This is a genomic window from Corynebacterium sp. AOP40-9SA-29, from assembly GCF_052377405.1.
Taxonomy (GTDB): domain Bacteria; phylum Actinomycetota; class Actinomycetes; order Mycobacteriales; family Mycobacteriaceae; genus Corynebacterium.
The window spans coordinates 1-57369 of the sequence record NZ_JBQSWR010000008.1 but is presented as its reverse complement, the minus strand read 5'-3'; the positions used below and the strand labels follow the sequence as shown (position 1 = coordinate 57369).

At 67.3% G+C, this 57369-nt stretch carries 50 protein-coding genes, 1 tRNA gene and 1 pseudogene (1 of these 52 only partly in view); 35 read left to right on the top strand and 17 right to left on the bottom strand.

Features of this window, described 5'->3' with window-relative positions:
* Positions 1 to 76, bottom strand: the start of a protein-coding gene (locus ACT3SZ_RS13565) for a DUF4921 family protein (protein WP_444619579.1). It extends 1292 nt beyond the left edge of the window; only the first 76 of its 1368 coding nucleotides appear in the window; the start codon lies at positions 74 to 76; the stop codon falls past the left edge of the window.
* A gap of 64 nt (positions 77 to 140) precedes the next feature.
* On the opposite strand from ACT3SZ_RS13565, the gene ACT3SZ_RS13560 reads away from it, so the two are divergent.
* Positions 141 to 518, top strand: a complete 378-nt coding sequence (locus ACT3SZ_RS13560) for a hypothetical protein (protein WP_444619447.1) — start codon at positions 141 to 143, stop codon at positions 516 to 518.
* A 38-nt stretch (positions 519 to 556) separates the two neighbouring features.
* Here the strand turns inward: ACT3SZ_RS13560 and ehuA are convergent, their stop codons facing one another.
* The 3 genes from ehuA to ACT3SZ_RS13545 are packed head-to-tail and all read right to left on the bottom strand — an operon-like array spanning position 557 to position 3284.
* Entirely contained in the window at positions 557 to 1336 is a 780-nt protein-coding gene (gene ehuA / locus ACT3SZ_RS13555) for an ectoine/hydroxyectoine ABC transporter ATP-binding protein EhuA (RefSeq protein ID WP_444619446.1), read from the bottom strand.
* Positions 1333 to 2313: an amino acid ABC transporter permease gene (locus ACT3SZ_RS13550; protein ID WP_444619444.1), complete on the bottom strand. Its 981-nt coding sequence runs from the start codon at positions 2311 to 2313 to the stop codon at positions 1333 to 1335. The genes ehuA and ACT3SZ_RS13550 overlap by 4 nt, the downstream gene beginning before the upstream one ends.
* Positions 2313 to 3284: an ABC transporter substrate-binding protein gene (locus tag ACT3SZ_RS13545; protein WP_444619442.1), complete on the bottom strand. Its 972-nt coding sequence runs from the start codon at positions 3282 to 3284 to the stop codon at positions 2313 to 2315. The genes ACT3SZ_RS13550 and ACT3SZ_RS13545 overlap by 1 nt, the downstream gene beginning before the upstream one ends.
* Before the next feature lie 44 nt (positions 3285 to 3328).
* On the opposite strand from ACT3SZ_RS13545, the gene ACT3SZ_RS13540 reads away from it, so the two are divergent.
* Entirely contained in the window at positions 3329 to 4597 is a 1269-nt protein-coding gene (locus ACT3SZ_RS13540) for a glutaminase (protein ID WP_444619440.1), read from the top strand.
* A 10-nt stretch (positions 4598 to 4607) separates the two neighbouring features.
* Here ACT3SZ_RS13540 and ACT3SZ_RS13535 read toward each other — a convergent pair whose 3' ends face one another.
* Positions 4608 to 4748 carry a hypothetical protein gene (locus ACT3SZ_RS13535; RefSeq protein ID WP_444619438.1) on the bottom strand — a complete coding sequence of 47 codons (141 nt, stop codon included), beginning with the start codon at positions 4746 to 4748 and terminating at the stop codon, positions 4608 to 4610.
* A gap of 94 nt (positions 4749 to 4842) precedes the next feature.
* Here ACT3SZ_RS13535 and ACT3SZ_RS13530 point away from each other — a divergent pair, with 94 nt between their 5' ends.
* Complete coding sequence (locus tag ACT3SZ_RS13530) at positions 4843 to 5493, top strand: phosphoprotein phosphatase (protein ID WP_444619437.1); 651 nt, start codon at positions 4843 to 4845, stop codon at positions 5491 to 5493.
* On the opposite strand, the gene ACT3SZ_RS13525 is transcribed toward ACT3SZ_RS13530, so the two are convergent.
* Positions 5494 to 5578 (bottom strand) — tRNA-Leu (locus tag ACT3SZ_RS13525).
* A gap of 70 nt (positions 5579 to 5648) precedes the next feature.
* The gene (locus tag ACT3SZ_RS13520; RefSeq protein ID WP_444619435.1) at positions 5649 to 6287 is read right to left on the bottom strand and encodes a TetR/AcrR family transcriptional regulator; all 639 of its coding nucleotides are present in this window, start codon (positions 6285 to 6287) and stop codon (positions 5649 to 5651) included.
* 102 nt (positions 6288 to 6389) lie between these two features.
* Between ACT3SZ_RS13520 and polA the strand changes: the two genes are divergently transcribed.
* Positions 6390 to 9098 (top strand): DNA polymerase I, encoded by a 2709-nt coding sequence (gene polA / locus ACT3SZ_RS13515; protein WP_444619434.1) that lies wholly within the window; start codon positions 6390 to 6392, stop codon positions 9096 to 9098.
* A 27-nt stretch (positions 9099 to 9125) separates the two neighbouring features.
* On the opposite strand, the gene ACT3SZ_RS13510 is transcribed toward polA, so the two are convergent.
* On the bottom strand, positions 9126 to 9854 hold the full coding sequence (locus ACT3SZ_RS13510; RefSeq protein WP_444619432.1) for a lysostaphin resistance A-like protein: 729 nt from the start codon (positions 9852 to 9854) through the stop codon (positions 9126 to 9128).
* Positions 9855 to 9964: 110 nt separating this feature from the next.
* Between ACT3SZ_RS13510 and ACT3SZ_RS13505 the strand changes: the two genes are divergently transcribed.
* Both ACT3SZ_RS13505 and ACT3SZ_RS13500 read left to right on the top strand, forming a co-directional pair.
* Positions 9965 to 11188 carry a sensor histidine kinase gene (locus ACT3SZ_RS13505; protein WP_444619430.1) on the top strand — a complete coding sequence of 408 codons (1224 nt, stop codon included), beginning with the start codon at positions 9965 to 9967 and terminating at the stop codon, positions 11186 to 11188.
* Positions 11185 to 11829: a response regulator transcription factor gene (locus ACT3SZ_RS13500; RefSeq protein WP_444619428.1), complete on the top strand. Its 645-nt coding sequence runs from the start codon at positions 11185 to 11187 to the stop codon at positions 11827 to 11829. The genes ACT3SZ_RS13505 and ACT3SZ_RS13500 overlap by 4 nt, the downstream gene beginning before the upstream one ends.
* 4 nt (positions 11830 to 11833) lie before the next feature.
* On the opposite strand, the gene ACT3SZ_RS13495 is transcribed toward ACT3SZ_RS13500, so the two are convergent.
* On the bottom strand, positions 11834 to 12826 hold the full coding sequence (locus ACT3SZ_RS13495) for a DUF368 domain-containing protein (protein ID WP_444619426.1): 993 nt from the start codon (positions 12824 to 12826) through the stop codon (positions 11834 to 11836).
* A gap of 99 nt (positions 12827 to 12925) precedes the next feature.
* Here ACT3SZ_RS13495 and ACT3SZ_RS13490 point away from each other — a divergent pair, with 99 nt between their 5' ends.
* The 3 genes from ACT3SZ_RS13490 to ACT3SZ_RS13480 all read left to right on the top strand — a co-directional run bounded on the left by ACT3SZ_RS13490 (position 12926) and on the right by ACT3SZ_RS13480 (position 17834).
* Positions 12926 to 14035, top strand: a complete 1110-nt coding sequence (locus ACT3SZ_RS13490; RefSeq protein WP_444619424.1) for an isocitrate/isopropylmalate family dehydrogenase — start codon at positions 12926 to 12928, stop codon at positions 14033 to 14035.
* Positions 14036 to 14153: 118 nt separating this feature from the next.
* Entirely contained in the window at positions 14154 to 15623 is a 1470-nt protein-coding gene (gene rpsA / locus ACT3SZ_RS13485; protein WP_444619423.1) for a 30S ribosomal protein S1, read from the top strand.
* 174 nt (positions 15624 to 15797) lie between these two features.
* Positions 15798 to 17834 (top strand): glucose PTS transporter subunit IIA, encoded by a 2037-nt coding sequence (locus tag ACT3SZ_RS13480; protein WP_444619421.1) that lies wholly within the window; start codon positions 15798 to 15800, stop codon positions 17832 to 17834.
* Here ACT3SZ_RS13480 and ACT3SZ_RS13475 read toward each other — a convergent pair.
* From ACT3SZ_RS13475 to ACT3SZ_RS13460, 4 genes are all read right to left on the bottom strand, one after another.
* Entirely contained in the window at positions 17794 to 19845 is a 2052-nt protein-coding gene (locus tag ACT3SZ_RS13475; protein WP_444619578.1) for a heavy metal translocating P-type ATPase, read from the bottom strand. The two genes, ACT3SZ_RS13480 and ACT3SZ_RS13475, sit on opposite strands and share 41 nt — an antisense overlap.
* 50 nt (positions 19846 to 19895) lie before the next feature.
* Positions 19896 to 20507, bottom strand: coding sequence for a YdhK family protein (locus tag ACT3SZ_RS13470; RefSeq protein WP_444619419.1), 612 nt, complete (start codon positions 20505 to 20507; stop codon positions 19896 to 19898).
* A 170-nt stretch (positions 20508 to 20677) separates the two neighbouring features.
* On the bottom strand, positions 20678 to 21604 hold the full coding sequence (locus ACT3SZ_RS13465; protein ID WP_444619417.1) for a MaoC family dehydratase: 927 nt from the start codon (positions 21602 to 21604) through the stop codon (positions 20678 to 20680).
* A gap of 13 nt (positions 21605 to 21617) precedes the next feature.
* Positions 21618 to 22955 carry a 3-oxoacyl-ACP reductase gene (locus tag ACT3SZ_RS13460; protein ID WP_444619415.1) on the bottom strand — a complete coding sequence of 446 codons (1338 nt, stop codon included), beginning with the start codon at positions 22953 to 22955 and terminating at the stop codon, positions 21618 to 21620.
* Between the two features lie 181 nt (positions 22956 to 23136).
* Here ACT3SZ_RS13460 and ACT3SZ_RS13455 point away from each other — a divergent pair, with 181 nt between their 5' ends.
* The gene (locus tag ACT3SZ_RS13455) at positions 23137 to 24504 is read left to right on the top strand and encodes an acetyl-CoA C-acetyltransferase (protein WP_444619576.1); all 1368 of its coding nucleotides are present in this window, start codon (positions 23137 to 23139) and stop codon (positions 24502 to 24504) included.
* A 112-nt stretch (positions 24505 to 24616) separates the two neighbouring features.
* Here ACT3SZ_RS13455 and ACT3SZ_RS13450 read toward each other — a convergent pair whose 3' ends face one another.
* Positions 24617 to 25897: a DUF4185 domain-containing protein gene (locus ACT3SZ_RS13450; protein ID WP_444619413.1), complete on the bottom strand. Its 1281-nt coding sequence runs from the start codon at positions 25895 to 25897 to the stop codon at positions 24617 to 24619.
* Positions 25898 to 25963: 66 nt separating this feature from the next.
* On the opposite strand from ACT3SZ_RS13450, the gene ACT3SZ_RS13445 reads away from it, so the two are divergent.
* From ACT3SZ_RS13445 to ACT3SZ_RS13430, 4 genes are read left to right on the top strand one after another with little or no spacing between them, the layout of a single operon-like run.
* On the top strand, positions 25964 to 26464 hold the full coding sequence (locus tag ACT3SZ_RS13445) for a hypothetical protein (RefSeq protein ID WP_444619412.1): 501 nt from the start codon (positions 25964 to 25966) through the stop codon (positions 26462 to 26464).
* A gap of 53 nt (positions 26465 to 26517) precedes the next feature.
* Positions 26518 to 27099: a dephospho-CoA kinase gene (gene coaE, locus ACT3SZ_RS13440; RefSeq protein ID WP_444619410.1), complete on the top strand. Its 582-nt coding sequence runs from the start codon at positions 26518 to 26520 to the stop codon at positions 27097 to 27099.
* A 4-nt stretch (positions 27100 to 27103) separates the two neighbouring features.
* The gene (gene uvrB / locus ACT3SZ_RS13435) at positions 27104 to 29236 is read left to right on the top strand and encodes an excinuclease ABC subunit UvrB (RefSeq protein WP_444619408.1); all 2133 of its coding nucleotides are present in this window, start codon (positions 27104 to 27106) and stop codon (positions 29234 to 29236) included.
* A 49-nt stretch (positions 29237 to 29285) separates the two neighbouring features.
* Entirely contained in the window at positions 29286 to 29732 is a 447-nt protein-coding gene (locus tag ACT3SZ_RS13430; RefSeq protein WP_444619406.1) for a universal stress protein, read from the top strand.
* Positions 29733 to 29770: 38 nt separating this feature from the next.
* Here ACT3SZ_RS13430 and ACT3SZ_RS13425 read toward each other — a convergent pair whose 3' ends face one another.
* Entirely contained in the window at positions 29771 to 32074 is a 2304-nt protein-coding gene (locus ACT3SZ_RS13425; RefSeq protein WP_444619405.1) for a HelD family protein, read from the bottom strand.
* A gap of 178 nt (positions 32075 to 32252) precedes the next feature.
* Here ACT3SZ_RS13425 and ACT3SZ_RS13420 point away from each other — a divergent pair, with 178 nt between their 5' ends.
* Positions 32253 to 33686: an NCS1 family transporter gene (locus ACT3SZ_RS13420; RefSeq protein ID WP_444619403.1), complete on the top strand. Its 1434-nt coding sequence runs from the start codon at positions 32253 to 32255 to the stop codon at positions 33684 to 33686.
* Entirely contained in the window at positions 33683 to 34405 is a 723-nt protein-coding gene (locus tag ACT3SZ_RS13415; RefSeq protein ID WP_444619401.1) for an aspartate/glutamate racemase family protein, read from the top strand. Before ACT3SZ_RS13420 ends, ACT3SZ_RS13415 begins: the two co-directional genes overlap by 4 nt.
* Positions 34406 to 34409: 4 nt before the next feature.
* Here the strand turns inward: ACT3SZ_RS13415 and ACT3SZ_RS13410 are convergent, their stop codons facing one another.
* The gene (locus tag ACT3SZ_RS13410) at positions 34410 to 35054 is read right to left on the bottom strand and encodes an MBL fold metallo-hydrolase (RefSeq protein WP_444619399.1); all 645 of its coding nucleotides are present in this window, start codon (positions 35052 to 35054) and stop codon (positions 34410 to 34412) included.
* Positions 35055 to 35179: 125 nt separating this feature from the next.
* Between ACT3SZ_RS13410 and uvrA the strand changes: the two genes are divergently transcribed.
* A complete protein-coding gene (uvrA, locus tag ACT3SZ_RS13405; protein WP_444619397.1) occupies positions 35180 to 38026 on the top strand; it encodes an excinuclease ABC subunit UvrA in 2847 nt (948 codons plus the stop codon).
* 4 nt (positions 38027 to 38030) lie between these two features.
* Here uvrA and ACT3SZ_RS13400 read toward each other — a convergent pair whose 3' ends face one another.
* Entirely contained in the window at positions 38031 to 39593 is a 1563-nt protein-coding gene (locus ACT3SZ_RS13400; RefSeq protein WP_444619395.1) for a hypothetical protein, read from the bottom strand.
* 117 nt (positions 39594 to 39710) lie between these two features.
* Between ACT3SZ_RS13400 and ACT3SZ_RS13395 the strand changes: the two genes are divergently transcribed.
* From ACT3SZ_RS13395 to tyrS, 18 genes and pseudogenes are all read left to right on the top strand, one after another.
* Positions 39711 to 39908: a hypothetical protein gene (locus ACT3SZ_RS13395; RefSeq protein WP_444619393.1), complete on the top strand. Its 198-nt coding sequence runs from the start codon at positions 39711 to 39713 to the stop codon at positions 39906 to 39908.
* 432 nt (positions 39909 to 40340) lie between these two features.
* Positions 40341 to 40862 carry a translation initiation factor IF-3 gene (gene infC / locus ACT3SZ_RS13390; RefSeq protein WP_301441943.1) on the top strand — a complete coding sequence of 174 codons (522 nt, stop codon included), beginning with the start codon at positions 40341 to 40343 and terminating at the stop codon, positions 40860 to 40862.
* Between the two features lie 50 nt (positions 40863 to 40912).
* The gene (gene rpmI / locus ACT3SZ_RS13385) at positions 40913 to 41107 is read left to right on the top strand and encodes a 50S ribosomal protein L35 (protein ID WP_038548938.1); all 195 of its coding nucleotides are present in this window, start codon (positions 40913 to 40915) and stop codon (positions 41105 to 41107) included.
* Positions 41108 to 41209: 102 nt separating this feature from the next.
* Positions 41210 to 41593: a 50S ribosomal protein L20 gene (gene rplT, locus ACT3SZ_RS13380; RefSeq protein WP_301441933.1), complete on the top strand. Its 384-nt coding sequence runs from the start codon at positions 41210 to 41212 to the stop codon at positions 41591 to 41593.
* Between the two features lie 146 nt (positions 41594 to 41739).
* On the top strand, positions 41740 to 42684 hold the full coding sequence (locus tag ACT3SZ_RS13375; protein ID WP_444619391.1) for a TrmH family RNA methyltransferase: 945 nt from the start codon (positions 41740 to 41742) through the stop codon (positions 42682 to 42684).
* A gap of 131 nt (positions 42685 to 42815) precedes the next feature.
* Complete coding sequence (pheS, locus tag ACT3SZ_RS13370) at positions 42816 to 43838, top strand: phenylalanine--tRNA ligase subunit alpha (protein ID WP_444619574.1); 1023 nt, start codon at positions 42816 to 42818, stop codon at positions 43836 to 43838.
* Positions 43839 to 43913: 75 nt separating this feature from the next.
* Complete coding sequence (gene pheT / locus ACT3SZ_RS13365; protein ID WP_444619389.1) at positions 43914 to 46499, top strand: phenylalanine--tRNA ligase subunit beta; 2586 nt, start codon at positions 43914 to 43916, stop codon at positions 46497 to 46499.
* Positions 46500 to 46583: 84 nt separating this feature from the next.
* Entirely contained in the window at positions 46584 to 47612 is a 1029-nt protein-coding gene (gene argC, locus ACT3SZ_RS13360) for an N-acetyl-gamma-glutamyl-phosphate reductase (protein ID WP_444619387.1), read from the top strand.
* Positions 47613 to 47625: 13 nt separating this feature from the next.
* Complete coding sequence (gene argJ, locus ACT3SZ_RS13355) at positions 47626 to 48894, top strand: bifunctional glutamate N-acetyltransferase/amino-acid acetyltransferase ArgJ (protein WP_444619386.1); 1269 nt, start codon at positions 47626 to 47628, stop codon at positions 48892 to 48894.
* A 17-nt stretch (positions 48895 to 48911) separates the two neighbouring features.
* On the top strand, positions 48912 to 49847 hold the full coding sequence (argB, locus tag ACT3SZ_RS13350; protein WP_444619384.1) for an acetylglutamate kinase: 936 nt from the start codon (positions 48912 to 48914) through the stop codon (positions 49845 to 49847).
* Entirely contained in the window at positions 49840 to 51018 is a 1179-nt protein-coding gene (locus ACT3SZ_RS13345; RefSeq protein ID WP_444619382.1) for an acetylornithine transaminase, read from the top strand. The genes argB and ACT3SZ_RS13345 overlap by 8 nt, the downstream gene beginning before the upstream one ends.
* Positions 51015 to 51914 carry an ornithine carbamoyltransferase gene (argF, locus tag ACT3SZ_RS13340; protein ID WP_444619380.1) on the top strand — a complete coding sequence of 300 codons (900 nt, stop codon included), beginning with the start codon at positions 51015 to 51017 and terminating at the stop codon, positions 51912 to 51914. Before ACT3SZ_RS13345 ends, argF begins: the two co-directional genes overlap by 4 nt.
* A pseudogene (locus tag ACT3SZ_RS13335) lies at positions 51899 to 52387 on the top strand (arginine repressor); the annotation flags it as partial. The gene argF and the pseudogene ACT3SZ_RS13335, both read left to right, overlap by 16 nt.
* A 115-nt stretch (positions 52388 to 52502) precedes the next feature.
* Positions 52503 to 53702, top strand: a complete 1200-nt coding sequence (locus ACT3SZ_RS13330) for an argininosuccinate synthase (protein ID WP_444619379.1) — start codon at positions 52503 to 52505, stop codon at positions 53700 to 53702.
* 33 nt (positions 53703 to 53735) lie between these two features.
* Positions 53736 to 55166: an argininosuccinate lyase gene (gene argH / locus ACT3SZ_RS13325; protein ID WP_444619572.1), complete on the top strand. Its 1431-nt coding sequence runs from the start codon at positions 53736 to 53738 to the stop codon at positions 55164 to 55166.
* A 156-nt stretch (positions 55167 to 55322) separates the two neighbouring features.
* A complete protein-coding gene (locus ACT3SZ_RS13320; RefSeq protein WP_444619377.1) occupies positions 55323 to 55652 on the top strand; it encodes a hypothetical protein in 330 nt (109 codons plus the stop codon).
* A gap of 4 nt (positions 55653 to 55656) precedes the next feature.
* Positions 55657 to 55830 (top strand): Trm112 family protein, encoded by a 174-nt coding sequence (locus ACT3SZ_RS13315; RefSeq protein WP_444619376.1) that lies wholly within the window; start codon positions 55657 to 55659, stop codon positions 55828 to 55830.
* Between the two features lie 34 nt (positions 55831 to 55864).
* Entirely contained in the window at positions 55865 to 57130 is a 1266-nt protein-coding gene (gene tyrS / locus ACT3SZ_RS13310; RefSeq protein ID WP_444619374.1) for a tyrosine--tRNA ligase, read from the top strand.
* The last annotated feature ends 239 nt before the right edge of the window (positions 57131 to 57369 follow it).

Here is a 57369-nt window from a genome sequence, read left to right as displayed (position 1 = left end):
CCTGTTTGATGGTGCCGTCGGGCAACGTGGTCAACGGTGGTACCGGTGCGGGGGAGATGGGGGAGTGGCCGATCACAGTTACCCAACAGTAGTCGGTCGGACCCTGGCAGTGGGAGCGAGTCAGTGCTTTACTGGTGCCCATGCCTCAGATCGTGTTCAAGATCCTTTCCACCGCCGATCAGCGCGACAGCATTGTCGACGACATTCGGCACCTGGTCGACCTCAATTCGGAGTCGCTGACCGCTGACCTGAAGGTGGCCACCGGCACCGGGGGAGACGCCAGCCTCGAGGAGGTGTGGCAGGACTACGGTTTCGCCGACGCCGCCGACACCACCCCCGAGCCGGCGACGGTGACCCTGGACGTCACCCGCTGCGAGGGCAGCATCAGCGCGCTGACCGCGCGCCTGTCCGAGGTGCTGGTCAGCCGCGACAAGCAGCCCGCCGAGCAGCTCTTCCAGCAGGTGCTGGACGACCCGGGCACCCCCCGCGTGCCCTGGCACGTCGACATCCGTCCCTGATCCGTCCCTGATAAAGCGGTGGGGACGCGCAGCGGGGGTCAGTCCAGGATGCTGGACAGGAAGGAGCGGGTGCGCTCCTCCTGCGGGTCGGTGATGACCTGGCGCGCCACACCGTGCTCCACGATGCGTCCGCCGTCCATGAACGCCACGTGGTCGGCGACCTCGCGGGCGAAGCCCATCTCGTGCGTGACGACGAGCATCGTCATGCCGTCGTCGGCGAGACGACGCATCACGTTGAGGACTTCGCCAACGAGCTCGGGGTCCAGGGCGGACGTCGGCTCGTCAAAGAGCATCAGCTTCGGCTTCATCGCCAACGCGCGCGCGATGGCGACTCGCTGCTGCTGACCGCCGGAGAGCTGCACCGGCCACGCGTCGGCCTTGTCGGACAGCCCGACCATGTCGAGCAATTCGCGGGCGGTGGCCTCGGCCTCCGCCTTCGGGACGCCCTTCACCTTCATCGGTGCCTCGATGATGTTGGCGAGCACCGTGCGGTGGGTGAACAGGTTGAACTGCTGGAAGACCATGCCGATGTCGGCGCGCTGACGCGACGCCTCGCGCTCGGAGATCTGGTGCAGCCGGCCGTTGCGCTCCTGGTAGCCGATGAGGTCGCCGTTGACCTCGATGCGTCCGGCGTCGATGCTCTCCAGGTGGTTCACGCAGCGCAGCAGCGTGGACTTACCGGAGCCGGACGGACCGATCAGGCAGGTCACGCCGCCGGTGGGGACCTCAAGGTCGATGCCCTTGAGGACGTCGAGGCGGCCGTAGCGCTTCCAGACGTCCTTCACGGCGATCATCGGGGTGTCGGACGGGGTGCTCATCGGCCGTTCTCCTTGTTGTCTCGACTGTCGCGGTTGTTTCGTTCGCTGCTCGGATCCTCGACCGTGATATTCAGCGGCGGCAGGCCCTCCGCGTCGGTCAGTGCGGCGAGCTGGCGGCTCGTCAGTGCCCGCGAGGAGCCGCGGGAGTAGTAGCGCTCCAGGTAGTGCTGGCCGACCATGAGGATCGAGGTGATCACCAGGTACCAGGTGGCGGCGACGAGGAGCATCGGCACCGGCTCGAACATGGCGTAGGCGATGTCCATCGACCGGCCGTAGAGCTCACCGGCATAGGGCAGCGCGATGACCAGCGAGGTGGTCTTCAGCAGGCTGATCAGTTCATTGCCTGTCGGCGGGATGATGATGCGCATCGCCTGCGGCAGCACGGTTCGGCGCATGTTCTGCCACCAGGTCATGCCGAGGGCCTTGGAGGCCTCCGACTGGCCCTCGGGCACCGCCTGGATACCGGCACGCACGATCTCAGCCATGTAGGCCGATTCGTTGAGCCCCAGGCCGATCACGGCGAGCCAGAACATGTTGTTGAGCAGCGCGTCGAGCTCGATCTCGGTGAAGCCCACGTTGACCGACTGGTAGATCGCCGACAGCAAGCCCCAGAACACCAGCTGGACGTACACCGGGGTGCCGCGGAAGATCCACAGGTACAGCCAGGCAATGCCGCTGGTCACCGGGTTCGGGGACATGCGCAGGACGGCCAGGACCGCGCCGAGCACCACGCCGACGATCATTGCCAGCACCGTCAGCGCCATGGTGTGCACCGCGGCCTCGGCGATCCGGGTGTCGAAGAGGTAGGACGCGTAGGTGTCCCAGCCGTAGGCGTCGTTGTGCGCCGCGCTCCAGAGGAACACGGCGAGCAAGACGAGCAGGACGACGGACGCAACGATGCGTCCCGGGTGGCGCAGGGGGACGACGTCGTTGTCGGTCGGGCGGGTCCGTTCCTGGGCCCTGGGGTGGTCGCTCATCAGGAGGCTCCTTCATCGGCGGTGGCAGCGGCAGTGGCGGCGGCGGGCAGGTCGACGTCCTGCGTGTTGACGGTGACGGCGTCGATCGCGCCGTCGGTGAGTCCCCAGGGGCCGAGGATGTCGTCGTACTGTCCCGAGGTGATCAGGTACTCGAGGGCGGCCGCGAAGGCGGGCACAAGGTCCGACTCCTTGGCGAAGGCCCAGCCGAACGGGGTGGTGTCGAAGGCGTCTCCGGCGGGGATGAGCTTGCCCTCCGACAGACGAATCGCGTAGTCGGTGACCGCGGAATCCGAACTCAGCGCATCCGCCTTCTCCAGGGCCGTGGCATTTGCCGCGGCGTTGGCGGACTCGTACACCAGCTTGTTGATCGCCGGACGGCCGTCGGCGACACACTCATCGGACTTGACCTGTACGTCGTCGGTGTCGGAATACGTGCCCTTCTGCACGGCTACCGTGAGCCCGCAGGCGTCCGCCGGGTCCACGGTCTTGCCCGGCGTCGTGGCCCAGGTGATGCCCGAGGTGTAGAAGTCGACGAAATCGTAGGACTTCTGGCGGTCCTCGGTGTCGGAGAACCCGGAGGTGCCCACGTCCACCGTCCCGGTGGAGATCGACGGCAGGATCAGGTTGAAGTCCTGCTGCTGGAAGCTGACGTCGAGCCCAAGGACGGCACCGGCGGCGCGGACGAGGTCGACCTCGAAACCGATGATCTCGCCCGACGGGTCCTTGAATTGGTTCGGTGGGAAGGTCGGGTTGGTCGAGGCCGAGATGCGTCCGGAGTCGCGGTACTCCTGAGGGAGCAGCTCCTGGAGTTCGGCGACGGGTTCGGGCAGGGTGTCGACCCAGCCCTCCGGGTTGCCGGACTCTTCGTTGGTGACGCAGGCCACCAGTGACGTCGAGAGCATCAGGGCCCCCAAGACCGAGCCGACACTGCGGGCGATTAAGCCCGGTCGCGGAACGGGAAGGGGTGTCATGGGTGGAAGTATATCGGCGACGGATTCTGTTAGTCTCGGGGCCCATGAACTCCCTCGTCGAAGACTATCTGAACGACATCCTCGATCGGGTGCGCGACGAGGACGGCGGTGCCGTCGCGGACTACATCCCCGAGCTCGCCAAGTCCGATCCCACACCGCTGGCGCTCGCGATGTGCACGAACCAGGGGTGGATCTACAGCGTCGGCGACGATGAACGTGAGTTCACGATCCAGTCGATCTCCAAGCCCTTCGCCTATGCCGCGGCACTCCAGGACTGCGGGGTGCAGAAGGTGCTGGACACGGTGGGGATGGAGCCGTCCGGCGAAGCCTTCAACGAGCTTTCGTTGGACGGGAAGACGCACCGTCCGGTCAACCCGATGATTAACGCCGGTGCCATAGCCGTCAATCAGCTCATCAACGGCGAGGACTCCTCGGTCGAGGACCGCGTCGAGGTGATCGTCGACTACTTTTCCCGCCTCGCCGGACGGCAGCTCACCGTGGACGAGGAGGTGACCGCCTCGGAGACCGGGTCGGCCGACCGCAACCTGGCGCTGGCCCACATGTTGCGCAGTTACGACGTGATCAGCGACGCGGCGGAGGACGCCGTGGCGAGTTACACCCGGCAGTGCTCCATCCGGGTCACCGTGAAGGATCTTGCGGTCATGGGGGCAACTCTGGCGCTGGGCGGCGTGCAGCCGCTCACCGGGGAGCGGATCCTGGAGCCGCTGGTGTGCCGGCAGGTGCAGGCCGTCATGGCGTCCGCCGGCATGTACGACGGGGCGGGCAAGTGGATGGCAGGCGTGGGCATCCCGGCGAAGTCAGGCGTGGCCGGAGGACTGATGGGCACCCTGCCCGGTCAGCTGGGCATCGCGACATTCTCGCCGCGGCTCGACGAGTCCGGCAACAGTGTGCGCGGGGCGAAGATCTTCCGTGCCCTCTCGGAGGACATGGGCCTGCACCTGATGTCGGCGGTGACGCGCAAGGGCAGTTCGGTGCGCGGCGTGCGCACACGCGGACGCAGCACCATCTTCCGGCTGCAGGGTGGTCTGGACTTCTCCGGTGCCGAGGAGTTCCTCATGGAGACCGAGCACCAGGACATCTCCACCCCACGGGTCATCATCGATGCCCGTCGGGTGACCGAGAGCAACCCGGTGGGTCGCCGCATGGTGAAGGAGGGGCTGCGCCGCATCCGGGAGACCGGCAAGAAGGTCGCGGTCGTCGATCCGCACAACGTCCTCGGCAAGCGGCGGTTCGAGGACGGCACGACGGTGGCGACCACCGCGGCCGAGATCGTCGACCGCGGTGACGACTAGGGGAGCAGTTTTAGGGGAGCAGTGAGGAGAGGGACGCCCCGAGATCGCCGATCAGCCCGAACGGCGACGACAGGAGCGAGCCGACGATGAAGATGGCGTTGGAGGCATAAGCCCCGGACGTCTCGATTGCTTCGGCGATGGGAAGGTCCACGGTTGTTCGCTCCTTGGTAAGTGTGACGCCGGGACCATCCCGACAGTTTCACCGGCTAACCTACCTTACTGTCGCCTGCGGTACCATCCGGCGTATGACGGACTGGTTCACCGCGGATCCACATCTTGGCCACCCGATGCCCGCCCGGGTGCGAGGGTTCGAGGAGGTCGAGGAGCATGACGACGTGCTGCTGAGGAACCTTCGGGAGGTCCTCGTGTCGGGGGACAGGCTCTTCATTCTCGGCGATCTCTCCTCCGGGATCCCCGACCTGGAGGACCGCGCGCTCGACCTGCTCGCCGAGGTACGCGACATCACCGGTGCCAGACTGCACCTGCTCGCCGGCAACCACGACGCCGTGCACCCCATGCACGCCAAGGCGCTGGCCGGGCACCCCAGGTTCCTGCGGACCTTCGACACCATCGCCGCAGCGATGACGCTGAAGATCGAGGGCCAGCGGGCGGTGGTCAACCACTTCCCATACGACGGCGACCACACCGAGCCCGATCGCCACGTGCAGTGGCGGCCACGCGATTGCGGTGCGCCGGTCGTCCACGGCCATACCCACGCCACCTCGAAACTCAGCTGGTCGGCCGCAGGGACGCTGCAGATCTGTGTGAGTCTGGACGCCTGGGGCATGCGTCCGGCCACTAAGGACCAGCTGGCGGAGGTGGTGCGGGCTGGCCGCGCAGGCACGAAGTGGACAGCAGAAGACCCCGCCGGTCGATCTCGACCGGCGGGGTCATGATGGTGCCCTGGGTGGGACTCGAACCCACACGCCCGAAGACACTGCATTTTGAGTGCAGCGCGTCTGCCAATTCCGCCACCAGGGCCAACAAACGGAGATAATACGGGAGGGACGCCGCGCCCGACAACACCGGGGTGCCGACGGGCGCTGCCGACTCACCGTCCTGCGGGTTCACCGTCCAGGACGCACTGGATGAGGTTGCCGTAGTAGGTGACGAATGCTTCGACGTCGGCGTCGTGGAAGTACTCCTGGGTCACGAGCCGGCGCATCAACGCCAGGCCGATCACCATCGACATCGCCGCCTCGGCCCGCATCTCCGGGTCGGCACTGGAATCCGCGCCGGTCTCGGCGGCCACCCGCTCCAGGACGGGGGTGACGACCTGCTGGCGGTAGACCCGTCCGAGGGTGTCGACGATGTGCCGGTTGCCCCCGGCGTCGGCGAGTTTGCGCACCAGTGAGTTGGGGCTGTCGTCGGCGGAGGTCACCGCCAGCCGTGCCAGGTGGGTGCCCATCTCGGTGAAAGGGACGTTCTCCAGGCGCGCGGCAGCCTCGGTGAAGTCCAACTGCGCTTCGTAGAGGTTCTCCTTCGTCCCGTAGTACTTGATGATCAGCGGGGCACTGACACCAACCTCAGTGGCGATGTCCTTGAGCGACACCTCGCTGTAGGGGCGCTTGTTGAAGGCGTTCTTCGCACACTCCAGGATGTACACCCGGGTTTGCTCGGCACGCCGCCGGGCCGACGACTGCTGTTCGGCCGCCGGTTCTTCCGGGACGCTCTCTGTCTGGTCACTCATGGCGACTAGAATAGCCGGGGCACGACACCGACTGCGGCAGCAACCACGAGAAGTGTGTCCGGCGGCGTGAAAGAACACGTCACGGACATGCAGGAAGGTCATATGACAGACAACCCCGGGGACGAGCGCCCCACCCTCCTGTTGCTCGACGGACACTCCCTGGCCTTCCGGGCGTTCTACGCCCTGCCGGCCCAGAACTTCTCCACGACCGGGGGCCAGTACACCAACGCCGTCTACGGCTTCCTCGGCATGTTCCTCGGGCTGATGGAGGCCGAGCAGCCGACCCACGTCGCCGCGGCCTTCGACCTTTCCGGACCGACGTTCCGGGAGAAGGACCTCCCGGAGTACAAGGCGCAGCGTCCGCCGGCACCCGAGGAGTTCCATGGGCAGGTTGAGCTGATCCAGGAGGCGCTGCAGTCCCTCGGTGTGCGCACGCTGACCAAGGAGGCCTATGAGGCCGATGACATCATCGCTACGCTGTCCTGCCGTGGCACCGAGGCGGGCATGCGCACGGTGATCTGCACCGGCGACCGCGACAGCCTGCAGCTCGTCAACGACGACGTCACCGTCCTCTACACCCTGCGCGGGGTCTCCGAACTCGACCGGTTCACCCCTGCGCGCGTGGAGGAGAAATATGGCGTGACCCCCACCCAGTACCCGGACCTCGCCTCACTGCGCGGCGATACCTCCGACAACATGCCCGGCGTGCCGGGTGTGGGCCCGAAGACCGCGCAGAAGTGGATCACGAAATACGGCAGCCTGGACGCAGTCATCGACCACATCGACGACTTCGGCGGCAAGGTCGGTGACGCCCTGCGCGACAATATCGACAACGTCGTGCTGGCCCGCAAGGTCACCGAGATGGTCCGCGATCTCGACCTCGGGGACCTCAATGGGGACGGCGAGCTGCTCTCCGCGCTGCGTCCCGGGCACGTGGACGCCTCCGAGGCGATCGACCTCTTCGACACCCTCCAGTTCGGAAATAACCTGCGCAACCGCACCTTCCGCACCATGGGTATCGAGTTTGAGGACGGTGCGGCGTCCGAACTCGCCGTCGACGCCGTCGCCGACGGCAAGCTCACCAAGTGGCTCACCGACCGCGCCGGCTGGAAGGACGGCCGCAACCCCGGCGACGCGTCCACCAACCGTCCCCTCGTCGTCGAGGTGACCGGAACCGGGACGCCGTTCGGCGGCAACGCCGCGCGCGTCGTCCTACTTGATCCGGAAGCCGGCGAGGACGGCGTCCTGCACGCCGTGGACATCGACCTGACCGATCAGGATCCCAAGGACGAGGCGGCACTCGCCGCCTGGCTCGCGGACGTCTCCGCCGCCAAGTGGCTGCACGACTCCAAACGGGCCTGGCACATGCTCCACGGCTCCGGTCTGGAACTCGACGGTGTGGAGCACGACACCGCCCTCGCCGCCTACCTGCTGCGTCCGGACGTGCGTTCCACCGGGCTGGCGGACGTCCTGCAGCGCCACGTCGGTCACGAGCTCGCCGAGGACGCTGCCGGCGGCGTGCGCGCGCAGGCCGTGCTCGACCTGGTGACCTCGCTGACCCCGGAGCTCGCCGGGATCGGGGCGATGGAGCTCTACCTCGACCTCGAGGTGCCGCTGGCCACCGTCCTGGCGCGCATGGAGAGCCACGGCATCTCCGTGGACCGTGACTCGCTGCAGGAACTCTCCGACAACTACGGTGACCGCATCACCGAGGAGGTCACCGCCGCCCGCGAGATCGCCGGCGACCAGTCGCTCAACCTCTCCAGCCCCAAGCAGCTGCAGAAGGTGCTTTTCGAGGACTTCGGGCTGCCCACCACCAAGAAGACCAAGACCGGCTACTCCACCGCCGCCGGCGAGCTGGAGAAGCTCACCGCCCAGACCGGGCACCCCTTCCTGTCGCACCTGATGGCCCACCGCGAGTACCAGAAGATGAAGACCACCATCGACGGACTCATCGAGGCCACCGCCGACGACGGACGCATCCACACCACCTTCAACCAGCGCGGCGCCGCCACGGGCCGCCTGTCCTCGGCGGAACCGAACCTGCAGAACATCCCGGTGCGTACCGAGGCAGGACGCCACATCCGCGGCGCCTTCCGCGTCGGGGCGGGCTACACCACGCTGCTGACCGCCGACTACTCGCAGATCGAGATGCGCGTCATGGCGCACCTCTCCGAGGACCCCGGCCTGATCGAGGCCTACCGCAACGGCGAGGACCTGCACAACTACGTGGGCTCCAAGGTCTTCGACGTGCCCGTCGACGAGGTCACCCCGGAACTGCGCCGCAGGGTGAAGGCGATGAGCTACGGGCTGGTCTACGGGCTCAGCGCCTTCGGCCTGTCCCAGCAGCTCAATATCGCCGCCGGTGAGGCGAAGAAGATCATGGACACCTACTTCGAGCGCTTCGGCGGGGTGAAGGACTACCTCGACACCGTGGTGGAACGGGCTAAGGAGGTCGGCTACACCGAGACGCTCTACGGGCGGCGTCGCTACCTGCCGGAGCTCAACTCCAGCAACCGGGTGGCCCGCGACAATGCTGAACGCGCCGCGCTGAATGCGCCGATCCAGGGCACTGCCGCCGACATCATCAAGCGGGCGATGCTGCGCGTCGACCGGGAGATGACGAGGCGCGGTATGCGCTCACGGGTGCTGCTGCAGGTGCACGACGAGCTCGTCGTCGAGGTCGTCGACGGCGAGCTCGAGGAGATGACCGCGCTGCTGCAGGAGCAGATGGACGGCGCGGCCGAACTGCGCGTCCCGCTGGATGTCTCCACCGGCACCGGGGAGAACTGGGAGGCCGCCGGGCACTGATCCGGCGGATGGGCGGCTGGGTGTGGCTCAGGTGAAGACCGCCGCGACCAGCGCGGTACTCGCCAGAAGGTTCACGGTGCAGTGCAGCGCTAAGCCGCCCCACAAAGAACGGTGCCACCGGGTGAGCACCGCGCACCCGATCCCCATGAGGAAGGTCCACAGCATCACCGGGGCCACAACATGGAGAAGCCCGAAGACCACAGAACTCAGCACCACGGCACCCGCCGCCGCTACTCGGGGTCGGTGGCTCAAGGTGAAGAGTCGGTCCTCGATCCAGCTCATGGTGAACCGGCGGATCAATACCTCCTCGACCACCGGTCCGACGAGCAGGTAGCTGACGAGCACGACCACGGCTCCGCGGCTCGACCCTAGGGCGTCGTCTTCTGCCTCGGTGGTTGCCGTCGGCTGCAATCCGAGGATCTGGCCCAGGATCGCCGTCGCGGTCAACGCCAGGACCAGCACGACCGGAACCTGCCACAGTAAGTGGAGCCCCCGGCGGCCCAGGCGACGGAAGCCGAGGTCGTCTGCCGACCAGCCCCGCACCGACCAGGCCACGAGTAGCGCAGAGACGAGCACCAGCACGACGGGCAAGGTCCATAGGACTATGTCGGGAAGTGTGAGGTCAGGGGAGAAGACCCTGACCGCGACCAATACGAGCACCAGCAGGACGATCGGGGAGAGGAACGCACCCCACACCCGCAGAAGGTCACGGTGGCGGACAGGTCGCAGGAACGGCGTGAGGGAGGACGACGACATGTCCCACAGTCTGCGGGGCTCCGGCCGGGCGCGGTAGCGGCCGAAGGTCTGGCGAATCACATACCTTTGACCGACATCGGGGGACGCGACGAGCGGCTAGGGTGTCGGGAGTGAGAATCGTCCCTGCCCTCAGCACCCAGAGAGCCCGGAGTGCAGTTCTTCTGTGGCTGTGCTCCGCCCTCATCGGCACGGCGTTGATGCTGTTCACCGTCCCCACGCTCTTCGACTGGCAGGACCCCGCCGATCTCCCCGACAGTCGGAACCTGGCGCTGGCACGGTTCATCGCGGTGCAGTTGGCCACAGGCGTCGCGGCGCTGATCCTCCACGCGGTGTCACTGGCCCGCGGTCGGCGTCCTGCCCTCATGCTGACCGTTCTCATGGGTGCAGTCAGTGCGCTCGGGGCCGTGGCGGCCCTTGCGACGGTGGTGCGCGTCAGCCGGCACGCTTCGCGTCGGGACGCGGCATTCGCCGGGGTACTCCTGCTTGTGGGAGGCACGGTCAGCATGGCCCTGGATCCGGACGGCTCGACCCTCGGGATGCTCGCCGGTCTGCTATTCACTGCGGCGGTCAGCGTGGCCATCGGACTCGGGTGGGCATCGCGCGACCGTGACCGCCGCACGGTCGAGCGGCTGCGTGGGGAACGAGAACTGGCCCAGGCGCTCGAGGAGGAGCGGATCGCACTCGCCCGCGACATCCACGATTCGCTGTCCCACCGCCTGGGGCTGATCGCCATCCACAGCGGCGTCCTCGGCTACCGCCCGGACCTGACGGAACAGCAGCGGGACGAGGCCGTCTCCACGATCCGCACGCAGGCGCAGGCCGCGTCCTCCGACCTGCAGGGAATCATCACGGCGTTGAGGATGCTGGACACCTCCACCACGCTCGACGCCGCACGGCGCAGCCCGGACGATGTCATCGATGCCGCGCGCCGGCGTGGGCAGGATGTCGTCGTGACTACAGACGGCACCGACGCCACAGCCGGACTCGGTGTGGAGTTGCCGACGCCAGCTCGCCACGCACTCGGGGCGGTGCTCGGCGAGGCCCTCGACAACGCGCACCGGCACGCGCCGGGCGAAACGGTGTCGGTGGCGGTCTCGGGGGATGCACCGACTCGGCCGGGGATGCTTGCGGTGTCGGTGTCGAACCCGGTCCCCGAGCGCGTCGGGCGCATCGGGGACAGGCAGGACAGGCAGGACGCCGCGGGCGGCGGGTTCGGCCTCACCGGGGTGCGCGAGCGCTTGGCGTCGGTGGGTGGAAGGCTCCAAGTCGAGAACGCGGACGGTGTGTTCCGCCTGGCAATGTCCCTGCCGTGGCACAAGGAGAAGACCTCGTGATCAAGGTTCTTCTCATCGACGATGAGACGTTGGTACGCACGGGCCTGCGGCTCTTGCTGGACGGTGCCGGGGACACGTCCCGCGGAGGCGGGATCCGTGTCGTCGGCGAGGCAGGGGACGGGCGTGGTGCCCTGGCTGAGATTGCACGGCAGCGTCCGGACGTGGTGCTCATGGATATCCGGATGCCGGGGATGCATGGTCTCGAGGCACTCCGGGAACTGCAGGGCCAGGCGGATGCCCCGGCGGTGATGATGCTCACGGCGTTCGACACGCGCGAGGACATCGTCCAGGCGCTCGACGGTGGGGCGAGGGGGTTCCTCCGGAAGGTTGCCAGCCCAGAGGCTCTGGTCGCTGCGGTTGAGACCGTGGCGGCCGGCCAGACGGCGTTCAGCCCGGACGTCGTCGCGCACCTGCTGGAGCGCAGCCGTGGTGGAACAGAGAGCAGGCCGGGCGAGAGCCCCGTCCTCAGCGACCGGGAGAATATGGTGGCCGAACTGGTCTCACAGGGGATGACCAATGAACAGATCGGTCAGAGCCTGCACCTGGCACTGCCGACGGTGAAGTCCTATATGTCCCGCATTATGGAGAAGCTGGGGGCCACGAACCGCGTCCAGGTCGCGGTCGCCTACCTCGCCCGGTGAGTGCTTAGCCCTGGTGCGCGCGCATACGGCGGCGCTTGGCGACCTGCTCGGCGATGACCATCGCGCCGACGACCGCGGCACCGAGGATGAACAGCAGGACGGCGGTGCCGACCTGGTCGCCGGGGGCCTGCAGGTTGGAGTCGTCGTCCTGCCACGGCCACAGGGCGCGCAGTGAACCGAGCAGCATGCCCGTCATGGTGAACAGGGTCAGCGTGCGGTGTTTGGTCAGCAGGTGCTCCATGACGCGGACGAAGAGCACCAGGCCGGTCAGCGCGCCGAGGCCGAAGACCAGGATGTAGGTGATGTCCAGGTCGCTCACGGCGGTCAGCGTGGCGGAGTAGATGCCGATGGCGTAGAGGAAGAAGGAGCCGGAGACGCCGGGCAGGATCAGGGCGCACACGGCGATCGCGGCGGCGATGAAGACCAGGAACAGGTTCGGGTCGTTGTTCGTCGACGAGGAGAATCCGGTGGCGATGAAGGTGAACAGTCCACCGACGATGAACAGCGGCACGGCCACGGGGAGCCGCCGTTTCAGGTCGGCGGTGTCGATCAGCAGGATCGGCACGACCACGGACACGGCCACCATGCCCAGGAAGAGGCTCTTGGCGGAGATCGGGTGGTCCTCGACGAAGGTGCCGAGGATGCCGGCCAAGGCAAAGACCATGGCGACCATGCCGATGGCCATCGGCAGGAGCAAGGTCCAGTCCACGGACTTGATCTTCCGGACTCCTGCGGGACGGTCCGTGACAAGAAGCTTGAGCCCGTCGAGCATGCGGTTGGCGTTGTAGAGCACCCGCTCGTACACGCCGGTGACGAGCGCGACGGTGCCGCCGGAGATGCCCGGGACGAGTTCGGCCGAGCCGATGAGTCCTCCACGGAGTGCGTTGAGGACGACGGACCCCGGGGTGAAGGGGGTGTTCTCGAAAGCGGGGCGCCGCGAGGTTGCGTGCTCGGCAGGCTGCTCGGTGCCGGGTGAGGTTTCGTTCATGGGCGTCATCGTATCCGGATGATGTGTGGGGTGGTGAAAAGCCCGAAGCGGCCCGCGTGTCAGCCCACCATCGACCGTGGGGCGGAACGGCACCTAGGATGGGTGACCGTGATCACTCCAGCCGACTCGACCGACACACACCACGAACTCACGCTGGGCTACTGGCCCGGGGAGGGCATCGGCCCGGAGATCGTGGCCCCCACCGTCACCGCGACGACCACCGCGCTGCACCACCACGGCGGCATCTCCGTGCGCTGGGTTCCGCTGCTGCTTGGCCGGGAGGCCTTCGAGCAGACCGGTCGAATCCTTCCGGAGCAGACTTGGGAGACGGTGACCGGGCTGGACGGCTGGGTGCTCGGCCCGCACGACAATGCGTCCTACCCGCCGGAGGCGCGCGAGCAGCAGAACCCCTCCGCCGCGCTGCGGGTGCGCGCCCAGTTGTGGGCGAATGTGCGTCCTGTGCGCGGGCTGCCCGGGGCGGTAGTGCCGGACCTGGACGTGGTCGTCGTCCGGGAGAACACCGAGGGGCTCTACGCCGACCGCAATATGTACGCCGGCTCCGGCGACGTGATGGTCACCGAGGACGTCGCCCTGGCGATCGGCACCTTTACCCGCCACGGCGTGCGTCGGATCGTCCGGCACGCAGGACGCGTCGCTGCCGCACGCGGCGGCGTCCTCACGGTCGCGCACAAGGCGAACGTCCTGGCAAGGACGTCCGGGATGTACGTGGAGGAGGCCGAGAAAATGGCGGCCGAGACCGGGGTGGAGCTGAGCCCGGTGCATATCGACGCCCTGTGTGCCGACCTGGTGGTCAACCCTGGGCGGCACCGAACAATCGTGGCGGAGAATATGTTCGGCGATATCCTCTCCGACCTGACCGCAGCCCTGGGCGGCACGCTGGGGGCCGCCGGTAGCGTGAATGCCGGCGACGCGGCGGTGATGGCACAGGCCGCGCATGGTTCCGCGCCGGACATCGCCGGACTGGGCGTGGCGAATCCGGCCGGGCTAATGAATTCAGCGGCGCTGATGCTGCGGCATCTTGGCTGCGAGGATGCCGGTGATGCGCTCAGCGATGCCGTGCGGCACGCACTCGTGCACGCGCCCACCCCCGATGTGGCGGGGGATGCTGGAGTGGCCGTAGGTGCCTCAGGTAGTGCTGGTGCGGGCACTGAAGAGTTCGCGGAGACGGTGTTTGCACAGCTCGGAGGGGTCGTGTAGCCTGCATTCTGTTAACCGTCTGTTCGCAGACGCGCGACGGTGCCGGGAAGCTGAACGCTGGCGAAACGGTGCCCCCTGTCCATCACTAAGAACAATCCGTCTCGGAGCAACTTCACATATGCCCACCAACAACGTTCCTCAGGTAGCCGTCAACGACATCGGCTCCGCTGAGGATTTCCTCGCCGCCGTCGACGCCACCATCAAGTACTTCAACGACGGTGACATCGTCGAGGGTACCGTCGTCAAGGTCGACCACGACGAGGTCCTGCTTGACATCGGATACAAGACCGAGGGTGTCATCCCCTCCCGCGAGCTGTCCATCAAGCACGATGTCGATCCCGGCGAGGTCGTCGAGGTCGGCGACGAGGTCGACGCCCTGGTCCTCACCAAGGAGGACAAGGAAGGCCGCCTGATCCTGTCCAAGAAGCGCGCACAGTACGAGCGCGCCTGGGGCACCATCGAGGAGCTCAAGGAGAAGGACGAGCCGGTCACCGGTACCGTCATCGAGGTCGTCAAGGGCGGCCTCATCCTGGACATCGGCCTGCGTGGCTTCCTGCCCGCCTCCCTCGTCGAGATGCGTCGCGTCCGCGACCTCCAGCCGTACATCGGCCAGGAGATCGAGGCCAAGATCATCGAGCTGGACAAGCAGCGCAACAACGTTGTCCTGTCCCGTCGCGCATGGCTTGAGCAGACCCAGTCCGAGGTCCGCTCCGAGTTCCTGCACCAGCTGCAGAAGGGCCAGGTCCGCAAGGGCGTCGTGTCCTCCATCGTCAACTTCGGCGCCTTCGTCGATCTCGGCGGTGTCGACGGCCTGGTTCACGTCTCCGAGCTGTCCTGGAAGCACATCGACCACCCGTCCGAGGTTGTCACCGTCGGTGACGAGGTCACCGTCGAGGTGCTCGACGTCGACCTGGACCGCGAGCGCGTGTCCCTGTCGCTGAAGGCCACCCAGGAGGATCCGTGGCGCGTCTTCGCCCGGACCCACGCGATCGGTCAGATCGTCCCGGGCAAGGTCACCAAGCTGGTTCCGTTCGGCGCCTTCGTCCGCGTCGAGGAGGGCATCGAGGGCCTGGTCCACATCTCCGAGCTGGCCGAGCGCCACGTGGATGTCCCGGACCAGATCGTCACCGTCGGCCAGGAGCTCATGGTCAAGGTCATCGACATCGATCTCGAGCGTCGTCGTATCTCCCTGTCGCTGAAGCAGGCCGACGAGGACTTCGCCGAGGAGTTCGACCCGTCCAAGTACGGTATGGCCGACTCCTACGACGAGCAGGGCAACTACATCTTCCCGGAGGGCTTCGATTCGGAGACCAACGAGTGGATGGAAGGCTACGACGAGCAGCGTGAGGCATGGGAGGACCGGTACGCCGAGTCCGAGCGTCGCCACAAGACCCACGCCGCTCAGATCGAGCGCCACCGTGCCCAGGCTGCCGAGGCTGATGAGGCTGCCGACAACGGCTCCTACTCCAGCAACTCGGACAAGCCGGCCGCTGCCGCCACCGAGGAGACCACCTCGGACGCCGGTTCGCTGGCTTCCGATGAGCAGCTCGCCGCTCTGCGCGAGAAGCTCGCCGGCTCCGGTGAGTAGTACCGTCTCTTAGCAGACGAGTCAGACCCGGCCCACCCCGAATGCGGGGTGGGCCGGGTCTTTTCTGCTGCGAGGTCCTTATGTTTTGGAGAGCGAAGTTCTACGATGGGTGAGGTGCCGTCCTACCCTTGGGCGGCAGGAACATCCCTCCAGCTCACCCAAGGTGGACACCCGATGGCCTCAGCAGCGACAGACACGTCCCGGCACATTCTCGCGGAGGTGGGCGGAGCGGAAAACGTCTCGTCGCTCACCTACTGTGCCACTCGACTCCGATTCGACCTCGTCGACCGGTCGAAGGTCGACATCGACAGACTCGACAGCGACCCCGCCGTGCTCGGGGTGGTGGAACAGGGGAGTACCGGCCTGCAGGTCGTGATGGGCGGCGGCGTCGCCGACTACTACAACGCGATCGTCAGAGAACCCGGCATGGGTGATGCGGACGCCGAGAGCCGGGCCTCCTCGAAGAAGGAGTACGGGGGAGTCCGCGGCAAGTACGACTGGGTCAACTACTGCTTCGAGTTCCTCTCGGACACCTTCCGTCCCGTGCTGTGGGCGCTGCTCGGTGCCTCCCTGATCATCACCATGCTGGTGCTCGCCGACACCTTCGGGATGCAGGACTTCCGTGCTCCGATGGAGGAGCAACCCGACGGCTACGTGCTGTTGCATGCGATGTGGCGGTCGGTCTTCTACTTCCTGCCGATCATGATTGGTGCGACGGCCGCCCGGAAGCTCGGCGCCAACGAATGGGTCGGCGCGGCCATCCCGGCGGCCCTGCTCACTCCCGAGTTCCTCTCCCTCGGCGACGCGGGGGACACCGTCCAGGTCTTCGGCCTGCCGCTGGTGCTCAACGACTACTCCTCGCAGGTTTTCCCGCCGCTGATCGCGGCTATCGGGCTGTTCTGGGTGGAGAAGGGGCTCAAACGCATCATCCCGCAGTCGGTGCAGATGGTGTTCGTGCCCTTCTTCTCGCTGCTGATCATGATCCCTGCGACGGCATTCCTGCTCGGCCCGTTCGGCATCGGCATCGGCAACGGGATCTCCGAGTTCCTGCTGTGGCTCAACGGTGTCTCACCGTTCATCCTGGCCGTGATCATCCCCTTGCTGTACCCCTTCCTGGTCCCGTTGGGTCTGCACTGGCCGCTGAACGCGATCATGATCCAGAACATCGCTACCCTCGGCTACGACTTCATCCAGGGGCCGATGGGCGCCTGGAACTTCGCCTGTTTCGGCGTCGTCGCCGGTGTGCTCGTGATCTCGATCCGCGAGCGCAACAAGGGTATGCGTCAGGTGTCCTTCGGTGGTCTGATGGCCGGACTGTTCGGCGGTATTTCCGAGCCCTCGCTGTATGGCGTGCTGCTGCGGTTCCGCAAGACCTACATGCGACTGCTGCCGGGATGTCTGGTGGGTGGTGTGATCATGGGCTTCTTTGACGTGAAGGCAAGCGCTTTCGTCTTCACCTCGCTGCTGACCTTCCCCGCGATGGACCCGTGGGGCGGTTACCTGTTCGGTATCGCCGCCGCTTTCATTACCTCGCTGCTGTTGGTGCTGTTCTTCGACTACCGCGGCAAGGACGAGAAGGCGGAGGTGCGTGCGGCGCTGGCCGCGGAGCAGGACGCAGAACGGGACGCCGCGCAGGACGCCGCGCAGGACGCCGCGCAGGACGCAGACCAGGACGCAGCGTCCGGCGTGGTGGCACCTGCCGCGAAACCGGCGCTGGTCCCGGGGACGGTCACCGTGCTGACCACGCCGGTGGAGGGGAAGGTGATCCCGCTGAGTGAGGTGGACGACCCGGCCTTCTCCTCCGGGGCGCTCGGGCAGGGTGTGGCCGTGGAGCCCTCGGGCGACACGGTCGTGGCTCCGGCCGACGGGAAGGTTCTCACCGTGCAGAAGACCGGTCATGCCGTGGGACTGCGGCTGGACAGCGGTATCGAGCTGCTGATCCACATCGGCATCGACACGGTGAAGATGGGTGGTGATGGCTTCGAGGTGCTCGTCGAGAAGAGACAGCGCGTCGAGGCCGGTACCCCGCTGATCCGGTTTGATACCGAGAAGATCCGTGAGGCCGGCTACTCCACCGTGACCCCGGTGGTGGTGGTCAACAGCCGTGCATTCGGTTCGGTTGAGGGGATGCCCGCCCCGCTCGCGGCCTTTGGCGACGACATCGTCACCGTCACTGCTGCGGTGTCCAGCGGCGCAGCAGCTGCGCATTGAGGGCGACGACGACGGTGGAGGCGGACATCAGGATCGCGCCCACGCTCATCGGCAGCACGAAACCGACCGGCGCCAGCACGCCGGCGGCCAGGGGCACCGACACCAGGTTGTAGCCGGCGGCCCACCACAGGTTCTGCCGCATCTTCCGGTAGGCGGCCTGCGACAGTGAGATCACGGAGACCACCGAACGCGGGTCCGAGCTGGCGAGAATCACGCCGGCCGAGCCGATCGCGACGTCGGTGCCAGCGCCGATAGCGATGCCCACGTCGGACGCTGCGAGCGCCGGGGCGTCGTTGACGCCGTCGCCGACCATCGCGACCTTGTGGCCGTCCGCCTGAAGTTCGGCGACCTTCGCTGCCTTGTCCTCGGGACGCACGCCGGCGAAGACACGGTCGATGCCGAGTTCCGTGGCGACGGAGGTCGCCACCGCCTCGGCATCGCCGGTGATCATCACGACCTGTACCCCACGCTCGTGCAGGTCATCGACGGCGGTGCGGGACTCCGGGCGGATGCCGTCCGCCAGTCGCAGTGCACCGACGACACCGCCGTCCACGAGGACGTGGAGGATGATCGCGCCCTCGTCCCGCCACCCGGAGGTGCCAGGCAACGCCGAGGCCTCGCGCTGCTCGAGCAGGTGGGGACCACCGACCTCGACCACACGGCCGTCGACGACCGCGCGCACGCCGACTGCCGGGGAGGACGAGAAGTCCGAGGCCTTGGGAACCTCCAGTCCGCGATCTGCGGCGGCGGTGACGATTGCGTGTGCGAGGGGGTGCTCACTGTCGGTCTCCGCCGCGGCGGCGAGAGCGACGATGTGGTTGTTGTCGAGGTCATTGTCGTCGGGGACGAGCACCTCGGTGACCGTCGGCTCCCCGAGAGTGAGCGTGCCGGTTTTGTCGAACAGCACGGTGTCCACCAAGCGCATCGACTCCAGCGCGAGACGATCCTTGATCAGGATGCCGGAACGGGCGGCACGCTCGGTGGCGATGGACACCACCAGAGGAATCGCGAGGCCCAGCGCGTGGGGGCAGGCGATGACCAGCACGGTGATCGTGCGCACCACGGCGTCCTCGGGGCGTCCGGCCGCCGACCACACGACCGCGGTAATGATGGCGGCTCCCAGGGCGAACCAGAACAACCAACCGGCGGCGGTGTCCGCCAGGCGCTGGGCCCGCGACGAGGAACTTTGTGCCTCGGAGACCAGCGTGCGGATGCCGGCCAGCGTGGTGTCCTCGCCGACGGCGGTGATCTCTACCCGCAGGCCGGAGTCCGTGGCGACGGTGCCGGCGACCACGGTGTCCCCGACGCCGCGGCGCACTGTGGCGGACTCGCCGGTGACCATCGACTCGTCCATCGACGCCGAACCGTCCACCACCGTGCCGTCGGCCGGGACGGCGGCACCGGGCCGGACGATGACGACGTCGTGCAGGCCCAGTTCGTCGGGGGAGACGGTCGTGACCGAACCGTCCTGCGCGAGGCGCTCGGCCTCATCCGGCAGCAGTGCCGCCAGCGAGTCCAGCGCGGAGGACGTCTGCGCGAGCGAGCGCATCTCGATCCAGTGGCCGAGCAGCATGATCACGACCAGCAGCGCGAGTTCCCACCAGAAGTCCAGGTCATGGCTGAGCACATTGAGGCTCGCGCCCCACGATGAGACAAAGGCGACGGTGATGGCCAAGGCGATGAGGAGCATCATCCCTGGCTTGCGCGACCTGATCTCGTCGACGGCACCGCTGAGGAAGGGGAGCCCGCCCCAGAAGTACATCACCGTGCCCAGTACCGGGGAGATCCAGCCGACCACGGCGCTGTCGGGTAGGCCGTAGCCGACGAGGTCGGCGAACATGGTGTTGAACACCACGACAGGGATCGCCAGGACCAGCATGATCCAGAACAGGCGGCGGAACTTCGCCACGTGGCCAGCGTGGCCGGTGTGGCCGGAATGCCCACCGTGGTCGGCGTGGCCGCCCGTGTGTTCCATATGTTCCGAGTGATTCATGTGGTCCATATGATCCATATGTTCCATGTCGTTCATGGTGCTGCCCTCCTCGTGGTGTGACGCACGGATCAGTTCGCCGCGCGCATCTCACTCTCGGTGACCCACTTGTGGTTGGTCATCGTCATGCCGTCGGACTCGTAGTCGACCATGTACACCGTCTCGTCGGTGGAGCTGTCGATCGTGGCCGTGGCACCCTTCATACCCGTCATGTGGTCGGCTTCGAGGGTGACCGTCGCGCCGTCCTCCAGACGCTCGGAACCGGCGTCGGCGAGCTCCTCCTGGACGACCCACTTGTGGTCCTCGACCGGCTCTCCGCCGGTGGTGGGGGTGTAGGACACCGAGTAGGTGTAGGTGTCGAAGGCGCCGACGACGGTTGCCGTGGCACCCTCCATGCCCGCCATATGGTCGGTGGTCAGGACGACCTCGGTGCCCACCGGGAACTCCGGGTCGGACGCTTCGGCGATGCCCTCGGGGGCGGGGCCGCCGTCGGCCGGGTGGTCCATCTCCATGTCAGAGTCCATGTCCATGCCGTCGTGGTCGCCGTGGCCGGCGGCGGAGCTGGTGGTGCTGGTGTCAGTGGAGCTCTGCTGGCTGTCCTCGGCGGAGGGGGAGCAGGCGGTCAATGACATTGCGGTTCCAATCAGTGTTGCAGCGGTCAGGGCGGTCAGTCGTTTCGACATCGTCGTCTCACTTCCAGTCGGTGGATTACCTATACCCCCTAGGAGTATACCGTCGGGGCCAACGAGTGCCCCCGAGTGTGGGGGAACCGCACCGCAAAAACCCCGCACACCAGGGGTGTGCGGGGTTCGGGGACGGCCGTGACCGGCTACAGCGTCACAGCGTCACAGCGTCAGAGCGAGGAGACCTCGGCGATCGCGTGCAGGGTCTCCAACTTGGAGGCCTTGCGCAGCTGCAGCTTCCAGCCGTCCTCGGTCTGCTCGGTGAAGAACGCGACCGTGGTCGGCAGGACCACGGGCTTGGCGAACTCCACCGCGTAGCGTCCTGCGGACGGAAGGTGGCCCTCGAGTCCGGACAGGATCTTCGCCGCGGACCACATGCCGTGAGCGATCGTCGCCGGGAAGCCGAAGGCCTTGGCGCCGAGCGTGGACACGTGGATCGGGTTCTTGTCGCCCGAGGCGTCCGCGTACTGCTTGATGTCCGTCGGTCCGACCGGCCACGTGGCCATCGGCGTCGGGTCGGACGGGACCTCGGGACGCTCGAAGAGCGAGCCGGTGTCCTCGTCACGCGCGGCGACCGCGGCGTCCGCCGAGGACGACAACTTCGCGCCCTTGGCCAGGAACCCGGAGGTCTGACGCCACACAGGTGCGGAATCATCTTCACCCTCGACGAAGACCTCGGTGACCATATCGATCAGCAGGCCCTTGCGGTGCTTGCGCAGGTTCTCCGCGTGGGTGCGGATGTGCAGCACGTCGTCGACGGTCAGCGGGCGGGTCTGCTCGATGACGTTGGTCAGGTGCACACCACCCACCGCGTTGAAGGGGAAGTCGTCAGTGGACATCACCTTCATCACCAGTGCGAAAGAGATCACGTAGGGGTAGGTGTACGGAAGCTCGTTGCCGAGGCGCAGACCCACCGCCGCGTTGTAGTCGGCGAGGTGGGCGATGTCGATCGTCACGCCCTTGACCTCGAAACCGGTCGACGGGTCCTTCGTGGCTGACCGCTTGGCGCCGACGACGGGAACCATGTTCTTCGCGGCACCCTTGTACTCGGCCATCAGGTCGGGGATGGCGGGGAGTTCCTTGTAGGTGACAGTCACGTGGGGGTCCTTTCTAGGCGCCGAGCAGGTTCTGGCCGCAGACGCGCACGGTGTTGCCCGTGACAGCGTTCGAGGCGTTGCCGGCGAAGTAGGCGATGGTCTCCGCGACGTCCACGGTGTGGCCACCCTGGGCGAGGGAGTTGAGGCGGCGTCCGACCTCGCGGGTGCCGAAGGGCATCGCGTCGGTCATGGCGGTCTCGATGAAGCCCGGGGCGACGGCGTTGACCGTGATGCCCTTGTCGGCGAGCTCCTCAGAGAAGGAGTCGACCAGGCCGACGACGCCGGCCTTGGTGGTCGCGTAGTTCGTCTGACCACGGTTGCCGGAGATACCGGCCATCGAGGACACGCCGACCACACGGCCGCCGTCGGCGAAGCCACCGTTGGCCAGCAGGCCCTCGGTGATGCGCACGGGGGCGACGAGGTTGATGTTCTGCACCATGTTCCAGCGGCCCTCGTCCATGTTGGCGAGCAGCTTGTCGCGGGTCACGCCGGCGTTGTGGACGATGATGTCGACCTTGCCGCCGTGGCGCTCCTCGGCGTGGGTCTTGATCCGCTCGGCGGCGTCCGCGGCGGTGACGTCCAGGGGCAGGGAGGAGCCCTTGACCTCGTTGGCGGTCTCCGCCAGACCCTCGCCGGCGGCGGGGATGTCGACGCAGATAACCTTGGCGCCGTCACGGCCGAGCACCTTGGCGATGTCGGCGCCGATGCCGCGGGCGGCACCGGTGACGACGGCAATCTTGCCGGCCAGCGGGGCGTCCCAGGACTCCGGGGCGGTGGAGGCGTCCGCGGTGACGCGGATGACCTGGCCGTCGACGAAGGCGGACTTGCCGGACAGCAGGAAGCGCAGGGTGGACTCCAGACCGCTCAGGTCGGAGGTCGCCTCCGGTGCGGTGTAGACCAGCTGGGCGGTGGCGCCGCGGCGCAGTTCCTTGGCGACCGAGCGGGTGAAGCCCTCGAGGGAACGCTGCACGATGTGCTCGTCGCGGTCCTTCACCAGTTCGGGGGTGGTGCCGATGACCACGAGGCGGGCGCAGGGGAGCAGCTTGCGCATCTGCGGGTTGAAGAAGTCGAAGAGCTGGTGGAGCTCCTCCGGCTTGGTGATACCGGTCGCGTCGAAGACCAGGGCGGCGCGCTTGGCGTCCGTCCCGGCGTCCACGAACTGGTAGTCGTTGGCGAGCAGCGGCTTGATCCCCGCGGTGAGGCGGCCTTCGCCACCGAGGACGACGGGGCCGTCGAGGGCGGGCTCGCCCTTCTTGTAGCGGCGCAGCGGCTCACCCTGGGGGACGCCGAGCTTTCCAGCGAGCCCGGAATTGACGACCTGGTCGAGCAGGCCCTTATTGGAGGAAGACAACGTTCGTAACTCCTTGGTAGTGGATCTGTTATTCGAAAGCGTACCTACGGCCGCCCGAACAATGTATGTTCACATTTGTACCCTAGTATGTGACCCGGAACCATGTCCCGGAATTCCGTGACGCGGGTTACATGAAGATCTGGGGCCGACCCGGATCCCCCGGTAAGCTACCCGGGGACGTCTGGCACACACCACGACACGACGACACGACAACAACCGATGGAGAGACATCCAGATGACTACTTCGCCTCGTAAGGTCGCCATCCTCGGCGGCAACCGCACCCCGTTCGCGCGCTCCAACAAGGAGTTCGCCAATGCGTCGAACCAGGACATGCTGACCGCTGCCATCAACGGTCTCGTCGCACGCTACGGGCTGCAGGACGAGCAGCTGGGCATGGTTGTCGCCGGTGCCGTCCTCAAGCACGCACGCGATTTCAACCTGACCCGTGAGGTCGTCCTGGGGTCCGCCCTGGACGCCCAGACCCCCGCCTTCGACCTCCAGCAGGCCTGCGGCACGGGTCTCGCCGCCGCCGTCCAGGTCGCGGACGCCATCGCGTTGGGACGCATCGACGCCGGCATCGCCGGCGGCACCGACACCACGTCGGACGCACCGCTGGCCGTCAACGACGAGCTGCGCAAGACCCTGATCAAGGTCAACGCCGCCAAGACCACCGGCGAGCGCGTCAAGCTGCTCGGCTCGGTGCGTCCCTCCCAGTTCGCTCCGGACCAGCCGCAGAACGGCGAGCCGCGCACCGGCCTGTCCATGGGTGACCACGCGGCGATCACCGCCCGCGAGCTCAACGTCTCCCGCGAGGACCAGGACGAGCTGGCCGTCGAGTCCCACCAGAAGCTCGCCGCCGCCTACGACGCCGGCTTCTTCGACGACCTGGTGACCCCCTTCCTCGGCGTGCAGCGCGACACCAACCTGCGTGGCGACTCCTCCGTGGAGAAGCTCGCCAAGCTCAAGCCGGTCTTCGGCAAGAAGGACGCCGCCGCCCACGGCACCCAGGCGACCATGACCGCGGCGAACTCCACGCCGCTGACCGACGGCGCGTCCGCCGTCCTGCTGGCCTCCGAGGAGTGGGCCGAGGCCCACAACCTCCCGGTCAAGGCGTACCTGGTGGACTCCGAGACCGCCTCGGTGGACTTCCTGCACGGCCACGACGGCCTCACCCCGGACGGACTGCTGATGTCCCCGACCTACGCCGTCCCGCGCCTGCTGGAGCGTAACGGCCTGACCCTCCAGGACTTCGACTACTACGAGATCCACGAGGCCTTCGCTTCCCAGACCCTGGCGACCCTGCAGGCCTGGGAGTCCGAGGACTACTGCCGCGACCGTCTCGGCCTGGACGCCCCGCTGGGCTCCATCGACCGCGCGAAGCTGAACGTGAAGGGCTCCTCCCTGGCCGCGGGCCACCCGTTCGCAGCCACCGGTGGACGCATCATCGCCACCGCGGCGAAGACCCTCGAGGAGAACGGCGGCGGACGCACCCTGGTGTCCGTCTGCGCCGCCGGCGGACAGGGCATCACCGCGATCATCGAGCGGTAGATCAGCCCGGCCCCTCACCTCGGTAGAGGGTATCCAGAGAGCAACCCCGAAAGGTCGGTGCGACCGACCTTTCGGGGTTGCTCTCTGCGTGGGGGCGCCCAGCCCAGTTCAATCAGCCCAGCACGCGGTCCAGGTCGGTGCGCATCATGGCGGTGTTGTAGCCCGACCAGGTGGTCATCACGAAGTACAGCGTGGACGGATCCGCGGGGTCCTGCTTCGGCAGCATGAAGGAGCCGTAGGCGTCCGGCACCTGCAGGCGCGACACCACGGTCTTCTTCGACGACCACGGCCCGGTGGGGGACGTCGCCTCGCGCAGGACGATGCCCTCGGTCGACTCGTACATCGCCAGCCAGGTGCCGCGGTGCTCGTCGTACTGCACGGAGAGCTCGGAGACCCGCCCGTCCAGGACGGTGGCCGCGGCGTCGGGCTCATCGGACCAGTCGTCTCCGTCCCAGTACTGCGCCTTCGACCAGTTCGGGAAGTCGTCCTCGGTGATGCGCGCGAGTTTCGCCGAACCGTCCCGGCCGCTTGGGGTGCCGTAGGCGTAGACGTAGTCGGTGTTGTTCTCGCTGTGCTTCGTCAGGGCGGTCATCTGGAAGCCGTCGACGACCGGGCGGTCGTCGGTGATGTCGGTGATCCTGGGGTCCGACGCGGCCTTGGTCGAGGCCCGGGTGGAGTTCTCGACAGGCTTGAAGGTCTTGCCGTCGTCCTCGGAGACCACCGTCTGCGCGTAGTTCGTGGTCCACTGCCCGGCGTTGCCCCAGGAACGCACCGACATGAAGTCCACGTACTGCTTCCCATCGACCTCGATCCCGGAGGTCGGGATCTTGGTGTGCTCGGTGCCCGGCTCTTTCAACGACGAGGGGAGGAACTCCCCGGAGCGTTCACCGTTGGCGGTGCCGTCGAGGTAGAAGCCGTCGGACGGGTTGGTGTCCGTGGAGGAGAACAGCGCGTTGGAGTGCCAACCGCTCAGCCCCGACTCGCAGCCGAAACTGTCGCCGAAGGCGGCGAGGGTGCGGTCGTCCCCGGCGTCCCACATGAACCCGAGGTCCGTGGACGCCAGGCCCAGCGCATGCGTCTGGTCCGGGCTGTTCGGCCCGGTGACCATGTACATGCCCTCCGTCGGACCAGAGAGGTTCGGCAGGTCCCAGGGGGTGTCGTTCGCCCAGGATGTCAACGACCCGGACGTCGACGAACTGCCTGAGCTCCCTGAGCTACCGGTGGACCCGTGGCCCGAGCTGAGCAGGGCGGACGCCCGGTCAATGAGGTTGGGGGAGTAGGTGTCGCACGGTGCCGCGGCGGCCGTCGCGCTACCGAGGACCGCCGCAGTCGCCGCCGTCACGACGGCCGTGAGCGACAGCGACGAGACGCGCTGGAGGGAAGAAGAGAACATGGGGCTCCTGTGAAGAAACGTCACTACTGTGAAATGAGTGTCGGTTGATGACTATAGTTCACACTCATGACCCGTACATCGCTCCGGAAGAATCGACGCCGGCCCGCTCGTCTCGTCGCCACCGGTCTGGCTGCGCTCCTGCTAGCCGTGGGCGCGCCTTTGGCAACCGCCGCCACAGAGGACACCGCCGAGACCACGGAAGACACCGAGGCCACGGAAGGCACTGACGCTGCAGAGGACACTGACGCCGGGGACGCCGACACGTCCCCCGGCCTCCCGGACCCCCAGGGGGTGGACGGTTCGGTCGGCAGTCTCCTCAATCGCGACCTGGGCACCGGCGACCAGGCTTTCTGTGCTGATCTCGGCGCGAAGCTCGCGAAACTCGCCGACCAGTGGGCCACCGCGAACGCCGAGGGGGCGCTCGAGACCGCAGGTGAGTTGCGCTACCTGTTCGCCAACACCAACGCCGCGAACTACCAGTGCCTCACGGCCGCCGGTGCGGCACTGACCTCCTCGGGCAGTGGGTCGCTCACCGGGTCGCTCACCCTGCCGTTGCCGGGGTCCTGACCTTCGCCCACGTGTTCACTGCTACCGCCGGCCGACAGCGCTATCCTTGACTCATGCGCATTATCGGCCTGACAGGCGGCATCGGATCCGGCAAAACAACGGTGGCCGAACGGCTCCGGCAGAAGGGCGCGTTCGTCGTGGACGCGGACAAGGTCGCCCGCGAGATCGTGGAGCCCGGCCAGCCGGCGCTCGCAGAATTGGCGGACGCCTTCGATGGGGTGATCACCGAGGACGGCGGTCTCGACCGTGCCGAACTCGCCCGCCAGGCGTTCGCGACACGCGAGGCTACGGACAAGCTCAACGCCATCACCCACCCGCGAATCCGGGCACGCACCACGGAGCTCTTCGAGACCGCCGCCGCCGAGGGTCGCGAGGTCGTCGTCTACGACATGCCCCTGCTCATCGAGAACGGGGAGACAGAGACCGTGGACACCGTCCTCGTCGTGGACGCCCCGGACGAGACTCGGATCACCCGGCTCGTTGCCAGGGGACTGGACGAGGACGATGCGCGTCGTCGACTCGCCGCCCAGGTCGACCGCGACACCCGACTGGCTGTCGCCGACGTCGTCCTCGACAACGGTGGCGACGTGGAGTCGCTGATCGCCCAGGTCGACGCGTTCTGGGAGAAGGTGTAACCCCATGGCCTTCGCCGCAGAACATCCCGTCCTCTCCGAGTCGGAGTTCCGTCCCGTCGGCGACGTCGAGCGCAGCGATGCACGCTTCGAGGTCATCAGCGACTACAAGCCGGCCGGTGACCAGCCGGCGGCGATCAAGGAACTCGACGAGCGGCTCAACCGGGGCGAGCGGGACGTCGTCCTGATGGGTGCCACCGGTACCGGCAAGTCTGCTACCGCCGCCTGGCTCATCGAGCAGCAGCAGCGCCCGACTCTGGTCATGGCGCCGAATAAAACGCTGGCCGCGCAGCTTGCCAATGAGTTGCGCAGCCTGCTGCCGAATAACGCCGTCGAGTACTTCGTCAGTTACTACGACTACTACCAACCCGAGGCCTATATCGCGCAGTCGGACACTTACATCGAGAAGGACTCCTCGGTGAACGACGACGTGGAACGCCTGCGGCACTCCGCGACGTCCAACCTGCTGTCGCGCCGCGACGTGGTCGTGGTCTCCTCGGTGTCCTGCATCTACGGTCTCGGCACCCCGCAGTCCTACCTGGACCGCTCCGTGATGCTGAAGGCGGGGGAGGAGGTCGAACGCGACCGCTTCCTGCGTCTGCTCGTGGACATCCAGTACGACCGCAACGACGTCTCCTTCACCCGCGGGGCCTTCCGGGTGAAGGGCGACGTGGTCGACATCATCCCCGCCTACGAGGAGCTCGCGGTGCGCGTCGAGTTCTTCGGCGACGAGATCGACAGCCTGTTCTATATCCACCCGCTCACCGGCGACGTGATCCGCGAGGTCGAGGAGATCCGGATCTTCCCGGCGACCCACTACGTGGCCGGACCCGAGCGCATGGAGAAGGCGATGGAGGACATCCACGCCGAACTGGAGGAGCGCGTCGCCGACCTGGAGGGACGCGGAAAACTGCTCGAGGCCCAGCGGCTGCGCATGCGCACCGAGTACGACCTGGAGATGATCCAGCAGGTCGGCTACTGCTCCGGCATCGAGAACTACTCCCGGCACGTCGATCAGCGCGAGGCCGGCTCCGCCCCGGCCACGCTGATCGACTACTTCCCGGACGACTACCTCACCATCATCGACGAGTCCCACGTCACCGTCCCGCAGATCGGCGGCATGTTCGAGGGCGATATGTCGCGTAAGCGCAACCTCGTGGACTTCGGTTTCCGCCTGCCGAGCGCACTCGACAATCGGCCGCTGACCTGGGAGGAGTTCGACGACCGTAAAGGCCAGTGCATCTACATGTCGGCCACCCCCGGCAACTACGAGATTGCCGCGGCCGGCGGCGAGTTCGTCGAGCAGGTCATCCGTCCCACCGGCCTGGTGGACCCCAAGGTCGAGGTGCGCCCGACCGAGGGGCAGATCGACGACCTCATCGAGCAGATCCGCCAGCGCGTGGAAAAGCAGGAGCGGGTGCTGGTAACGACCCTGACCAAGCGCATGGCCGAGGACCTCACGGACTACCTGCTGGAACACGGAGTGCGGGTGCGGTACATGCACTCGGACATCGACACGCTCAAGCGGGTGGAGCTGCTACGCCAGCTGCGACTGGGCGAGTACGACGTCCTCGTCGGCATCAACCTGCTGCGCGAGGGACTGGACCTGCCGGAGGTGTCGCTGGTGGCGATTCTCGACGCGGACAAGGAGGGCTTCCTCCGCTCGGAGCGTTCCCTGGTGCAGACCATCGGACGTGCGGCACGAAACGTCTCCGGCGAGGTGATCATGTACGCCGACAAGATCACCGACTCCATGCAATACGCCATGGACGAGACCGAACGGCGTCGGGCCAAGCAGATCGCCTACAACGAGGAGCACGGCATTGACCCGCAGCCGCTGCGTAAGGCGATCGCCGACATCCTCGACCAGGTCTACGAGAACCGTGGCGACGAAGCCGGCGCTGGCAGTGGGGCGACCGGCTTCGGCGCCGACGTCAGCGTCGCCGGCGGTGACGCCGCGGTCGGCGCGGGGGACACCGCGAACATGGCGCGTCCTGAACTCGAGAAGCTCATTGCCGACCTCTCCTCGCAGATGCAGGACGCCGCCAGGGAGCTGAAGTTCGAGCTCGCCGGACGGCTGCGCGACGAGATCGCGGACCTCAAAAAGGAACTGCGCGGCATGATCGAAGCCGGCATCTGACTGAGGTAGGCTTCATGTGGAAACCATCACCGATCGCAAAGGGCTGGCAGTGAGCGATAGCACCAACTACGAGACCATCGTCGTCGGAACCGACGGATCGTCGTCCTCGGTCCTGGCCGTCAAACGCGCGGCGGCGCTGGCTGCGGCCTTCGACGCACGCCTGGTCATCGGATGCGCCTTCTACAAGAACGCCGAGTCCGCGGTGAAGGCGATCCGTATGGACTCGAAGACCGTCGTCGGCGGCGATCCCGCCCACAGCAACCTCGCCGCCGCCGTGGAGGCGGCCAAGGAGGTCGGCGCGACGAAGATCTCCACCGCCATCAAGGAGGGCGCCCCGGTGGACGCCCTGATGGGCATCGTCACCGACGAGTCCGCCGACCTGCTGATCGTGGGTAACCGGGGGATCAATTCACTGACCGGACGGCTGCTCGGCTCCGTGCCCGCCGACGTGGCACGTCAGTCCGACTGCGATGTGATGATCGTTCACACCGTGTAGGTCCCCACCCGGGGGAGGGGACCGGCCGGTAGGGGGTTCTACCAGGGCAAGGTCTGGTCGTGGACCAGCGTAAGCCCCTGGGTGGAGCGGGTGACCGCGACATAGACGTCGTTGAGTCCCTGGGGTGAGGCGTCAACAATCTCCCCAGGCTCCACGAGTACGACCTCGTCGAACTCCAGGCCCTTGGCACCGTTGACGTCGGAGACCACCACCGACTCCGCGGCATAGGCCTCCTCCAGATCGGCGATGCGCTGCGGTGCCGCGATGACACCCACCAGACCGTCGTCGGCGGCCTCGACGGCACGTTCCACGGCCGTCGCCACGTCCGACAGCGGGAACTCCCGGATCCCGGTACCGGTCTCCCGCAGGCATGCGGGGGTCGCCTGGCCAGGGGAGATCTCCGACTGGATCGCGGTGGCGATCTCCGCGATGTCCGCCGGCGTGCGGTAGTTCACGGTCAGCTCGTGCAGCCTCCACCGGTCCTTGACGAACGGGGAGAGGGCGTCCGCCCAGTCCTCCACGCCCGCCGGGCTGCCCGTCTGCGCCGGGTCGCCGACCAGGGTCATCCACCGGTTCGGGGAGCGCCTGAAGATCATCCGCCACGCCATGGCCGACAGCTCCTGCGCCTCATCGACGATCACGTGGCCGAAGGCCCACGTACGGTCGGCGGCGGCACGTTCGGCCGTGGACATCGAGGAACGCACGCGCTGACGCTCGGCCAGCTGCTCGGCGTCGATGACGTCGTAGGCCATGAGGATCTCGGCGTCCGTACCGTCGTCGAGGTCCTGGTAGGCCGAACCGCTGAGGATATCGAGCGCCTCCTGGGCCTCGTCGACCTGCGACTTCCAGCGGCGTCGCTCCTCTGCTTCAGCCTCCTCGGCCCCAGCGATGCCAAGGATTTCCGCCAACTCGTCGAGCAGCGGGGCATCCGCCTCCGTCCAGTCCTCGGGGGCGTCCTCGCGGACCAAGGCGTCCCGGGTGACGTTGTCGTAGTCGGACGCAGCGGAGTCCACGGCCTCCCGCGACCCGTAGAGACCGGCGAGGACCTCCTCGGCAGTGAGTACCGGCCACAACTCGTCGATGGCTTCGGCGACCGCGGGCTCGGCGGAGAGGTCCTCACGCAACTGGTCGCGGTCCGCGGCGGTAAGCAGATTCTCTCCACCCAACGGGTCCGCGCCGATGGAGTCGGCCATCGCGTCGCGGAGGAGGTCAAGCACCACATCACTAAACCGGTCGCGGGCGAGGTTATGCGGACGGTGCGTCCTGCGCGCCCGGGCGCGTGCCTGGCGGGCGATCTGCGGGGTCAGCGAGACCGTCACCCCGTCGATGAGGAAGTCGACCGGTTCTTCCGGCACCGTCTGGTGGTCCCGGACCGCAGCGGCAAGGATCTCGAGCATTTCCGGGGAGCCCTTGACCTCCTGGGTCGTCAGCGACTCCGCGCTCAGCGGGCGGGCGTCGATCCCGGGCAGCAGGCTGCCTGGCGTGGCCAGCACCACGCCGGTCTCACCCAGGCTGGGCAGCACCTGCGAGATGTAGTCCAGGAACCGACGGTTCGGGCCGATGATCAGCACGCCGGTGTTCGCCAGCTGCTCGCGCCACGTGTACAGCAGGTACGCCGTACGGTGCAGGGCAACCGCGGTCTTGCCCGTCCCCGGGCCGCCCTGCACCACCGTCACCCCGCGGTGCTCTTCGCGGATGATGCGGTCCTGCTCGGCGACGATGGTATCCACAATGTCGTGCATGTGGCGGTCACGCGCGCGGTTGACCGCGTGGAGCAGCGCGCCCTCCTGGGCGACGGAGCCGTCGCGCTCGCCGTCGGAGCGTCCTTCCTGCCCTTCGCCGCCGGAGAGCCGCTCGTCGGCGACATCGGTCACCGTGCGCCCTCGGGTACGGATGTGCCGGCGGGTGTGCACACCCTCCGGGTGCAGCGTGGTCGCCAGGTAGAAGGGGCGGGCCAGCGGGGCGCGCCAGTCCATCAGGAGAGTGCGCATCTCGTCGTCGGCGGTATGCAGGCCGATGCGTCCGATGTAGCGACGGTCGAGCGGTGCCTCGCCGTCGATGTCAGTGACGGGGTTCTCCGGTTCATCGTCCTCGACATCGATACGGCCGAAGAACAGGCCGATCTCCGCGGCGGAGAACTCGTCCAGACGCCCGGCGACCTCGTAAGTCTCGTGGTCGCGCTCCAGCAAAGTCTGCGGCTGGTCGATGTCGGCGCGGCGGCGTTGCGCCCGGCGCATACGGTCGGTGAGACGCTCTCGCGCCTCGTCGACGACCGTCAGCAACTCGTCGAGGTGTTCCTGCTCGGCGGAGATGTCCGGGTGGTCGGAAGCGGTGGTGCTCATGGTCTCCTGAATCTCTTGAACGGGTCCCGTCGGCGTGGCGACAGGAACGACCATCCTACGCCGTGGGCGGCCAGCATCGGCATGCCCCACCTGTTCAGCAGGGACACGAGGGCGAAACATCAATATGCTGTCCTGGTATCAGAGAGATTCATGACATTTCACCGAGAAGGACACCACCGTGACCACAGAGAGAACATCTGAAAGCCCACCTGCGACCACCCCGGATCACGGGCGGCATGAAGGAAAGGGCGCCGGCGAGGAGTCGCTGGCACCGCAGCAGACCCGCATCATGGGCAGGACGTCCTACCTCTTCGCCTGGATGGGCGGCTGCGTGTCGATCGGCACCTTCACCATGGGGTCCTCGCTGGTGGGCACACTGAACCTGGTCCAGGCCATCGTGGCCATGGTCATCGGATGCGTGGTCATCACCGTGGGTCTGACGATCAACGGCGCTGCCGGGCACAGGTGGGGGATCCCCTTCATGGTCCAGGTCCGCAGCTCCTTCGGGTTCGTCGGCACGAAGATCCCAGGTCTGGTCCGTGCCCTGCCCGCGCTGGTCTGGTACGGGTTCCAGAGCTGGGTCGGGGCGATGGCAATCAACTCGATCTCCGACACCCTCTTCGGGTTCAGCAATATCGTCCTGTTCTTCATCCTGTTCCAGGCCCTGCAGATCGCCCTGTCGGTCGCGGGGTTCCAGGGCATCAAGTGGCTGGAGAACATCGGTGCGGTGTTCATCCTCTGCGCGCTGGTCTACATGTTCTTCAGCGTGATTGACCGCTACGGCGCCGAACTCGGCGAGAGCCTGGACGCCGAGGGGTCCTGGGGCCTGCCGTTCTGGGGAGCCACGATGCTCTTCCTCGGAATCTACGCCACGATGATGTTGAACGTCAGCGACTACTCGCGCGAACACTCCACCTCCAGCGGCCCGGCGACGATGTTCTCGCTGTACACCGCGGCGATCCTGCCGGTGACCCTGTTCATGGGGCTCATCGGGCTGATGGTCTCTGAGGCCACCGGGGTCGTCGACCCGATCGACGTGTTCTCCAATGCGGTCGACAACACCCCGCTGCTCGTCATCACGCTCCTGTTCATCGCCTTCGCTCAGGTCACCACCAATGTGCTGAACAACGTGGTTCCGCCCACGTACGTGCTCATGGACATGTTCGGCATGAAGTTCCGCACGGCGGCGGTCCTGGTGGGCGTCCTTGCCCCGGCGACCTTCCCCTGGCTGCTGGTCCGCGACGAGAACGCCGACGGCCTGCAGACCTTCGTGCAGATCTACTCGGCCTTCCTCGGCCCGATCTTCGCGATCATGGTCGTGGACTACTACCTGATCCGTCGCCGCCGACTCGATATCGACGAACTCTACGATTCGCGTGGGCCTTTCCGCGGGGTGAACTGGGCCGCGGTCGTGGCCGTGGTCGTCGGCGTGCTCTCCACCCTGCCGTTCTCCGACGTGGGGTGGTACGTGAGCCTCGTGCCGGCGGCACTGGTTTACTGGGTGCTCATGAGAACCCTGCCGTCCTCCCGTCGTTTCCTGGCGGGCACGAAGGCCGCGGCGGTCGGCGCATCCAACATGCAGGACCCCACCACACAGAAGGAGCGAGCATGAGAATCCTCGTCGTCAACGTCAACACCACCGCCACGATGACCGCCTCGATCGGCGCCCAGGCCGAGGCCGCGGCGTCCGCCGGCACCGAAATCGTGGCGCTGACCCCGCGCTTCGGCGCGGAATCCGTCGAAGGCAACATGGAGAGCCACCTGGCCGCCGTCGGCGTGATGGACGCGGTCTCCCGGTACGACGGGCCGTTCGACGCGGTCATCCAGGCCGGTTTCGGCGAGCACGGCAGGGAGGCGCTCCAGGAGATGCTGGACGTCCCGGTGGTCGACATCACCGAGGCCGCCGGCCACGTCGCGAGCCTGGTGGGGCGCACCTACAGCGTGGTCACCACGCTCGACCGGACCGTCCCGCTCATCGAGGACCGGCTGACCCTGGCTGGGCTCGACCGCACCTGTGCCTCTGTGCGGGCCTCGGGTTTGTCCGTCCTTCAGCTGGAGGAGTCCGCTGAGGCAGCGGTCAAGGCTATCGCCGAGGAGGCCCGGATCGCTGTTGAGCAGGACCGCGCCGAGGTGATCGTCCTGGGCTGCGGGGGAATGGCAGGACTGGACGACGCCGTGCGCGCAGCGACAGGAACTCCCGTGGTGGACGGTGTCGCGGCTGCCGTCCAGTTGGCGGAGTCCCTGGTGAACCTCGGGCTCACCACCTCCAAGGTCCGGACGTACGCCGCGCCGCGGCCGAAGCGCATGACCGGGTGGCCCCTGCAGGGCTAGCGGGTCACCAGCCGCGCTCGCGCCATTCGTCGAGGTGGGGACGCTCCGCGCCGATGGTCGTCGCATCGCCGTGACCAGGGTGGACTACCGTGTCGTCCGGCAGGGTGAAGCAGCGGCGCGTCACGTCGTCGAGCAGGGAGGTGAAATCCTGCGGCGACTCGGTTTTGCCGACGCCGCCGGGGAAGAGGCTGTCGCCGGAGAAGAGCTGCGTCGGGCCGTCCTGCCCTGCACCCTGCCCGGGAAGGATAACGCCGAGGCCTCCGGGGGTGTGCCCGCGGAGCAGGACGAGGCGCATGCCGAGCGCGTCGAGGGCGGGGGAGGAGGTCGTGAAGGCCTCCGCTGCGTCGTCGTCGGGGTCGGCACCCCAGGTCACGTCGACGGCGGCGGGCAACGCCGGAGCGTCCTGCACTGAGGCGTGATGCCGCGCCCCGGTGGCGGCGAGGACCTCCTCGAGCGCCTGGACGTGGTCGAAGTGCTGGTGCGTGGTGAGTACGTCGGTGATGCGGACGCCGGCTTCCTCGGCGAGGGCGAGGAGATGGGGTGCGTCGGCGGCGGCGTCGATCAGCAGGGCGTCCTTCCCGGAGCTGACCAGGTAGCAGTTGTTGCCCATGGGGCCTACTGTCGTCGTGGTGATCTGTGCGGAAGTCATGGCACCACCATAACCCGTATTTCGTTCGATTATCCGTTCGACTGTGTCCGGGCCGTCACGTACCATGGCGGAGACGAGCACAACGTGCAACCACAACTTGCAACATTCCATGAAGGAGACCCGGGGTGGCTGAGATCCTCACCGTGCGCGGAGCGCGCGAACACAATCTGCAGGGCGTGGACATCGACCTGCCGCGTGAGCGGATGATCGTCTTCACCGGACTCTCCGGTTCGGGCAAGTCGTCCCTGGCCTTCGACACGATTTTCGCCGAGGGGCAGCGGCGCTACGTCGAGTCGTTGTCGTCCTATGCCCGGCAGTTCCTCGGGCAGATGGACAAGCCGGACGTCGACCTCATCGAGGGACTGTCGCCGGCGGTGTCGATCGACCAGAAATCGACGAACCGCAACCCCCGGTCGACCGTCGGCACGATCACGGAGATCCACGACTACCTGCGACTGCTGTACGCGCGCACCGGCGTGGCGCACTGCCCGGAGTGCGGTGAGCGCATCGAGGCGCAGACGCCGCAGCAGATCGTCGACCAGATCCTGGAGATGGAGCAGGGGCTGAAGTTCCAGGTTCTCGCTCCGGTGGTGCGGACCCGAAAAGGCGAGTTCGTGGACCTCTTCGAGGATCTCGCCTCGGACGGCTACTCCCGCGTGCTGGTGGACGGGGAGACTTACCGTCTGTCCGACCCGCCCACCCTGGAGAAGCAGGTCAAGCACAATATCGATGTGATCGTGGACCGTCTGCAGGTCAAGGAGACGCAGAAGCAGCGTCTCACCGACTCGGTGGAGACCGCGCTGCGACTGGCGGACGGCCGGGTGGTCATCGACTTCGTGGGTCTCGAGGACTCCGATGACAACCGCTACCGGCGGTTCTCTGAGCACATGGCCTGCCCGAATGGTCACCCCCTGGCGATCGACGAGCTCGAGCCGCGCAGCTTCTCCTTCAACAGCCCCTACGGTGCCTGCCCGGTGTGTGACGGGCTCGGTACGCGCCTGGAGGTCGACGAGTCGCTGATCATCCCGGATCCGGACGCGCCGCTGATCACGGCGATCGCCCCGTGGGCGTCGAGCCCGAACCATAAGTACTTCGACAAACTGCTCGCGGCGCTGGCAGAGAACATCGGAATCAGTTCGCAGACCCGGTGGTCGGAACTGACGAAGAAGGAGCGCAAGGCGGTCCTCCACGGTCATCCCGAGGAAATCACGGTGCGCTACCGCAACCGTTACGGTCGCTCGCGCCAGTACTCCGCGCCTTTCGAGGGCGTGATGCCCTACCTGCACCGCAAGATCGACCAGGCCGAGAGCGAGCACCAGAAGGACCGTTTCCTGGGCTACATGCGCGAGGTCCCGTGCGTGGCCTGTGAAGGTACCCGTCTGCGCCCGGAGATCCGGATGGTCACCATCAGCTCCGAGCTCGGTGAGATGTCCATCGCCGATGTCTCCGAGCTGAGCATCGAGGCCGCCAGTGACTTCCTCGACCGGCTGAGCCTGTCTAAGCGCGACGAGATGATCGCCGGGCGCGTGCTCAAGGAGATTCAGGCGCGGCTGACGTTCTTGCTCGACGTGGGCCTGAACTACCTGAACCTCTCGCGTGCCGCGGCCACCCTTTCCGGTGGTGAGGCGCAGCGTATCCGCCTGGCCACACAGATCGGGTCCGGGCTGGCCGGTGTGCTCTACGTGCTCGACGAGCCGTCGATCGGGCTGCATCAGCGCGACAACAAGAGGCTGATCAGCACCCTCAAGCACCTCCGGGACATCGGTAACACGCTGATCGTCGTGGAGCACGACGAGGAGACGATCCGCACGGCCGACTGGCTCGTGGACATCGGCCCGCGCGCCGGCGAGTACGGCGGCCGGATCGTCTACGAGGGCGAGCCGGACGGCATCATCGATGCCGAGGAGTCGCTGACCGGTCAGTACCTGTCCGGGCGCAAGGTGCTCGCCGTGCCGGACAAGCGTCGTCCGGTTGACAAGTCCCGCAAGATCACCGTGCACGGGGCGACGGAGAACAACCTCCAGGACGTCACCGTTGACTTCCCCCTGGGGATCCTGACCTGCATCACCGGTGTGTCCGGCTCAGGCAAGTCCAGCCTGGTCAACGGTATTCTTGCGCAGGTGCTGGCCAATGAGCTCAATGGTGCCCGTCAGGTGCCCGGCCACCACCGCAAGGTCACCGGTCTCGACCAGCTCGACAAGCTCGTGCGTGTGGACCAGAGCCCGATCGGGCGGACGCCCCGGTCGAACCCCGCGACCTACACCGGTGTCTTCGACAAGATCCGCAACCTCTTCGCCGAGACCACTGAGGCGAAGGTCCGTGGCTACAAGGCTGGCAGGTTCAGCTTCAACGTCAAGGGCGGGCGCTGTGAGGCCTGCCGCGGTGACGGCACCCTGAAGATCGAGATGAACTTCCTGCCGGACGTCTACGTGCCTTGCGAGGTGTGTGAGGGTGCCCGGTACAACCGGGAGACCCTGGAGGTCCACTACAAGGGCAAGACCATCTCTGAGGTCCTCGACATGCCCATCAGTGAGGCCGCCGAGTTCTTCGCCCCGATCACCTCTATCGCCCGCTACCTCGTGACTCTCGTCGACGTGGGCCTGGGCTACCTACGGCTCGGGCAGGCGGCGACCACGCTGTCTGGTGGTGAGGCGCAGCGCGTGAAGCTGGCCAGTGAGCTGCAGAAGCGTTCCAACGGCCGGACCATCTACATCCTCGACGAGCCGACCACCGGTCTGCACTTCGAGGACATCCGCAAGCTCATGCTCGTCATCCAGGGGCTCGTGGACAAGGGCAACACCGTGCTGGTCATCGAGCACAACCTTGACGTGATCAAGGCGGCGGACTGGTTGATTGACATGGGCCCGGAGGGCGGTTCCGGTGGCGGCACCGTGGTCGCCGAGGGAACCCCCGAGCAGGTCGCCGCCGTGGAGGCGTCCCACACCGGGCACTTCCTCAAGGAGATGGTCTGACGGGTCAGACCCCGGCGGGGGTGTCGGCCGTGTTGGTACGGTGGCGCTCCCGCAGCACCGCGGTCACCAGCAGGATCGCACCGCAGATGATGAAGGCCGCGACCTGGATCAGCCCGGCCAGGGCGGACAGGTCGTAGAAGACCAGTTTCGCCGTGGCGAGCAAGGCCAGGGCCAGGCCGACCGCCCCGTTGTCCCGGGCGAGCATCATCACGCCCAGGCTCATCCAGGTCACGGACATCACGAGGTGGCCAGCCATGAACGCCAGATCCCCGGTGCTGAAGGTCATGAAGATCAGCGGGATTGCCGAGCTCACGACGATGAGCAGGGCGGCGGCGAGACCGACGATGATCTCCTTCGTCGCTCCCAACGCCTCGGCCGACCGCAGCATCAGCGCCCCGGGCACCGCCAGCAGGACAAGCACCGGCCATATCAGGATCGGTGAGGCGGGTGTGTCGAACCACGCGGGTGCGACCCGCGGGAGGCAGTAGGCGAGGGCCAGGAGGAATACGATCCACACCAGAGGCACCGGCAGCCTGTCGGCCAGGACGATCAACGTCGTGGCGATTGCCAGCAGGACGATCATCCACACCATCGACTCGACCGAGTAGATGTCCATCTGGCGGGCGGCGACCACGATGACGATGCCAGCGACGCCGCAGCACAGTGCACACCGCAATCCGCCGGCCACGGTCGGCGGATTCTGGTCGCCGTCGACCGGACGCAGTGCTGTCCCGGTGACCGCAGTGCCGACAACCGCGAAGGCGGTGGCGGCACCGGCGATCACGAGGCAGGCCACGACTCCACCGGTCACGCCGAGGTCGCTGTCGTCGTCACCGGAGGACGACACCAGGAGCATCACGGGCAGCAATGAGACGGGGATCCACCGGGAGAACACCGACAGTGCCGTCGGTTGCAGCGGCGGCGACAGGGACAGCCACGCCATCACCAGGACCCCAACGAGGCCACTGACGGCTAGTGCCGTGTGCTGGCCACCGATGTTGAGGATGAGGAGTCCCAGGACGTAGACAGCGGCCGATGTCCCGGACGCCGCGGACCACGGGCGGTGCCACGTGGTGGTTGACCCGATAAGCCCCAGGACGACCAGCGCGAGGGCGTCGAAGCGTGTTGTCCCGGTGACATCGAGCAGGTAGAGGATCGCCGGGGTAAGGAAGATGGTGCCCGCGGCCACCAGAATGACTGCCAGCGCTTGGCGGCCCCACGCCCAGGCGGCGAACAGACCCGCCGCAGCGATCAGGGCAACGAGAACTATCCCGAGCGAGGGTTCCAGCCATTCCAGGCCGAATACGATGACCCACAGGTCCGTAAATAGGCCCAGTACGCCCACGCTGAGCAGCGCAGGCGCGGAAGGTCCCTTTGGGCTGCGTCGGTGCACGACAAAGGCGGACGCGATTAGTGCCACACAGATCACCGCCGCGCCGGACACTGCGGTGCCAGGGCCGAGCCAACCGCGGCTGAATGCCTGGACCGCGAGGAAGGCTAGCCCGATTACGGTAATGACTGCGCCGAGGACGGACACCCCGATGGTGATCTTGTCCTTGTCGGCCATGAACGATGACACGGATCCGGGGCTCGCGGCCGGCGCGAATGGGCGGTGCTGTGCGGCGATGCCGGGGTAGGGCTGCGGCGCGGGGTGCCGGGCGGGCTGATGCTGAGGATGCTGCGGATGCTGTGGAGCACCGGGATGCTGCTGCTGGGTGCCGGGCTGCTGCGGCTGGTGCGTGGTGGGCGGGCCCGCTGGCCACGCCTCGGGGCGTGCGCCGGGATGCACTTCGGCGCGCGCCTCGGGGTGTGGTTGATGCTGTGGCGGGGGACTTGTGCCAGCAAGTGTGCCCACGTGTTGGGCGTTCGGTTGTTGTTCTAGGTGCTCGAGTCTGTCGAGGACTTCGGAGGCGATGCGTACGGTGTCTCGATGTGCGATCTCAGACCTACGCATGGACTCGCGTAGATCCGCCCCCAACCTCCCCAGGTCAGCTCGTGAACCATCCGGTGTGGAAGTTCCAGTCATGGGGTTTAAACTAGCAGTGTTCGCCGCCGAGCAGGAGAACTTGTTTCCCGTCATGGGTACTGCTATGGTCGTGTGCACTACCGCCTGTCAATGATGGCAGGCTGCAAGTGGAGTCTCTCCCACCTGAGACCGCCTTCGTGCAGGGCTCGGGTCAATGAACGGTCGTCGCGTCCGCCACCGAGTGTGCGGATCGACGGCCGTCCGAGGTGCGGTGCCTGTGCACTCACCGGGGGGATGATGCTCGCAGTACGCGGTACACGTTTCTACCACTGCTACTGAGGAGTTCTCATCAGCGCACAAGCTCGCATAAACGACCGGATTCGAGTTCCCGAGGTCCGACTCGTCGGTCCGGGGGGCGAACAGGTCGGTATCGTCCGAATCGACGATGCACGCAAGCTGGCCTATGACGCCGACCTCGACCTCGTCGAGGTGGCACCGAACGCAAAGCCGCCCGTGTGCAAGATCATGGACTTCGGCAAGTTCAAGTACGAACAGGACCAGAAGGCTCGCGAGGCTCGCAAGAACCAGCAGCAGACCGTGGTCAAGGAGCAGAAGTTCCGCCCCAAGATCAGCGACAACGACTACGAGACGAAGAAGTCCAACGTGGTCCGTTTCCTGGAGAAGGGGTCGAAGGTCAAGGTCACGATCATGTTCCGCGGTCGTGAGCAGTCCCGCCCCGAGCTGGGCTTCCGGCTGCTCGAGCGACTTGCCGAGGACGTGCGTGAGTACGGCGTTGTTGAGACCCGGGCCAAGCAGGACGGTCGCAATATGACGATGGTGCTGTCCCCCGTCCGCAAGGGCAAGAAGTAGCACCTCCGACGTCGGTCGGCACCCATTCACGAAGAAGTTAAGGATCCACGATGAAGCAGAAGACCCACAAGGGCACCGCCAAGCGCATCAAGGTCACCGGTTCCGGCAAGCTGCGCCGCGAGCAGGCCAACCGCCGTCACCTCCTGGAGGGCAAGCCCTCCAAGCGCACCCGTCGCCTCAAGGGCACCGAGGACGTCGCTCCCGCCGACGTCAAGCGCATCAAGCGCCTGCTGGGCAAGGCTTAAGCCTTCCGCCCGTCTCGACTCGAATCCCGTAATTCCCGGGAACCGCTGGAATAACCTCCGGTGCCCGAACATCAAGAAGCCAGAAGATAAGGACGTCCCACCATGGCACGTGTCAAGCGCTCAGTGAACGCGAAGAAGAAGCGTCGCGAGATCCTCAACGAGGCCTCCGGCTACCGCGGCCAGCGCTCCCGCCTGTACCGCAAGGCCAAGGAGCAGGTCCTCCACTCGAAGACCTACGCCTTCCGCGACCGTCGCGCACGCAAGGGTGAGTTCCGCAAGCTGTGGATCCAGCGCATCAACGCCGCTGCCCGTGCGAACGACATCACCTACAACCGTCTGATCCAGGGCCTGCGTCTCGCCGGCATCGAAGTCGACCGTAAGAACCTCGCCGAGATCGCCGTCTCCGACGCCGCTGCGTTCACCGCTCTGGTCGACGCTGCCAAGGCCGCCCTCCCCGAGGACGTCAACGCCCCCGCGTCCAACTAAGGACTCGCGGCGGCAACGCCGAACGTTTCACCGCGCCCGCCGGTATCGTGCATTTCACGACGCCGGTCGGCGCGGTTTCGTGTATTCACAGCAGGTTGGGGGAGCGGGGCGTTTCATGTCCGGGGTCGGCGCTAGAATCTGAAGCCATGACTTCACTGCCCTCCGCGCCTTCGCCCGCACGCCCCCTCGCCTCCGACTGGCGGACCTGGATGGGCGATGAGCCGTTCACCGAACGCACCCCGCGCATCGTCAACGCGGCGAAACTGCACCGCGCCCAGGCGCGCCGCAAGGCAGGACGCTTCGTCGCCGAAGGTGCCAACGCGGTGACCTCCGCTCTCGCCCATGGCGACGTGGTCGAGGTGTACCTCACCGAGCAGGGCCTGGAGGCCGTCGGCAGCGAGCTTGACCGGCTCACTGCCGAGCGTGAGATCAACCGTGAGACGGACGGGGATGCGGACGGCCCCGTCGGCGAGGCCCGCGGCGTGCGCGTCCACTTGATCACCGACCGTGCGGCACGGGCCCTGTCGGAGTCGGTCACACCCACCGGCATCTTCGCACTGTGCACCACCTGCGTCACCGACCTCGATGGGCTCGCTGAGCGTGCACTCCACGGCAGCATGCTCGCCGTTCCGGTCGAGACGGCCGAGCCAGGCAATGCTGGTGCACTCATCCGCGTCGCCGACGCCACCGGTGCAGCCGGCGTCGTCTTTGCCGGCTCCAGCGTCGACCCGCAGGGCGGCAAGGCTGTCCGCGCGTCGGCCGGTTCGCTCTTCCACCTCCCAGTGGTCCGGCACACGGGTGTCGCCGAGGTCATCGACCAGCTCCACGAGTGGGGTTATACGGTGCTGGCGACCTCGGGTGAAGGCGATATCTCCCTCGACGACGCCGCTACCGCGCAGGACGCACCGGCGTTGCTCGCCGGCAAGGTTGCCTGGCTGTTCGGCAACGAGGCCCACGGCCTCGGCGACTGGCAGGACCTGGCCGACGTGCGGGTCTCCATTCCCATGGCGGGCATGGCGGAGAGCTTCAACCTCGTCACTGCCGCGGCAATTTGTCTGTACGAGACCGCCCGCGTCGCCCGCCAGAGCTGACGGCCGCGGTGTTCACGTCCCCGACACCCCGCTGTGGTGGGGGTCATTGGTATTATCTTGAGTCGACTCCAAAAGGGATCGACCGGGACAAGATTGAGTGCGAGGTGCGCTAGGTGGCTGACGACATCGACATGAGTGAAGCCGGGTTGGACGCTGCGGCTGAGGCCGCGGAGAAGGCGTTCTCCGCGGCGGGGAACCTCGACGAGCTGGCTACGTTGCGGCGTGACCACCTCGGCGACGACGCCCCCGTGCCCGCGGCCCGGCGCAACCTCGGCTCACTGCCGAAGGACCAGCGCAAGGACGCCGGCCGGCTGGTCAACCAGGCGCGCGGCCGTATCGAGAAAGCCTTCGCTGCGGCGAAGACCGTGCTCGAGGAGAGGCGCAACGCGGAGGTTCTCGCCGCCGAGCGTATCGACGTCACCGAGCCGACGATCCGTGGCCAGCGCGGTGCACAGCACCCGATCACCATCCTTTCCGAGCAGATCGCCGACATCTTCGTGGGCATGGGCTGGGAGATCGCCGAGGGCCCGGAGATCGAGGCGGAGTACTTCAACTTCGACGCCCTGAACTTCCTGCCGGACCACCCGGCCCGCACGCTGCAGGACACCTTCCACGTCGGGCCCGAGGGCTCCGGCCAGGTGCTGCGTACCCACACCTCCCCGGTGCAGGTCCGCACGCTGCTGGAACGCGACGTCCCCGTCTACATCGCCTGCCCCGGACGGGTGTTCCGCACCGACGAGCTCGACGCCACCCACACCCCGGTCTTCCACCAGGTGGAGGGACTGGCCGTGGACAAGGGCCTGACGATGGCGCACCTCAAGGGCACCCTCGACCACCTGGCACGCACCCTCTTCGGTGAGGATGCCACCACCCGGATCCGCCCGAACTACTTCCCCTTCACCGAACCCTCCGCCGAGGTCGACGTGTGGTTCCCCAACAAGAAGGGCGGCCCGGGCTGGATCGAGTGGGGCGGCTGCGGCATGGTCAACCCCAACGTCTTGATCGCCATGGGCGTGGACCCGGAGGTCTACTCCGGTTTCGCCTTCGGCATGGGCATCGAGCGCACCCTGCAGTTCCGCAACGGCCTGCCGGATATGCGCGACATGGTGGAGGGCGACGTCCGCTTCACCGAACCCTTCGGCATCCGTGGCTGACCCGGGCTAACCCGCCTGAACGCCTAGCCGCCCCCGCACCAACCCGTACCACCTAGAGGAACCGAGCACCCGTCAATGCTGATCTCACAGTCCTGGCTCACCCGCCTTCTTCAGACCTCCACCGCGCCGTTCTCCGTGCCTTCCGAGGAGCTGGACGCCGGCTTCGTGCGCGTCGGCTTCGAGACCGAGGGCTACGAGCGCATCGCCGAGACCACCGGGCCGCTCGTCTTTGGCCGTGTCGCCTCCATCGAGGAGCTCGAGGGATTCAAGAAGCCGATCCGCTACGTGGACGTCGATGTGGCCGATGCCAACGGTTCCGGCGAGCTGCAGCACATCATCTGCGGTGCACGGAACTTCCGCGAGGGTGACATCGTCATCGTCTCCCTGCCCGGTGCTGTGCTGCCCGGCGGGTTCGAGATCAGCGCCCGTGAGACCTACGGCCGCACGTCCGAGGGCATGATGTGCTCCGCCGCCGAGCTGGGGCTGGCCAAGGTCCAGACCGCCGGCATCATCGCCATCCGTGGCGACGAGGCGCAGGACGCCCGGATCGCCGTGGGTGCGGATGCCCGCGAGTTCCTCGGCCTCGACGACACCGTCTTCGACGTCAACATCACCCCGGACCGCGGCTACGCGCTGTCCGCCCGCGGCCTGGCCCGTGAACTCGCCAGTTCCTTCTCCCTGACCTTCCGTGACCCGGCGAAGGATCCGGCGGCCGCCGCGCTGCCGACCGACCTGCTCGCCGGTCTGCCGCAGGGCACCGGGCGTGGCGATCTGCCGGAGATCACCGTCGACGAGGCCACGAAGTGTGCCCGCTTCGGTATTCGCAAGGTCACCGGCATTGACCCGGACGCCGAGTCCCCCTACTGGCTGCAACGCGAATTGCTGCTGTGCGGTCAGCGTCCGGTCAACGCCGCGACGGACGTCACGAACTACGTCATGTTCCTGCTCGGCCAGCCGATGCACGCCTTCGATGCCGACCGCATCACCGGTGACCTGCACGTCCACCTCGCCCCCGAGGGCAAGACGATCACCACGCTGGACGGTGTTGAGCGCACCCTGTCCGGTGAGGACGTTGTGATCTCCGACGCCACCGGCATCCAGTCGATGGCCGGTGTGATGGGAGGCTCGACCTCCGAGATCTCCTCCTCGACCACCAGCGTGTACTTCGAGGCCGCCTTCTTCGACCAGATCACCGTGGCCCGCACCTCGCGTCGCCACCGGCTGTCCTCGGAGTCGTCGCGCCGCTTCGAGCGTGGCACCGATCCGGCGGTCATCGAGGCAGCCCTCGACTTCGCCGTCGCCCTGCTGACACGTATCGCCGGTGGCGAGGTCGTCGCCGGTGTCAGCCTGGTCGGTGAGGTCCCCGCCATGCCGGTGATCGACATGCACACCTCGCGTCCGGGCAAGACCGCCGGCATGATCTACCCGACCGGCACCACCGTCTCCCGGCTCACCGAAGTCGGATGCACGGTCCGTGAGACCGGGGAGCGCGACGCCAACGGAGCCAAGGCCATCGAGGTCACCCCGCCCACGTGGCGTCCCGACCTCACCATGCCCGCCGAGCTCGTCGAGGAGGTGCTGCGGCTTGAGGGGCTCGACAAGATCCCGTCGATCGTGCCCACCGCCCCGGCCGGACGTGGCCTCTCGCCGCGCCAGCGGATGCGCCGTTCGGTCGGTCACGCCCTGGCGTGGAACGGCTACGTGGAGATCCTGCCCAGCCCCTTCATCGCCAACGACGTCTTCGACGTCTGGGGTCTGGACGCCGACGACCCGCGCCGCTCGGCCGTCCGCGTGCTGAACCCGCTGGAGAGCGACGTGGCGACCATCGGCACGAGCCTGCTGCCGTCGATGATCGACTCATTGCGCCGCAATATCACCCGCGGTCAGCACGACGTGGCCCTTTACGGTGTCGAGCAGGTGACCCTGCCCACCGAGGTCTCGGGCACCTCGCCGATGCCGTCGGTGGCGCAGCGCCCCTCCGAGGACGAGGCGGCGACGCTGCTGGCCTCGTTGCCGTACCAGCCGCTCAACGTCGCGGTTATCGCCGCCGGCGACCGCGTCCTGCAGGGCACCTGGGGTGCCGCCGAGCCTTTCGAGGCGTCCGACGTGCTGGAGGCGGCGACGGTCATCGCCCGCGCCGCCGGCGTCGAGGTCACCCTGCGCAATGCGGAGTACCTGCCGTGGCACCCGGGACGTTGCGCCGAGATCGTCGTGGCTGGCGCAGACGCGGCGGCGGGGGAGACCGTGGTCGGTCACGCCGGTGAGCTGCACCCGCAGGTCTGCGAGCGGGCCGGCCTGCCGAAGCGCACCGTGGCTCTGGAGATGAACCTCGACGCTCTGCCGCTGGCGGAGTCCTTCCCTCGCCCGGTGCTCTCACCCTTCCCCGCGGTGAACCAGGACGTCGCCGTCGTTGTCGACGAGACGACCCCGGTCGCTGACGTGGAGGCCGCGCTGGTCTCCGGTGCCGGAGAACTGCTGGAGCACATCCGGTTGTTCGACGTCTACCACTCCGACGCCCTGGGCGAGGGCAAGCGGTCGCTGACCTTCACCCTGCGCTTCCGCGCCGCCGACCGCACCCTGACCGAGGACGAGGCGTCCGAGGCACGTGGGGCGGCCGTGGACGCCGCGGCGACGGCCGTCGGCGCGACGCTGCGCGGCTGAGCGCGCAGGCAGGGGAGCGTCCTGCATAAAAACCGGATTCGTGCATAACTTGCAATTGCTGTCGCGCAGGTGCATACTTGCACGATGATATCCATCGCAGTCGCAGGCGCCAGCGGGTACGCCGGTGGCGAGGCTCTCCGCCTCCTCCTTAACCACCCCGGCCACGGCCGGGACTTCCGTATTGGCGCACTCACCGGTGCGTCCAACGCTGGCCAGCGCTTCGGGGATCTCGTCCCCGGGCTGCCGCAGCTCGCCGACCGTACCGTCGAGGAGACCACCACCGAGGTCCTGGCCGGCCACGATGTCGCCATCCTCGCCCTGCCGCACGGGGTGTCGTCGTCCCTTGATCTGGGCGACACGGTGGTGCTGGACTGCGGCGCCGACCGGCGTCTGACCGACAAGGCCGACTGGGACGCCTACTACGGCGGCGACTACCCCGGCAGCTGGCCTTACGGCATCCCCGAACTGCCCGGCAACCGCGACACGATCGCCGCGGCGTCCGGCGTCGCCGTGCCCGGCTGCTTCCCGACCGGAGCCACCCTGGCCCTGCTGCCCGCCATGGCCGCTGGTCTGATGAGCCCCGAGGTGTCCGTCGTCTCCGTCACCGGCGTCACCGGTGCCGGCAAGAAGCCCGCCGTCGCCCTGCTGGGCGGGGAGACGATGGGCAATGTGCGGGCCTACAAGGTCGGCACCCACCGACACACCCCGGAGATCGCGCAGAACATCCGTCGCGTCCTGCCTGGCGGAGAGACCAGCGAGTCCGGTAGCGCGAAGGTGACCTTCACCCCGGTGCTGGCACCGCTGGGACGCGGCATCCTGACCACCGTCACCGCCGCCGCCAAGGGCAGCGCCGCCGAGCTGCGCGCCGCCTACGAGGACTACTGCGCCGACGAACCCTTCCTCCACCTGCTGCCCGAGGGCGAACAGCCCGAGGTCAAGAGTGTGGTCGGAACCAACATGGCGCACATCCAGGTCACCGTGACCGACGGGGTAGTGGTCGCCACCAGCGCGATCGACAACCTGACCAAGGGCACCGCCGGCGCCGCCGTGCAGTGCCTCAACCTGATCCAGGGCTGGGACGAGACCGCCGGCCTGCCGATGGCCGGACTGTAGGAGAACAACGGACATGAGCGACACCTTCGACCCGAACGACTCCGCGACGTTCCCGGACCACATCACCGAGCCCCGGGACACCGAGCCGGTGAACGCCGTGGAGCAGACCACCGAGGCCCTCGGCGTCACCGCCGCCGCCGGCTTCCGCGCGGCCTCGACCACCGCGGGCATCAAGCCGTCCGGCAACCCGGACATGGCGCTCGTCGTCAACGACGGCCCCGAGTACACCGCCGCGGCGGTCTTCACCCGCAACCGGGTCGTCGCCTCGCCGGTGAAGCTCACCCGCGCGAACAACGACGGCACCTTCCACGCGGTGATCCTCAATGCCGGCAATGCCAACGCCTGCAACGGCACCCAGGGCGACGTGGACGCCGCGGCGACCGCCGACGCCGTCGCGGAGCACCTCGGCGTGGCGTCCTCCGAGATCGCCGTGTGCTCCACCGGCCTGATCGGCGATACCCTGCCGATGGACAAGATCCTGGCCGGTGTGGAGACCCTGACCGGCCAGGTGGGGGAGGACGAGGCGCGGTCCCCGGAGGCAGGTACCGCCGCCGCCGAGGCAATCATGACCACCGACCTGGTCAGCAAGCAGGCTGTCTACCACGGCGACGGCTGGTCCCTCGGCGGCATGGGCAAGGGTGTGGGCATGATGGCCCCGTCCCTGGCCACGATGCTGATCGTGCTGACCACCGACGCGCACGTCGAGGACCCGGCACCCGCGCTCAAGGCGTCCAGCGAGGTCACCTTCGACTGCGTCGACATCGACGGGTCCACCTCCACCAACGACACGGTGATCCTCATGGCCAACGGCGCGTCCGGAGTGACCCCCGACGACGCGGAGTTCCGCGCCGCCGTGCACGCCGTGTGCCTCGACCTGGCGCGCCAGCTTCAGGCCGACGCCGAGGGCGTGACCAAGCGCGTGGCGATCACCGTCACCGGCACCGACTCCGACGCCGAGGCGAAGACCGCCGCGCGCGTCCTCGGGCGCGACAGCCTCTTCAAATGCGCCATGTTCGGCTCCGACCCGAACTGGGGACGCACCCTCGCCGCCGTGGGCATGGCCCCGGTGGCCATGGACCCCGACCGCATTTCGGTGAGCTTCAACGGCCACCCCGTCTGTGTGGACTCCACCGGTGCCCCCGGGGCCCGGGACGTGGACCTCTCCGGCGAGGACATCGACGTCCTCGTCGACCTGGGGACCGGGGGAGAAGGCAAGGCCACGGTCTGGACCACGGACCTCTCACACGACTACGTCCACATCAACTCCGCCTACAGCTCCTAGACGACGAGGGAAACACCATGACCGAACCTGACCCCGAGAAGGTCGTCTACCGCGGCGCCACCGACCTCGACCCGGCGACCCGGGCGAACGTGCTCGCCGAGGCACTGCCCTGGCTGCTGCACTACCGCGACAAGATCGTGGTGGTGAAGTACGGCGGCAACGCCATGATCGACGAGGAACTCAAACAGGCCTTCGCCGCCGACATGGCCTTCCTGCGCTCGGTTGGCACCCACCCGATCGTGGTCCACGGCGGCGGACCCCAGATCACCGAGATGCTGGAGAAGGTCGACCTGCCCGGCGAGTTCGTCGGCGGGTTCCGGGTGACGACCCCGGAGACCATGGAGTACGTGCGCATGGTGCTCTTCGGCAAGGTCGGCCGCGAACTGGTGAACCTCATCAACCAGCACGGCCCCTTCGCCGTGGGCACCTCCGGGGAGGACGCCGGCCTGTTCACCGCCGTCAAGCGCACCGCTACGGTGGACGGGGTCGAGGTCGACCTGGGCCGGGTCGGCGACATCTCCCACGTCAACGCCGAGGTGCTGATGGACCTCATCGACGCCGGACGCATCCCCGTCGTCGCGCCCTTCGCCCCCGACGAGGACGGGCTGGTCCACAACATCAACGCCGACACCGCGGCCGGCGCGCTGGCCGCCGCCGTCGGCGCGGAACGCCTCGTGGTGCTCACCAACGTGGAGGGCCTGTACACCGACTGGCCGGACAAGAGTTCCCTGGTGTCCAGGATCGCCCCGGACCAGCTGGAGAAGATCCTGCCGGACCTGGACTCCGGCATGATCCCGAAGATGGAGGCCTGCCTGTCCGCCGTGCGCACCGGGGTTTCCGCCGCACACGTGATCGACGGACGTGAACGCCACTCCGTGATCCTCGAGCTCATGACCGAGGGCGGTATCGGCACGATGATCGCCCGTGACGACTGGGAGTCGCCCCATGCCTGATAGTGACGCGAACAACTGGAAGTCCGCCTGGGAGTCCGCGGTGATGCCCACCTACGGCACCCCGGAGATTGAACTGGTCTCCGGCTCCGGCGCGCGGGTCACCGACGCCGACGGTCGGGAGTACATCGACCTGCTCGCCGGCATCGCGGTCAACGCCCTGGGCCACGCCCACCCGGCGATCGTGCAGGCCGTGAGCGAGCAGATCGCCACGCTGGGGCATACCTCGAACATCCACGCCCACCCGCAGGCCATCGCGCTGGCCACCGCCCTGCAGGGCCTCATCGCCCCGGACGCTCAGGTGTTCTTCTCCAACTCCGGTGCCGAGGCCAACGAGGCGGCCTTCAAGATCGCCCGGCTCACCGGACGTGGCCGCGTGCTCGCCGCCGAACACGGCTTCCACGGCCGTACCATGGGTGCACTCGCACTCACCGGCCAGCCGGACAAGCGGGCGCCCTTCGAACCGCTGCCCGGCGGCGTGGAGTTCTACCCCTACGGGGACATCGACGCGCTGCGTGCCCTCGTCGAGCAGGACGGCCTGGTGTCGGATACGGCGGCGATCTTCCTGGAGTCGATTCAGGGGGAGACCGGCGTGATGCCCGCACCCGAGGGTTTCCTGCGCGACGTCCGCGCCCTGTGCGACGAGTACGGGATCCTCATGGTCGTCGACGAGGTCCAGGCCGGGATGGGACGCACTGGACAGTGGTTCGGCTACCAGGTCGAGGACGTCCTGCCGGACGTCGTCACCCTGGCCAAGGGGCTCGGCGGCGGCCTGCCCATCGGCGCCTGCGTCGCCGCGACCCCGGCCGCCCAGCTGCTGGCCAAGGGCCAGCACGGTTCGACCTTCGGCGGTAATCCGGTGGCCTGCGCCGCCGGCAACGCCGTGGTCGACACGATCCGTTCCGAGAACCTTCTCGAGCACGTCGTCGAGATGGAGAAGCTGGTTCGCGCCGAACTGGAGCCCTTGGACACCGTCTCGCACATCCGCGGCCGCGGCCTGATGCTCGGCGTGGTGCTCACCGAGGCCCACCCCGGGCTCGTCGGGGAGGCACTGGCCGCCGGCCTGCTGGTCAACCAGCCGGCACCGGACGTCCTGCGTCTTGTCCCCCCGCTGACCATCACGGAGACCGACCTTCGTGAATCCCTCACCACCATCAAGGAGCTGTTGTCATGACCCGTCACTTCCTCGCCGACGACGCGGTGACCGTCGCCGAACAGGCCGAGATCCTCGACCTGGGTATGGAGATGGTCAAGGACCCCTACCGCACGAGCCTGCGCAACAAGTCCGTGGCCGTGCTGTTCGACAAGACCTCCACCCGCACCCGTTTCTCCTTCGACGTGGGCATCAACCAGCTCGGCGGCCACCCCGTCGTGGTGGACTCCGGAAAGTCCCAGATGGGAAAGAAGGAGTCCTACCAGGACACCGGCGCGGTGCTCTCCCGCTTCGTGGACGCCGTGGTGTGGCGCACCGGCGCGCACCAGAACCTGCACGACATGGCGGAGACCGCCACCGTACCGATCGTCAACGCCCTGTGCGACGACTTCCACCCCTGCCAGATCCTCGCCGACCTGCTGACCATCCGTCAACACAAGGGGGACCTCAAGGGTCTCAAGGCCGTCTACCTCGGCGACGGGGCCAACAACATGGCCAACTCCTACATGCTCGGCTTCGCCACCGCTGGAGTAGACATCACCATCGCCGCACCGCAGGGCTTCCAACCCGAGCAGCGTTTCGTCGACCGCGCGCAGGTCCGTGCCGACGAGACCGGTGCCACTCTGACCATTACCGACCGTCCGGACGTGACCGGGGCCGACGTGGTCATCACGGACACCTGGGTGTCGATGGGCATGGACGCCGACCGCGACACCGAGGCGCTCGCACCCTTCCAGGTCACCGCCGAGATGATGGCGACCGCCGACAAGGACGCGGTGTTCATGCACTGCCTGCCCGCCTACCGCGGCTACGAGGTGGCCGCCGAGGTGATCGACGGTCCGCAGTCGATCGTCTTCGACGAGGCGGAGAACCGGCTCCACGCACAGAAGGCACTGCTGGAATGGCTGCTGCGCTAAATAACCTGAACCGACCGAACACCGCGGCACCGCTCACGCGATCCGCCCGGCAGGGACTGATCTCGCGCCTGGTCGAAGGCCGTCGGGTGACGAGTCAACGCCAGCTCCAGGACCTGCTCGCCGACGAAGGTGTCGACATCACCCAGACCACGCTCTCGCGTGACCTGGTGGACCTCGGGGCGCGCAAGGTGCGCTCCGAGGGGCAGTCGGTCTACAGCCTCGGCGCGCCGGACGGGGAGCTCCCCGCCGACGGCCCGGCTCGGCTGCGCCGTATCCTCGTGGAACTCCTGGTGGGCACTGACCACTCCGGCAACACCGCGGTGCTGCGCACGCCGCCGGGTGCGGCTCAGTACCTCGCCAGCGTGATCGACCGCTCGGAGCTACCCGAAGTGGTGGCCACCATCGCCGGTGACGACACCGTCTTCGTGCTGGCGAGAGACCCCGTCGACGGGCGTGCCCTGGCAGAGCACCTCCACGAGATCTCGGTGTCGCCGGCTCCGGCGGTTCTGTCCCCACCGGCCGTGGACGACCACGCACCAGATAGACTTAACCCAACGCAACCCTCATCCGAAAGGACCGACGAACAACATGACTGATCGCGTCGTACTCGCTTACTCCGGTGGCCTCGACACCACTGTCGCTATCCCCTACCTCAAGCAGATGACCGGCGGCGACGTCGTCGCCGTCTCCATCGACCTCGGCCAGGGCGGCGAGGACATGGAGTCCGTCCGCCAGCGCGCCATCGGCGCCGGTGCTGTCGAGTCCATCGTCGTCGATGCCCGTGATGAGTTCGCCGAGGAGTACTGCCTCCCGACCATCAAGGCGAACGCGATGTACATGAAGCAGTACCCGATGGTCTCGGCGATTTCCCGCCCACTGATCGTCAAGCACCTCGTCGAGGCCGCACAGGAGCACGGTGGCACCCACGTGGCCCACGGTTGCACCGGCAAGGGCAACGACCAGGTCCGCTTCGAGGTCGGTTTCATGGACACCGACCCGTCCCTGAAGATCATCGCCCCGGCCCGCGACTTCGCCTGGACCCGCGACAAGGCGATCGCCTTCGCCGAAGAGAACAACGTCCCGATCGAGCAGTCGGCGTCCTCGCCGTTCTCCATCGACCAGAACGTGTGGGGCCGCGCCGTGGAGACCGGGTTCCTGGAGGACCTGTGGAACCCGCCGACGAAGGACCTCTACGCCTACACCGAGGAGCCGTCCCTGGGACAGGCCCCCGACGAGGTCATCATCTCCTTCAAGTCCGGCAAGCCCGTGGCCATCGATGGCCGTGAGGTCACCGTGCTGCAGGCGATCGAGGAGCTCAACCGTCGCGCCGGTGCGCAGGGCGTGGGTCGTCTCGACATGGTCGAGGACCGCCTGATCGGCATCAAGTCCCGCGAGGTCTACGAGGCCCCGGGCGCCCTGACGCTGATCCGTGCCCACGAGGCGCTGGAGGACGTGACCATCGAGCGCGAGCTGGCCCGCTACAAGCGCGGCATCGACGCCGAGTGGTCCAACCAGGTCTACGACGGACTCTGGTTCTCCCCGCTGAAGCGTTCCCTGGACGCCTTCGTCGAGTCCACCCAGGAGCACGTGACCGGCGACATCCGCCTGGTCCTGCACAACGGTTCGATCGTGGTCAACGGGCGTCGCTCCGACTCCTCGCTCTACGACTTCAACCTGGCGACCTACGACACCGGTGACACCTTCGACCAGACCATGTCGAAGGGCTTCGTGGAGCTCCACGGCCTGTCCTCCAAGATCGCCAACAAGCGCGACCGCGGCGGGAAGTAAGGACACATGACCGACAAGCCGACCGAGAAGCCGATCGAGAAGCACGGCACCAACGAGGGCGCACTGTGGGGCGGCCGGTTCGCCGGCGGGCCCACCGAGGCGATGGCCGCGTTGAGCAAGTCGACGCACTTCGACTGGGTGCTGGCCCCTTACGACGTGCTGGCCTCCACGGCGCACGCCAAGGTGCTGCACCGGGCCGGGCTGCTCTCCGACGAGGACCTGGCGACGATGCTCGACGGGCTCACCCGCCTGGGTGAGGACGTCGCGTCCGGCGCTTTCGGCCCGGACGCCGGCGACGAGGACGTCCACGGTGCGATGGAGCGCGGGCTGATCGACCGGGTCGGCCCGGAGGTCGGCGGTCGGTTGCGTGCGGGTCGTTCCCGTAACGACCAGGTCGCCACGTTGTTCCGCATGTGGGTGCGCGACGCGGTGCGTGAGACCACCGACGGGGTGCTCGACGTTGTCGATGCCCTGGTCGCGCAGTCTCAGGCGAACCCGGACGTGGTGATGCCGGGTAAGACGCACTTCCAGGCGGCACAGCCGGTACTGCTGGGTCACCAGCTGCTGGCGCACGCACAGCCGTTGCTGCGCGATGTCGCTCGGTTCCGTGACCTGGACAAGCGTCTGGCCGTGTCCCCGTACGGCTCCGGCGCGCTGGCGGGTTCCTCGCTGGCGTTGGACCCGGAGGCCATCGCCGCGGACCTCGGTTTCGACTCCGCCGGTGACAACTCGATCGATGCGACGAGTTCGCGCGACTTCGCCTCGGAGACCTCCTTCGTGCTGGCGCAGGTCGCCGTGGACCTGTCGCGTCTGGCCGAGGAGATCATCGCCTGGTCGACCCCCGAGTTCGGCTACGTGACCCTCGCGGACGAGTGGTCGACCGGTTCGTCGATCATGCCGCAGAAGAAGAACCCGGACGTCGCCGAGCTGATGCGTGGCAAGACCGGTCGGCTCATCGGCAACCACACCGGCCTGCTGGCCACGCTCAAGGCACTGCCGTTGGCCTACAACCGTGACCTGCAGGAGGACAAGGAGCCCATCGTCGACTCGGTGGCGCAGCTGCGGCTGCTGCTCCCAGCGATGGCCGGGCTGGTCGGCACGCTGACCTTCCACCCGCAGCGTCTGCGCGAGCTCGCTCCCGCCGGGTTCACCCTGGCCACCGATCTCGCCGAGTGGATGGTCCGGCAGGGCGTGCCCTTCCGCGACGCCCACGAGGCGTCCGGTCAGTGCGTGCGTATCGCCGAGAGCAGGGGAGTGGACCTGGTCGACCTCACCGACGACGAGCTGTCCGGCGTGCACCCGGGGCTCACCCCGGAGGTCCGCGAGGTTCTCACCGTCGACGGTGCGGTGGCATCGCGCTCGACCCGCGGCGGCACCGCCGGCGTGCGGGTCGCAGAGCAGCTCGGACGCGTCGAGGACGCCGTCGCCGACGCGCGAGTGTGGACGGGGACGCCGCTGCGCTGACAGCGTCCGGTGTCATGAACACCATGTACGCCGTCAACTACACCGCCGCCCAGCCAGTCCAGCCGGGCGGCGCTTTTGGCGTGCCCGGAACACGGCCCGGACGCAGGTTCACGCCAGGACCCGTCCGGACAGCTTTTCCGCGGAGTGTGCATTTCCTTGCTTACCTACAGGCGCAACAACGGTCGTCATGAGAACGGCCAGAACTACCTCGTTAACGACGCGACGATCAGGAAGGTCGTCGAGATCGACCCGGACAACGTCCGGTGGCTGGAACAGAGACTGGACCCGGCCGTCCATACCGTCGGCAACCTGCCTTTCCACCTGACCACGGCGATGCCGCGGTGCGTCCTGCATGCCCCGGGATCAGGCAGATCATGGTCCATGCGTCACGGCGACGCCGCACTGCCTAAGGAGTTGGATGCCGGGCAGTGGGTGAGCCTGTTCACCACCCTGTGCGGACGGGTGCCGCGAATGCGGATAGACTGAGCGCATGATCGATTCCCGACTTCTCGAGATCCTCGTGTGCCCCCAGGACAAGCAGGCCCTGGAGGTCCACGGTGACTATCTGGTCAACCCACGGCTGAGCGTGGCCTATCCGGTGCAGGACGGCATCCCCGTCCTGCTTGCCGACGAAGCCGTCAGCTGGCCGCTGACCGGTAACTAACTCCATCACGGGAAGTACAGAAGGAACCACAGGAATGACCGACAACACCAACATCCTCGACGAGCTGCAGTGGCGGGGCCTCGTCGCGCAGTCCACCGACCTCGACGCCCTCCACGAGGAGCTCTCCACCCCGACCACCGCTTACGTCGGCTTCGACCCGACGGGCCCGTCGCTGCACGCCGGGCACCTGGTGCCGTTGCTGATGCTGGCGCGTCTACAGCGTGCGGGGCACACTCCGATCGTCATGGCCGGCGGTGCCACCGGCATGATCGGCGACCCGCGCGACGTGGGGGAGCGCACGATGCTCTCGGTCGACGAGGTCGCGGCGAACGTCGAGCGGATCAAGAAGCAGCTCGCACGGTTCGTCTCCTTCGAAGGGGACAACGCTGCGATCCCGGCGAACAACATCGAGTGGACCGAGAAGATGACGGCCATCGACTTCCTGCGTGACCTGGGGAAGAACTTCGGCCTGAACACGATGCTCGCCAGGGACACGGTGAAGCGTCGCCTCGAGTCGGACGGGATGAGCTACACCGAGTTCTCCTACATGCTGCTGCAGGCCAACGACTTTGTGGAGCTGCGTCGCGCGCACGACTGCCGGCTGCAGATCGGCGGATCCGACCAGTGGGGCAACATCGTCTCGGGTGTCGACCTGAACCGTCGGCTGGACGGGGAGACCGTCCACGGCCTCACCGTCCCACTGGTCACGGACTCGGAGGGACGCAAGTTCGGCAAGTCCACCGGTGGCGGCAAGCTCTGGCTCGACCCGGAGATCACCAGCCCGTACAGCTGGTACCAGTACTTCCTGAACGCGGCGGACGCCGACGTCATCCGTTACCTGCGGTGGTTCACCTTCCTCGACCAGGTCGAGCTGGACCGGTTGGCGCAGGAAGTGGCGGAGCGTCCGTTCAAGCGTGAGGCCCAGCGGGTGCTCGCCCGTGAGATGACGTCCCTGGTCCACGGTGACGAGGCGGTGGCGAAGGTCGAGAAGGCTGCGGAGGCACTCTTCGGTAAGGCCGAGCTCGCCGAGCTCGACGAGCAGACTCTGGGAGGTGCGCTGTCGGAGACCGAGGTCGCCGAGGTCGCACCGGGGACCGTGGTCGTGGACCTGCTGGTCGCCACCGGACTGGAGAAGTCGAAGGGTGCCGCTCGCCGGACGATCGGTGAAGGTGGTGCCTACGTAAACAACGTGCGCGTCTCCGACCCGGAGTGGGCGCCGGGCGCGGACGATCTTCTGGCCGGTGACTGGCTGGTGCTCCGCAAGGGAAAGAAGCGCTTCGCCGGCGTGCATGTCGGCTAGAACGTCCCTTCCGCGGAAGAGGATTGGCCCCGCAACTCGCTGACCAGCGAAGTTGTGGGGCCATTGGCATATGTGTAGATTGATGCGAGTCAGCGAGACACCGGGACACAGTCCGGGTGGTGCTGGCACGAGGTGCACACTTCATCGGCTGTTAACCGCCGGGTTGCGTAGTCGCAACGTGATGGTGTACCTTGAATCTCAGCCGCAACGGCATCCCCTTGATTCTTCTTGGTGGGTTA

What these genes read in the sequence shown, in the direction of transcription:
- ACT3SZ_RS13560 (WP_444619447.1), top strand. Translation starts at nt 141, where the DNA reads ATGCCTCAGATCGTGTTCAAGATCCTTTCCACCGCCGATCAGCGCGAC.
- ehuA (WP_444619446.1), bottom strand. Translation starts at nt 1,336, where the DNA reads ATGAGCACCCCGTCCGACACCCCGATGATCGCCGTGAAGGACGTCTGG.
- ACT3SZ_RS13550 (WP_444619444.1), bottom strand. Translation starts at nt 2,313, where the DNA reads ATGAGCGACCACCCCAGGGCCCAGGAACGGACCCGCCCGACCGACAAC.
- ACT3SZ_RS13545 (WP_444619442.1), bottom strand. Translation starts at nt 3,284, where the DNA reads ATGACACCCCTTCCCGTTCCGCGACCGGGCTTAATCGCCCGCAGTGTC.
- ACT3SZ_RS13540 (WP_444619440.1), top strand. Translation starts at nt 3,329, where the DNA reads ATGAACTCCCTCGTCGAAGACTATCTGAACGACATCCTCGATCGGGTG.
- ACT3SZ_RS13530 (WP_444619437.1), top strand. Translation starts at nt 4,843, where the DNA reads ATGACGGACTGGTTCACCGCGGATCCACATCTTGGCCACCCGATGCCC.
- ACT3SZ_RS13520 (WP_444619435.1), bottom strand. Translation starts at nt 6,287, where the DNA reads ATGAGTGACCAGACAGAGAGCGTCCCGGAAGAACCGGCGGCCGAACAG.
- polA (WP_444619434.1), top strand. Translation starts at nt 6,390, where the DNA reads ATGACAGACAACCCCGGGGACGAGCGCCCCACCCTCCTGTTGCTCGAC.
- ACT3SZ_RS13510 (WP_444619432.1), bottom strand. Translation starts at nt 9,854, where the DNA reads ATGTCGTCGTCCTCCCTCACGCCGTTCCTGCGACCTGTCCGCCACCGT.
- ACT3SZ_RS13495 (WP_444619426.1), bottom strand. Translation starts at nt 12,826, where the DNA reads ATGACGCCCATGAACGAAACCTCACCCGGCACCGAGCAGCCTGCCGAG.
- rpsA (WP_444619423.1), top strand. Translation starts at nt 14,154, where the DNA reads ATGCCCACCAACAACGTTCCTCAGGTAGCCGTCAACGACATCGGCTCC.
- ACT3SZ_RS13480 (WP_444619421.1), top strand. Translation starts at nt 15,798, where the DNA reads ATGGCCTCAGCAGCGACAGACACGTCCCGGCACATTCTCGCGGAGGTG.
- ACT3SZ_RS13475 (WP_444619578.1), bottom strand. Translation starts at nt 19,845, where the DNA reads ATGGATCATATGGACCACATGAATCACTCGGAACATATGGAACACACG.
- ACT3SZ_RS13470 (WP_444619419.1), bottom strand. Translation starts at nt 20,507, where the DNA reads ATGTCGAAACGACTGACCGCCCTGACCGCTGCAACACTGATTGGAACC.
- ACT3SZ_RS13450 (WP_444619413.1), bottom strand. Translation starts at nt 25,897, where the DNA reads ATGTTCTCTTCTTCCCTCCAGCGCGTCTCGTCGCTGTCGCTCACGGCC.
- ACT3SZ_RS13445 (WP_444619412.1), top strand. Translation starts at nt 25,964, where the DNA reads ATGACCCGTACATCGCTCCGGAAGAATCGACGCCGGCCCGCTCGTCTC.
- coaE (WP_444619410.1), top strand. Translation starts at nt 26,518, where the DNA reads ATGCGCATTATCGGCCTGACAGGCGGCATCGGATCCGGCAAAACAACG.
- uvrB (WP_444619408.1), top strand. Translation starts at nt 27,104, where the DNA reads ATGGCCTTCGCCGCAGAACATCCCGTCCTCTCCGAGTCGGAGTTCCGT.
- ACT3SZ_RS13425 (WP_444619405.1), bottom strand. Translation starts at nt 32,074, where the DNA reads ATGAGCACCACCGCTTCCGACCACCCGGACATCTCCGCCGAGCAGGAA.
- ACT3SZ_RS13415 (WP_444619401.1), top strand. Translation starts at nt 33,683, where the DNA reads ATGAGAATCCTCGTCGTCAACGTCAACACCACCGCCACGATGACCGCC.
- ACT3SZ_RS13410 (WP_444619399.1), bottom strand. Translation starts at nt 35,054, where the DNA reads ATGACTTCCGCACAGATCACCACGACGACAGTAGGCCCCATGGGCAAC.
- ACT3SZ_RS13400 (WP_444619395.1), bottom strand. Translation starts at nt 39,593, where the DNA reads ATGGCCGACAAGGACAAGATCACCATCGGGGTGTCCGTCCTCGGCGCA.
- ACT3SZ_RS13395 (WP_444619393.1), top strand. Translation starts at nt 39,711, where the DNA reads ATGCTGTGGAGCACCGGGATGCTGCTGCTGGGTGCCGGGCTGCTGCGG.
- rpmI (WP_038548938.1), top strand. Translation starts at nt 40,913, where the DNA reads ATGAAGCAGAAGACCCACAAGGGCACCGCCAAGCGCATCAAGGTCACC.
- rplT (WP_301441933.1), top strand. Translation starts at nt 41,210, where the DNA reads ATGGCACGTGTCAAGCGCTCAGTGAACGCGAAGAAGAAGCGTCGCGAG.
- ACT3SZ_RS13375 (WP_444619391.1), top strand. Translation starts at nt 41,740, where the DNA reads ATGACTTCACTGCCCTCCGCGCCTTCGCCCGCACGCCCCCTCGCCTCC.
- pheS (WP_444619574.1), top strand. Translation starts at nt 42,816, where the DNA reads ATGAGTGAAGCCGGGTTGGACGCTGCGGCTGAGGCCGCGGAGAAGGCG.
- pheT (WP_444619389.1), top strand. Translation starts at nt 43,914, where the DNA reads ATGCTGATCTCACAGTCCTGGCTCACCCGCCTTCTTCAGACCTCCACC.
- argC (WP_444619387.1), top strand. Translation starts at nt 46,584, where the DNA reads ATGATATCCATCGCAGTCGCAGGCGCCAGCGGGTACGCCGGTGGCGAG.
- argJ (WP_444619386.1), top strand. Translation starts at nt 47,626, where the DNA reads ATGAGCGACACCTTCGACCCGAACGACTCCGCGACGTTCCCGGACCAC.
- argB (WP_444619384.1), top strand. Translation starts at nt 48,912, where the DNA reads ATGACCGAACCTGACCCCGAGAAGGTCGTCTACCGCGGCGCCACCGAC.
- ACT3SZ_RS13345 (WP_444619382.1), top strand. Translation starts at nt 49,840, where the DNA reads ATGCCTGATAGTGACGCGAACAACTGGAAGTCCGCCTGGGAGTCCGCG.
- argF (WP_444619380.1), top strand. Translation starts at nt 51,015, where the DNA reads ATGACCCGTCACTTCCTCGCCGACGACGCGGTGACCGTCGCCGAACAG.
- ACT3SZ_RS13330 (WP_444619379.1), top strand. Translation starts at nt 52,503, where the DNA reads ATGACTGATCGCGTCGTACTCGCTTACTCCGGTGGCCTCGACACCACT.
- ACT3SZ_RS13315 (WP_444619376.1), top strand. Translation starts at nt 55,657, where the DNA reads ATGATCGATTCCCGACTTCTCGAGATCCTCGTGTGCCCCCAGGACAAG.
- tyrS (WP_444619374.1), top strand. Translation starts at nt 55,865, where the DNA reads ATGACCGACAACACCAACATCCTCGACGAGCTGCAGTGGCGGGGCCTC.